At 68.0% G+C, this 56,273-nt stretch carries 53 protein-coding genes, 4 tRNA genes and 1 pseudogene (2 of these 58 cut by a window edge); 9 read left to right on the top strand and 49 right to left on the bottom strand.

The window, feature by feature from the left end:
- From rpsC to O1Q96_RS05170, 27 genes and pseudogenes are all read right to left on the bottom strand, one after another.
- Positions 1-423, bottom strand: the 5' end (the start) of a protein-coding gene (rpsC, locus tag O1Q96_RS05300; RefSeq protein WP_269247078.1) for a 30S ribosomal protein S3. Its footprint begins 429 nt before the window's first position; the window shows 423 of its 852 coding nt (coding positions 1-423); its start codon is at positions 421-423; its stop codon lies beyond the left edge, outside the window.
- Complete coding sequence (gene rplV, locus O1Q96_RS05295) at positions 423-770, bottom strand: 50S ribosomal protein L22 (protein ID WP_030619142.1); 348 nt, start codon at positions 768-770, stop codon at positions 423-425. Before rplV ends, rpsC begins: the two co-directional genes overlap by 1 nt.
- A gap of 41 nt (positions 771-811) precedes the next feature.
- Positions 812-1,093, bottom strand: coding sequence for a 30S ribosomal protein S19 (rpsS, locus tag O1Q96_RS05290; protein ID WP_006376029.1), 282 nt, complete (start codon positions 1,091-1,093; stop codon positions 812-814).
- Between the two features lie 12 nt (positions 1,094-1,105).
- Positions 1,106-1,942, bottom strand: coding sequence for a 50S ribosomal protein L2 (rplB, locus tag O1Q96_RS05285; protein WP_269247077.1), 837 nt, complete (start codon positions 1,940-1,942; stop codon positions 1,106-1,108).
- 39 nt (positions 1,943-1,981) lie between these two features.
- Complete coding sequence (rplW, locus tag O1Q96_RS05280) at positions 1,982-2,398, bottom strand: 50S ribosomal protein L23 (protein WP_107022195.1); 417 nt, start codon at positions 2,396-2,398, stop codon at positions 1,982-1,984.
- Complete coding sequence (gene rplD / locus O1Q96_RS05275) at positions 2,398-3,054, bottom strand: 50S ribosomal protein L4 (RefSeq protein WP_269247076.1); 657 nt, start codon at positions 3,052-3,054, stop codon at positions 2,398-2,400. The genes rplW and rplD overlap by 1 nt, the downstream gene beginning before the upstream one ends.
- 7 nt (positions 3,055-3,061) lie before the next feature.
- The gene (rplC, locus tag O1Q96_RS05270; RefSeq protein ID WP_269247075.1) at positions 3,062-3,706 is read right to left on the bottom strand and encodes a 50S ribosomal protein L3; all 645 of its coding nucleotides are present in this window, start codon (positions 3,704-3,706) and stop codon (positions 3,062-3,064) included.
- Between the two features lie 17 nt (positions 3,707-3,723).
- Positions 3,724-4,032, bottom strand: coding sequence for a 30S ribosomal protein S10 (gene rpsJ / locus O1Q96_RS05265; protein ID WP_003948644.1), 309 nt, complete (start codon positions 4,030-4,032; stop codon positions 3,724-3,726).
- A 585-nt stretch (positions 4,033-4,617) separates the two neighbouring features.
- Positions 4,618-5,337 (bottom strand): hypothetical protein, encoded by a 720-nt coding sequence (locus O1Q96_RS05260; RefSeq protein WP_269247074.1) that lies wholly within the window; start codon positions 5,335-5,337, stop codon positions 4,618-4,620.
- A 557-nt stretch (positions 5,338-5,894) separates the two neighbouring features.
- Positions 5,895-6,926 (bottom strand): annotated as a pseudogene (locus O1Q96_RS05255) (putative T7SS-secreted protein); the annotation flags it as partial.
- Positions 6,927-7,344: 418 nt separating this feature from the next.
- Entirely contained in the window at positions 7,345-8,427 is a 1,083-nt protein-coding gene (locus tag O1Q96_RS05250; RefSeq protein ID WP_269247073.1) for an endo-1,4-beta-xylanase, read from the bottom strand.
- A gap of 35 nt (positions 8,428-8,462) precedes the next feature.
- Complete coding sequence (locus tag O1Q96_RS05245; protein WP_269247072.1) at positions 8,463-11,546, bottom strand: glycosyl hydrolase 115 family protein; 3,084 nt, start codon at positions 11,544-11,546, stop codon at positions 8,463-8,465.
- A gap of 248 nt (positions 11,547-11,794) precedes the next feature.
- Positions 11,795-12,988: an elongation factor Tu gene (gene tuf, locus O1Q96_RS05240; protein ID WP_217455088.1), complete on the bottom strand. Its 1,194-nt coding sequence runs from the start codon at positions 12,986-12,988 to the stop codon at positions 11,795-11,797.
- 164 nt (positions 12,989-13,152) lie between these two features.
- Positions 13,153-15,282: an elongation factor G gene (gene fusA, locus O1Q96_RS05235; protein WP_217455089.1), complete on the bottom strand. Its 2,130-nt coding sequence runs from the start codon at positions 15,280-15,282 to the stop codon at positions 13,153-13,155.
- A gap of 39 nt (positions 15,283-15,321) precedes the next feature.
- On the bottom strand, positions 15,322-15,792 hold the full coding sequence (gene rpsG / locus O1Q96_RS05230) for a 30S ribosomal protein S7 (protein WP_081218873.1): 471 nt from the start codon (positions 15,790-15,792) through the stop codon (positions 15,322-15,324).
- A gap of 2 nt (positions 15,793-15,794) precedes the next feature.
- The gene (rpsL, locus tag O1Q96_RS05225) at positions 15,795-16,166 is read right to left on the bottom strand and encodes a 30S ribosomal protein S12 (protein ID WP_003948652.1); all 372 of its coding nucleotides are present in this window, start codon (positions 16,164-16,166) and stop codon (positions 15,795-15,797) included.
- A 291-nt stretch (positions 16,167-16,457) separates the two neighbouring features.
- The gene (locus tag O1Q96_RS05220) at positions 16,458-16,997 is read right to left on the bottom strand and encodes a DUF1707 and DUF4190 domain-containing protein (RefSeq protein WP_269247071.1); all 540 of its coding nucleotides are present in this window, start codon (positions 16,995-16,997) and stop codon (positions 16,458-16,460) included.
- A 189-nt stretch (positions 16,998-17,186) separates the two neighbouring features.
- A complete protein-coding gene (locus O1Q96_RS05215; RefSeq protein WP_269247070.1) occupies positions 17,187-21,086 on the bottom strand; it encodes a DNA-directed RNA polymerase subunit beta' in 3,900 nt (1,299 codons plus the stop codon).
- Between the two features lie 102 nt (positions 21,087-21,188).
- Positions 21,189-24,674 carry a DNA-directed RNA polymerase subunit beta gene (gene rpoB / locus O1Q96_RS05210; protein ID WP_269247069.1) on the bottom strand — a complete coding sequence of 1,162 codons (3,486 nt, stop codon included), beginning with the start codon at positions 24,672-24,674 and terminating at the stop codon, positions 21,189-21,191.
- Positions 24,675-25,311: 637 nt separating this feature from the next.
- Entirely contained in the window at positions 25,312-25,695 is a 384-nt protein-coding gene (gene rplL, locus O1Q96_RS05205; RefSeq protein ID WP_266831266.1) for a 50S ribosomal protein L7/L12, read from the bottom strand.
- A gap of 109 nt (positions 25,696-25,804) precedes the next feature.
- On the bottom strand, positions 25,805-26,335 hold the full coding sequence (gene rplJ / locus O1Q96_RS05200; protein WP_269247068.1) for a 50S ribosomal protein L10: 531 nt from the start codon (positions 26,333-26,335) through the stop codon (positions 25,805-25,807).
- A 309-nt stretch (positions 26,336-26,644) separates the two neighbouring features.
- A complete protein-coding gene (locus O1Q96_RS05195; protein ID WP_269247067.1) occupies positions 26,645-27,520 on the bottom strand; it encodes an SCO4651 family lipoprotein in 876 nt (291 codons plus the stop codon).
- 123 nt (positions 27,521-27,643) lie between these two features.
- Positions 27,644-28,543: an SCO4651 family lipoprotein gene (locus O1Q96_RS05190; RefSeq protein ID WP_269247066.1), complete on the bottom strand. Its 900-nt coding sequence runs from the start codon at positions 28,541-28,543 to the stop codon at positions 27,644-27,646.
- Between the two features lie 163 nt (positions 28,544-28,706).
- Entirely contained in the window at positions 28,707-29,432 is a 726-nt protein-coding gene (gene rplA, locus O1Q96_RS05185; protein WP_217455097.1) for a 50S ribosomal protein L1, read from the bottom strand.
- A gap of 79 nt (positions 29,433-29,511) precedes the next feature.
- A complete protein-coding gene (gene rplK / locus O1Q96_RS05180; protein WP_030359033.1) occupies positions 29,512-29,946 on the bottom strand; it encodes a 50S ribosomal protein L11 in 435 nt (144 codons plus the stop codon).
- A 310-nt stretch (positions 29,947-30,256) separates the two neighbouring features.
- Positions 30,257-30,550, bottom strand: a complete 294-nt coding sequence (locus tag O1Q96_RS05175; RefSeq protein ID WP_269247065.1) for a hypothetical protein — start codon at positions 30,548-30,550, stop codon at positions 30,257-30,259.
- A gap of 421 nt (positions 30,551-30,971) precedes the next feature.
- A complete protein-coding gene (locus O1Q96_RS05170) occupies positions 30,972-31,709 on the bottom strand; it encodes a GntR family transcriptional regulator (protein ID WP_269247064.1) in 738 nt (245 codons plus the stop codon).
- Between the two features lie 529 nt (positions 31,710-32,238).
- On the opposite strand from O1Q96_RS05170, the gene repSA reads away from it, so the two are divergent.
- Genes repSA through O1Q96_RS05155 form a run of 3 tightly spaced genes read left to right on the top strand, consistent with a single transcriptional unit; the run spans position 32,239 to position 35,077 of the window.
- Positions 32,239-33,636: a replication initiator protein RepSA gene (gene repSA / locus O1Q96_RS05165; protein ID WP_419587036.1), complete on the top strand. Its 1,398-nt coding sequence runs from the start codon at positions 32,239-32,241 to the stop codon at positions 33,634-33,636.
- Positions 33,633-33,830, top strand: coding sequence for a helix-turn-helix transcriptional regulator (locus tag O1Q96_RS05160; RefSeq protein ID WP_269247063.1), 198 nt, complete (start codon positions 33,633-33,635; stop codon positions 33,828-33,830). Before repSA ends, O1Q96_RS05160 begins: the two co-directional genes overlap by 4 nt.
- Positions 33,830-35,077 (top strand): tyrosine-type recombinase/integrase, encoded by a 1,248-nt coding sequence (locus O1Q96_RS05155; RefSeq protein ID WP_269247062.1) that lies wholly within the window; start codon positions 33,830-33,832, stop codon positions 35,075-35,077. Before O1Q96_RS05160 ends, O1Q96_RS05155 begins: the two co-directional genes overlap by 1 nt.
- Before the next feature lie 75 nt (positions 35,078-35,152).
- Here O1Q96_RS05155 and nusG read toward each other — a convergent pair whose 3' ends face one another.
- The 3 genes from nusG to O1Q96_RS05140 all read right to left on the bottom strand — a co-directional run bounded on the left by nusG (position 35,153) and on the right by O1Q96_RS05140 (position 36,602).
- Positions 35,153-36,055: a transcription termination/antitermination protein NusG gene (gene nusG, locus O1Q96_RS05150; RefSeq protein ID WP_269247061.1), complete on the bottom strand. Its 903-nt coding sequence runs from the start codon at positions 36,053-36,055 to the stop codon at positions 35,153-35,155.
- A 77-nt stretch (positions 36,056-36,132) separates the two neighbouring features.
- Positions 36,133-36,420, bottom strand: a complete 288-nt coding sequence (gene secE / locus O1Q96_RS05145) for a preprotein translocase subunit SecE (protein WP_269247060.1) — start codon at positions 36,418-36,420, stop codon at positions 36,133-36,135.
- A gap of 109 nt (positions 36,421-36,529) precedes the next feature.
- Positions 36,530-36,602, bottom strand: a tRNA-Trp gene (locus O1Q96_RS05140).
- Positions 36,603-36,827: 225 nt separating this feature from the next.
- Between O1Q96_RS05140 and O1Q96_RS05135 the strand changes: the two genes are divergently transcribed.
- Together O1Q96_RS05135 and O1Q96_RS05130 are read left to right on the top strand one after the other, a co-directional pair.
- On the top strand, positions 36,828-38,054 hold the full coding sequence (locus O1Q96_RS05135) for a pyridoxal phosphate-dependent aminotransferase (RefSeq protein WP_217455099.1): 1,227 nt from the start codon (positions 36,828-36,830) through the stop codon (positions 38,052-38,054).
- A gap of 134 nt (positions 38,055-38,188) precedes the next feature.
- Positions 38,189-39,217 carry an adenosine deaminase gene (locus tag O1Q96_RS05130; RefSeq protein WP_269247059.1) on the top strand — a complete coding sequence of 343 codons (1,029 nt, stop codon included), beginning with the start codon at positions 38,189-38,191 and terminating at the stop codon, positions 39,215-39,217.
- Here the strand turns inward: O1Q96_RS05130 and O1Q96_RS05125 are convergent.
- The 10 genes from O1Q96_RS05125 to O1Q96_RS05080 all read right to left on the bottom strand — a co-directional run bounded on the left by O1Q96_RS05125 (position 39,162) and on the right by O1Q96_RS05080 (position 45,349).
- Entirely contained in the window at positions 39,162-39,881 is a 720-nt protein-coding gene (locus tag O1Q96_RS05125) for a hypothetical protein (protein ID WP_269247058.1), read from the bottom strand. The two genes, O1Q96_RS05130 and O1Q96_RS05125, sit on opposite strands and share 56 nt — an antisense overlap.
- Before the next feature lie 99 nt (positions 39,882-39,980).
- Positions 39,981-41,036, bottom strand: a complete 1,056-nt coding sequence (locus O1Q96_RS05120; RefSeq protein WP_269247057.1) for a UDP-N-acetylmuramate dehydrogenase — start codon at positions 41,034-41,036, stop codon at positions 39,981-39,983.
- Between the two features lie 98 nt (positions 41,037-41,134).
- Positions 41,135-41,512, bottom strand: coding sequence for a DUF3291 domain-containing protein (locus O1Q96_RS05115; protein WP_269247056.1), 378 nt, complete (start codon positions 41,510-41,512; stop codon positions 41,135-41,137).
- Between the two features lie 154 nt (positions 41,513-41,666).
- On the bottom strand, positions 41,667-43,106 hold the full coding sequence (locus tag O1Q96_RS05110; protein WP_269247055.1) for an MFS transporter: 1,440 nt from the start codon (positions 43,104-43,106) through the stop codon (positions 41,667-41,669).
- Positions 43,107-43,211: 105 nt separating this feature from the next.
- Entirely contained in the window at positions 43,212-43,781 is a 570-nt protein-coding gene (locus O1Q96_RS05105) for a TetR/AcrR family transcriptional regulator (RefSeq protein WP_269247054.1), read from the bottom strand.
- A gap of 145 nt (positions 43,782-43,926) precedes the next feature.
- Positions 43,927-44,355, bottom strand: a complete 429-nt coding sequence (locus tag O1Q96_RS05100; protein ID WP_269247053.1) for a MaoC family dehydratase — start codon at positions 44,353-44,355, stop codon at positions 43,927-43,929.
- A 4-nt stretch (positions 44,356-44,359) separates the two neighbouring features.
- The gene (locus O1Q96_RS05095) at positions 44,360-44,812 is read right to left on the bottom strand and encodes a MaoC family dehydratase N-terminal domain-containing protein (RefSeq protein WP_217455107.1); all 453 of its coding nucleotides are present in this window, start codon (positions 44,810-44,812) and stop codon (positions 44,360-44,362) included.
- 89 nt (positions 44,813-44,901) lie between these two features.
- Positions 44,902-45,066 (bottom strand): 50S ribosomal protein L33, encoded by a 165-nt coding sequence (gene rpmG, locus O1Q96_RS05090; protein WP_003948671.1) that lies wholly within the window; start codon positions 45,064-45,066, stop codon positions 44,902-44,904.
- A 91-nt stretch (positions 45,067-45,157) separates the two neighbouring features.
- Positions 45,158-45,230 (bottom strand) — tRNA-Met (locus O1Q96_RS05085).
- Positions 45,231-45,276: 46 nt separating this feature from the next.
- A tRNA-Thr gene (locus tag O1Q96_RS05080) sits at positions 45,277-45,349 on the bottom strand.
- Positions 45,350-45,588: 239 nt separating this feature from the next.
- Between O1Q96_RS05080 and O1Q96_RS05075 the strand changes: the two genes are divergently transcribed.
- On the top strand, positions 45,589-46,851 hold the full coding sequence (locus O1Q96_RS05075; protein WP_269247052.1) for an amidohydrolase family protein: 1,263 nt from the start codon (positions 45,589-45,591) through the stop codon (positions 46,849-46,851).
- Positions 46,852-47,032: 181 nt separating this feature from the next.
- Here the strand turns inward: O1Q96_RS05075 and O1Q96_RS05070 are convergent, their stop codons facing one another.
- Entirely contained in the window at positions 47,033-48,178 is a 1,146-nt protein-coding gene (locus O1Q96_RS05070) for a hypothetical protein (protein ID WP_269247051.1), read from the bottom strand.
- Between the two features lie 65 nt (positions 48,179-48,243).
- On the opposite strand from O1Q96_RS05070, the gene O1Q96_RS05065 reads away from it, so the two are divergent.
- A complete protein-coding gene (locus O1Q96_RS05065) occupies positions 48,244-48,900 on the top strand; it encodes an NAD(P)H-binding protein (RefSeq protein WP_269247050.1) in 657 nt (218 codons plus the stop codon).
- Positions 48,901-49,015: 115 nt separating this feature from the next.
- Here O1Q96_RS05065 and O1Q96_RS05060 read toward each other — a convergent pair whose 3' ends face one another.
- Both O1Q96_RS05060 and O1Q96_RS05055 read right to left on the bottom strand, forming a co-directional pair.
- Positions 49,016-49,228, bottom strand: a complete 213-nt coding sequence (locus O1Q96_RS05060) for a hypothetical protein (protein ID WP_217455110.1) — start codon at positions 49,226-49,228, stop codon at positions 49,016-49,018.
- A gap of 294 nt (positions 49,229-49,522) precedes the next feature.
- Positions 49,523-49,604 (bottom strand) — tRNA-Tyr (locus tag O1Q96_RS05055).
- A gap of 201 nt (positions 49,605-49,805) precedes the next feature.
- Here O1Q96_RS05055 and O1Q96_RS05050 point away from each other — a divergent pair.
- Complete coding sequence (locus O1Q96_RS05050; protein ID WP_269247049.1) at positions 49,806-50,294, top strand: YajQ family cyclic di-GMP-binding protein; 489 nt, start codon at positions 49,806-49,808, stop codon at positions 50,292-50,294.
- 108 nt (positions 50,295-50,402) lie between these two features.
- On the opposite strand, the gene O1Q96_RS05045 is transcribed toward O1Q96_RS05050, so the two are convergent.
- On the bottom strand, positions 50,403-50,669 hold the full coding sequence (locus O1Q96_RS05045) for a GlsB/YeaQ/YmgE family stress response membrane protein (protein WP_217455112.1): 267 nt from the start codon (positions 50,667-50,669) through the stop codon (positions 50,403-50,405).
- 232 nt (positions 50,670-50,901) lie between these two features.
- On the opposite strand from O1Q96_RS05045, the gene O1Q96_RS05040 reads away from it, so the two are divergent.
- The gene (locus O1Q96_RS05040; protein WP_269247048.1) at positions 50,902-52,206 is read left to right on the top strand and encodes an APC family permease; all 1,305 of its coding nucleotides are present in this window, start codon (positions 50,902-50,904) and stop codon (positions 52,204-52,206) included.
- Positions 52,207-52,290: 84 nt separating this feature from the next.
- Here O1Q96_RS05040 and O1Q96_RS05035 read toward each other — a convergent pair whose 3' ends face one another.
- From O1Q96_RS05035 to O1Q96_RS05015, 5 genes are all read right to left on the bottom strand, one after another.
- A complete protein-coding gene (locus tag O1Q96_RS05035; RefSeq protein WP_269247047.1) occupies positions 52,291-52,857 on the bottom strand; it encodes an SMI1/KNR4 family protein in 567 nt (188 codons plus the stop codon).
- A 52-nt stretch (positions 52,858-52,909) separates the two neighbouring features.
- A complete protein-coding gene (locus tag O1Q96_RS05030; protein WP_269247046.1) occupies positions 52,910-54,049 on the bottom strand; it encodes a barstar family protein in 1,140 nt (379 codons plus the stop codon).
- Positions 54,050-54,062: 13 nt separating this feature from the next.
- Complete coding sequence (locus tag O1Q96_RS05025) at positions 54,063-54,461, bottom strand: YccF domain-containing protein (RefSeq protein WP_269247045.1); 399 nt, start codon at positions 54,459-54,461, stop codon at positions 54,063-54,065.
- The gene (gene htpX / locus O1Q96_RS05020; protein ID WP_269247044.1) at positions 54,458-55,321 is read right to left on the bottom strand and encodes a zinc metalloprotease HtpX; all 864 of its coding nucleotides are present in this window, start codon (positions 55,319-55,321) and stop codon (positions 54,458-54,460) included. Before htpX ends, O1Q96_RS05025 begins: the two co-directional genes overlap by 4 nt.
- A 251-nt stretch (positions 55,322-55,572) precedes the next feature.
- On the bottom strand, positions 55,573-56,273 hold the end of the coding sequence (locus O1Q96_RS05015; RefSeq protein WP_269247043.1) for an NADH-quinone oxidoreductase subunit N. 811 nt of this gene lie beyond the right edge of the window; the window shows 701 of its 1,512 coding nt (coding positions 812-1,512); its start codon lies off the right edge, out of view; it ends in the stop codon at positions 55,573-55,575.

Raw genomic sequence — 56,273 nt, 5'->3', positions numbered from 1 at the left:
CATCGTGCCCTGCATGCTCTTGCGCATGGCACGACGGAAGGAGACGCGGGAGGACAGCTGCTCGGCAACGGCCTGGGCAACCAGCTGAGCGTCGGTCTCGGGGCTCTTGACCTCGAGGATGTTCAGCTGGACCTGCTTGCCCGTGAGCTTCTCGAGGTCACCGCGGATGCGGTCGGCCTCGGCGCCACGGCGGCCGATGACGATGCCGGGACGCGCGGTGTGGATGTCCACCCGCACGCGGTCACGGGTGCGCTCGATCTCAACCTTCGAGATGCCGGCGCGCTCCATGCCGGACGTCATCATCCGACGGATGGCGACGTCTTCCTTGACGTAGTCCTTGTACAGCTTGTCGGCGTACCACCGGGACTTGAAGTCCGTGGTGATGCCGAGCCGGAACCCATGCGGGTTAACCTTCTGGCCCATTACCGGGTTCCTTCCTTGCTGCTGACGACCACGGTGATGTGGCTGGTCCGCTTGCGGATCCGGTAGGCGCGGCCCTGGGCGCGCGGACGGAACCGCTTCAGGGTCGGACCCTCGTCGACGTACGCCTCGGAGATGACGAGGCTGTCGGCGTCGGTGTGGTCGTAGTTGTGTGCGGCGTTGGCAATGGCGCTGTCAAGCACCTTGCCCACCGGCACGCTCGCGGCCTGCGGGGCGAAACGCAGGACCGCCTGAGCCTCCGTGGCATCCATGCCACGGATAAGGTCCACCACTCGGCGGGCCTTCATGGGCGTAACGCGGATGTACCGCGCCTGGGCCCTGGCTTCCATGGTTGTCCTTCCAGTGTCTGTCATGGTCATTCCACCCCGCGTTAGCGGCGCTTCGACTTCCGGTCGTCCTTGACGTGACCCCGGAAGGTGCGCGTCGGCGAGAACTCGCCGAGCTTGTGGCCGACCATCGACTCGGTGACAAACACCGGAATGTGGGTCTTGCCGTTGTGCACCGCGATCGTGTGGCCGAGCATGGCCGGGATGATCATCGAGCGACGGGACCAGGTCTTGATGACGTTCTTGGAACCGGCTTCGTTCTGTACGTCCACCTTCTTGATGAGGTGGTCGTCGACGAAGGGCCCCTTCTTGAGACTGCGCGGCATCTAAACCCGCTCCTAGCGCTTCTTGTTCGTCTTGCGGCGGCGGACGATGTACTTGTTCGAAGCCTTCTTCGGCGAACGAGTACGACCCTCCTTCTGACCCCACGGCGAGACCGGGTGACGTCCACCGGAGGTCTTGCCTTCACCACCACCGTGCGGGTGGTCAACCGGGTTCATCGCCACACCGCGGACGGTCGGGCGGACGCCCAGCCAGCGCTTGCGGCCGGCCTTGCCCCAGTTGATGTTGCTCTGCTCGGCGTTGCCGACCTCACCGACGGTGGCGCGGCAGCGCACGTCGACCAGGCGGATCTCACCGGACGGCATACGGAGGTGGGCCATCTGGCCCTCCTTCGCGAGCAGCTGTACGGAGGCACCGGCGGAGCGGGCGAACTTGGCGCCGCCACCGGGACGGAGCTCGATCGCGTGGATCGTGGTACCGACCGGGATGTTGCGGAGCGCCAGGTTGTTGCCCGGCTTGATGTCGGCCCCGGGACCGTTCTCGACGCGGTCGCCCTGCGACAGGTTGCGGGGGGCGAGGATGTAGCGCTTCTCGCCGTCCACGTAGTGCAGCAGCGCGATGCGCGCGGTGCGGTTGGGGTCGTACTCGATGTGCGCGACCTTCGCCGGCACGCCGTCCTTGTCATGACGACGGAAGTCGATGACACGGTAGGCGCGCTTGTGTCCACCACCCTGGTGGCGAACGGTCACACGACCGGAATTGTTACGGCCGCCCTTGCTGTGCAGCGGGCGAACCAGCGACTTCTCCGGCGTGGACCGCGTGACCTCGACGAAGTCGGCGACGCTGGAGCCACGACGGCCCGGCGTAGTCGGCTTGTACTTGCGGATTCCCATTTCTCAGTCCTCGTCCGATATTCGGACCAGGGCGCTCCGTTAGGAGGCCTGGCCGAAGATGTCGATACGGTCGCCCTCAGCGAGGGTCACGATGGCGCGCTTGGTGTCAGCACGCTTGCCGAAACCGCTCTTGGTCCGCTTGCGCTTTCCCTGGCGGTTGATCGTGTTGACCCCGGTGACCTTGACCGAGAAGACCGCCTGGACGGCCTGCTTGATCTGGGTCTTGTTGGCGCCCGGCGCGACGACGAAGGTGTACTTGCCCTCGTCGAGCAGCGCGTAGCTCTTCTCGGAGACGACCGGCTTGATGAGGACGTCACGGGGGTCCGTGAAGCTCTTGCTCAGCGGCGTCTCGACGGTGTTCTTGCCCTCGGCCTCGTGGCGCTTCGCCTTGGCGATGCGCGCGGCCTTGGCGGCCTTGGCCGCCTTGGGGGCAATGCTCGGGTGACGCGTAGCCATCAGGCTTCGCTCCCTTCGGTGTCAGCGGCCTGGGGGCCAGACACGAAGGACTCGAAAGCGGCCTGGGTGAAGACCACGTCGTCCGAGACGAGAACGTCGTACGTGTTCAGCTGGCCCGGCTCCAGGATGTGGACCTGGGGCAGGTTGCGCGCGGAAAGCAGCGCGGCCTCGTCGGAGCGCTCGATGACCAGGAGCACGTTCTTGCGCTCACTGATCTTGCCGAGCAGGCTCTTGGCGGCCTTGGTGGAGGGGTTGTCGCCCTCGATCACGCCGGAGACGACGTGGATGCGAGCGTTGCGGGCCCGGTCGGTGAGGGCGTGGCGCAGGGCCGCGGCCTTCATCTTCTTCGGGGTCCGCTGCGAGTAGTCACGCGGCACGGGACCGTGCACGACGCCACCACCGGCGAACTGGGGTGCGCGGGTCGAACCCTGACGGGCGCGGCCGGTGCCCTTCTGACGGTAGGGCTTCCTACCGCCACCACGAACCTCGGCGCGCGTCTTGGTCTTGTGCGTGCCCTGGCGGGCAGCGGCCAGCTGGGCGACGACGACCTGGTGAAGCAGCGGAATGCTGATCTTCTCGACGTCGAAGATCTCCGCGGGGAGCTCGACCGTCCCGGTCTTGTCGCCTGCCGGCGAAATGATGTCAACAGTGCTCATCGTTACCTCAGGCCCCCTTGGCCGCGGTGCGGACCAGGACGAGGCCGCCGTTCGGACCAGGAATCGCGCCCTTGATGAGCAGCAGACCCTTCTCCGCGTCAACGGCGTGGACGGTCAGGTTCTGGGTGGTGACCCGCTCGTTGCCCATGCGGCCCGCCATGCGGACGCCCTTGAACACACGGCCGGGGGTGGCACAGCCACCGATCGAGCCGGGGGAGCGGTGCTTGCGCTGGACACCGTGGCCGGCGCCGAGGCCCTTGAAGTTGTGACGCTTCATGACACCGGCGAAGCCCTTGCCCTTGCTGTTGCCGGTCACGTCCACCTTGACGCCGGCCTCGAAGGTCTCGGCGGTGATCTCCTGGCCGAGGGTGTACTCGCTGGCGTCAGCGGTACGGATCTCGACGAGGTGGCGGCGGGGGGTGACGTCGGCCTTGGCGAAGTGACCCTTGAGGGGCTTGTTCACCTTGCGCGGGTCGATCTCGCCGAAAGCGATCTGGACCGACTCGTAGCCGTCCGAGTCATTCGTACGCACCTGGGTGACGACGTTCGGGCCGGCCTTGACGACGGTGACCGGAACAACACGGTTGTTCTCGTCCCACACCTGCGTCATGCCGAGCTTCTCGCCCAGGATGCCCTTGATCTGCTTGCTCATTCTCAGATCACCGGCCCTTAGAGCTTGATCTCGATGTCGACACCGGCCGGGAGGTCGAGTCGCATCAGGGAGTCAACGGTCTTGGGGGTCGGGTCGAGAATGTCGATCAGGCGCTTGTGCGTGCGCATCTCGAAGTGCTCGCGCGAGTCCTTGTACTTGTGCGGCGACTTGATGACGCAGTACACGTTCTTCTCAGTGGGCAGCGGCACCGGGCCCGCGACCGACGCACCAGTGCGCGTCACCGTCTCGACGATCTTCTTCGCCGAGCTGTCGATGACCTCGTGGTCGTAGGCCTTGAGCCGGATGCGGATCTTCTGTCCCGCCATGGCTACTCAGTAGTCCTTTGTCTCGTCTAACGCTCTGCAACCCGGGGGTTCACGTCCCCTGCCTCCGACCCACGCGGTCGGGTGTGTCGCGCCCTCGCCGACAGAGATATCCACGAGTGGATTTCCCTACCAGGGACGCGGCCCATCCAAAGACGACCGCAGGACCGGGGGCGAAACACCCACCGGGCGCCTGGCCGGCACCCCGCTGACACTTCCCGGAAGATTCCCGTACGTCCGCCCCAGCGCTGCCTTACGACAGTTGGAGCGACGAGTACTGTGGGACTCGCTTCCGGTCCTCCCGACGGGAGGCGCGCAGCATCGGCACTCAACCGAGCAACCCCGACAGTCTGCCATACGGGGCACGGGGCTGGCGAATCGAGCCGGAGAGGATACCCCCGGGGGGACGTAGATCAAACTCTCCGGGCAGACCCGCCCCGTCAGCGATGCCGACGCAGGGCCTTCCAGGCTCGCTGACCGCGTAGGCGATCTCCCGCCGCCAGGTCTCGCATCCGCCCTGCACTCGCGACACGATCGCGGTCACTCGCGGTCGGCGGGCCCTGCCGCCAGCCCTCGTCGTCCGGCTTCTCAGCCCCGGGGCTCGTCGCGTTCGAGCGCGTCGAAGTCGATCGGCTGACAGCCCGGGGCGTAGGCACGCAGGAACGCGGCCGCCTCCACCGGCAGGGGCGGGGTCGCGATCACCGCGTACTCCAGTACGCGCTTCGGGGCGAAGTACTTCCAGAACTCGTACTCCGGCTCCCCCGCTGCGAGGCCCGGATACCGGTCCGTGACGCCGAGGCTGTCCAGGAGTTCGGAGAGCGTGGCATCGGCAAGGTTCGCCATCGGCTCACGCGGGAGCACGATCCGCTCCACACCGGGGTCGAGACGAGGCTGCTTCCCCTGCGCGATGTCCTCCAACTGGGGCCGGTCCAGCACGTACCAGGGCCCGGCATACTCCTGCACGAGCCAGCTGTCCCGGGTGTCACTGCGATGGATGGCGCATTCGTCGCCCCGGAAGATCTGCTCGACGTAGCCGAGACCGGGCTGGATCAGGGTCTGGGTCTCGCCGGCCGCCTGATACGTGATCTCCCTTCCGTGCCCCGTCGCGATCTGCGCGAACTCGGCGGCGAACTCCGACCGGGCGGGCGACGCACGCAGGCAGGAGAAGTGGAGCGACCCGACCACGAACGCGTGGTTCTCCTGCCAGGTCGCCCGCATGAGGCGGTACGAAGGAACACTGCTGGCCCACCCGGGGATGTGCAGGACGAATTCCCCGCAGAAGACACACGAAGCGTGTTCATTGCTCATTACGGCTTTCCCTTTCCGCGGCGCGGTTCATGCCATGGTATGCACATCGGTCATCTCATTCGCACGGGAACAACGAACCCCAATGGGTTCACCGGACCACCCTGAGGATACGTTCCCTGCGGCAGGTCACGGATTCCGGCACCGTCGAAGAACCTCAGATTCCCGTCCCTGCTGACGACCACTTCCATATGATCCGACGCCTTGTACTCCAGGTCCCGCGACATACTGTTGGGAATTCCCCGCGCCTCTTCTATTCGGTTGGGCGGGCCAGGAATTCGGTCTTCCGGGTGCGTGTGGGCGATGAAATCGTAATCCTGCCCCCTGAGGTCCCGTGGAATGGAACTCGTCCGCTCCGTCCCTCGGAAGAGACGCAGATCTCCCGCCGGATTCTGGATGATGGCGTGCTCGACCCCGTGGAAGCTCTGGAGTTCGGAGAGATGGGAAACGTTCACCTCTCCGGGCCGGATCGGTATGTGCCCGTTCTCCAGCGCCCGGGTGAGCTGCCTGGCCTTCGGGGACAGCGCCCGGTAAGGGATCTGGCCACCCGGCATGCGGGCTCCGCCCTTGAAGACGCCGCTCATGCCGCGCACGCCCTCGGCCATGCCCTTGAGCCCGCCCTTGCCGAGGACCTTGGCGCCCTTGGCGAGTCCGCCGAGGGTGGTGAGGCCCTTCATGCCGGGTATGCAGTCCAGGGCCGCGAACGCCACCTCCCATAGAGAGGCTTGCCCCTTCATGTATTTGTTGAGGGTGTCCGCGAGGACGATGAGCGCGGCGATCAGCACGATCGCGCCGAGGATCGGCCCTCCGATGATCAGCGCGATGATGCCGAGCACGGCCACGACGACCTTGCAGACGGCGACGATGGTGTCCCAGTTGTCGACGAACCAGTCGCCGACCTCGTCATACCACTTACGGTTCTGAATGCCCGCGTCGGACGCCTCGTCGAGCTTGCGCTTGGCCTCCCCGGCCGCGTCCTCACGCATCTTCCGGGCGTCCGCGGCCATCTTCTTCGCCGCGTCCAGCGCACTCTGCGCGGAGGTCACATCCGACTGGGCCGACGTGTGCGCGTCCTTGGCGCTCTGCGCGTCCCGCGTCGCGGCACGGACCTTGGACTCGTCCGGCTTCTCGACGTCCTTGCCACCGGTCGGATCGTCCTTGTACTTGTCCGCCTCTTTGTTGGCCCGACTGACCCACGAATCGGCCGTCGAGAGACGCGACTTGGCGGAGGAGAGGTCCGCCTGCGCCTCCCGCCCCTTGGCGAGGGCCTTGTCGGCGAGGGCCTGGGCGCGCTCCAACTCCGGCCAGTACGCCGCCAGCGCGTCCCCCGCCAGGTCGTACGACTTCTTCAGCTTCTTGAGATTCTTCGGAACCCCGGAGAACTCGTCCTGGAACACCTCAGCGGTCTTGCCCACCCACTTCAGGACGGCATCCTCCTCCGCCATCCCCTTCACCAGACGCAGAGCATCCTGCACGTCATCGGCAAAGTCGTGCAGGCTCTTGGCCAACGACTTCACCCGGACCGGGTCCCCCGGTGTCGGATCCCTCTCCAGGTCCAGCACATGCCAGTCCGTCGGCCGATAACCCGCCACCACGCAACCCCCGTCACGCCAGTACCAAAGACATCCGTGTGCACACGTGAACTTACCGGGAACACCGGTGCGATCAAGCGGTCACCCCCGAGACTTCGAACTGATCAGGGCTTCGAGCCGATCAGAACAGAGCAGGCGCTCCGGCCGGGCGGATCTCGGATGGCCGGCGCGAGCGCCCGCTCCAACTCGTGGTCGTACGCGCGAAACTCGGCCCACCCGCTCTCCGGCGCCTCCGAAGTCGGGCGGAGGACGCCCGGCAGGTGGGCGACCCGCCACCTGCGGAGGGAGCGCCATTTCAGGAGAGTCGCGGCCCACGGAGCCCGCCAGGTCGGAGGCGATGCGGAGGAACTGACTACCAGGCAATGCGTGAAGGACAGGCCCAAATCCGGTCCCCAGGGCAACGGCTGACAGCCCCAGGTCAGCGCCCCTCCATCAGCCCCTCCCGCACAGCCGCGTACGCCGGCTTCCGCCCGTAGTCCTCCCCCGTGAGCGTCGCCGCCCCCTGGCCCGCGAACACCCCCGGCACCCACGAGTACTTGTCCGTGAAGCCCCACACGGTGAAGGACCTGCAGCTCCGCGATCCCAGGCAGGCATCCAGCAGCCCTCGGAAGTACGCCGCCTGCGTGGCGAGCTTCTCCGCGTCCGCCGGCAGGATCATCCGCACGTCCACCTCCGTGAAGGCGGTCTGCATGCCCAGGCGTGCGAATCGCGCGAGGTTCTCCGGCACGTCCCCCGGGAAGCCGTACTGGATCGCCAGGTGCCCCTGGATGCCGAAGCCCTGCACCGGCACGCCCTCCGCCCGCAGCCGCTTCGCCAGGTCGTAGTAGGCCGTCGACTTCGCGTTGACGCCCTCCACGTTGTAGTCGTTCAGGAAAAGCTTCGCCTTCGGGTCCGCCGCGTGCGCCCAGCGGAAGGCGTCGGCGATGTAGGACGGGCCGAGTTCCCGCAGCCAGATGGAGTCGCGCAGCGAGCCGTCCTCCTCGAAGACCTCGTTCACCACGTCCCACTGCTGGATCCTGCCCTTGTACCGCTTGACCTCGGTGGTGACGTGCTTGCGGAGGATGCTCCGGAGCTCCGCCGCGCCGATCGAACCGTCCGCGACCCCCGTCGTCAGCCAGCCCGGCAGCTGGCTGTGCCACACCAGCGTGTGGCCGCGCACCACCTGGCCCCGCTCGCGCGCGAAGCGGACGAGCTCATCGGCGCCCGACCAGTCGTACGTACCCCGCGCCGGCTCGACGACCTCCCACTTCATGACGTTCTCGGCGGTGACGGAGTCGAACTCACGGCCGACCATCCGTCGGTACGCCGTGTCGTCGGCCAGCGCCGCCATGTCCACGGCCGTGCCGATGCGCAGGCCGGCGCGGTCGGCGAGCGCCCGCAGCGGAGCCGTTCCCGAGCGGGCGGAACCCTGCGGAGCGTCGTCGGCCGTGGCCGTCCCGACACCCGCCACCAGCAGTGTCGCGCTCAGCAGCCCGACCAGGGGCATGCGGAAGTACTTCATGTGCGGTCCCTCCAAGGAGTACGAACGAGTACGGCTCAGCGGATGCGGTAGCTCTCCGGCGGTCCCAGATACGTCGGCTCCAGCCCGCCCGTGTCGATCACCAGGCGTTGCAGCACCACGGTCGGGTCGACCATCCAGAACTTCAGCCGGTGCACCCCGGCCGCCCCGATCGTGTGCCGCGTCGCGGTGCGGTTGACGTTGTCCGAGGTGTTGCGGGCCCACTCGATGTCCATCAGGCCGTCGTCGGCTCCGGTGGCCGCGTGGATGTCGACGGTCTGCGGCGCGTCCCCGTCGAAGGAGATCCCGTACTTCAGTCCGCCCGTCGGCAGGGCAGGGTTGCGCGGTGACAGGTAGGCCCACACCGTGACCGGCCCCGCGGACAGCAGGCTCACCTCGTACTCCAGCCGCGGGGACGAGCCGCCCGGCGTGCGCCGCGGAGCGGTCACCGGCCACGGCGTCACGCCCGCGCCCGTGCGGCCGATCCCGTCGATACGGCGCCACGTGCCCACCGAGCGCGTGAAGTGCTCGGCGTCGAGGGCGACGTATCCGCCCGCCTCCACGAACCCCCGCAGCCCGCTCGCCGGGGGCCGCTCGGCGATCACCGCGACCGTGACCGTGGCACCGGCCCCCTCCACGGTCACCGACGCCTCGGCCCGCCCTCGCGGAGCCTTCGCCCAGTCGACGGTCAGCACAGCCCGCACCTGCTTGTCGACCCGGCCCCGCGGGCGGTCGACCACGAGCCACGGCACGTGGGAGGTGATCCGGTAGTCGAAGGCCTCCAGGCCACGGTTGAAGACCTCGATGTACTGGTCGGGCCGGGTCTGGTACTGGCTGAAGACGGGCAGTACGGGCGCGCCCGGCGACCCGCCCGGCCACCACTCCCCCGACTCCGCCCCGTCCACCGCCACACCCATCGAGGCCCTCGCCGGCACGTCGATCCGCTTCACCGCCGGGAAGATCTCGTCGGGCAGTGCCACGTGGTTCCGCTCGGGCTGCTGCCAGGGCGCATTCGGTCCGTACCGTTCCACGTCCCCGTACCCGATGTGCGGCTGCGTCTGGAAACCCCGCCACTTGCCGCCCGTCACCCGGGAGTTGAAGTGCTCGGCGAGCGCGAAATCACGGGCCAGCCCGGCCTCCGCCTCGGCCGCCAGGTCGTTGGTCGCGGCCCGCCCCTGCCCGGCGTACAGCAGGTTGGTGAACTCAGCCTCCCGCAGCCCGTAGAGGTTGGCCGTCGCCTCCACCTCGTACCCGACCAGCTCGAACCAGGCGTCCTGGTCCCCGGCGGGAAGTCTTCGGCCGATCCGCTCCGCGTCCTTCCCCAGCCGCCGCCACTCCTGCGTGACCCGCTCCAGTTCACGATGGCCGAAGTAGAAGGGCGTCTCCCGGTCGTCGTACACGACCTTCCCGTCCACCAGGGTGATCCTGCGGTTCAGCAGTTCGGGCTTGCGGCGCGACTGGAGCTGCGCGTATCTCGCCAGCACCTCGGCGATCGCCTCCGCCTGCGCCGCACCGAAGTTCTGCCGCGCGTATCGCCACTCCCACTCCCCGATGCTCTCCAGCGGCCAGCGTCCCGGGTTCCAGGCGTGGTCGAGGAAGAACTCCGTCGGCAGTTCGTTGCCCTTGAGGTCGCCGACGTTCGTGACCCACAGTTCGCGGTTCCCGTACTCGACCGCCTGGTGGAGCTGGTCCCACAGGTTCGGCAGCGACGTGGTGTCCACCCACTTGTAGTTGCGGCCGACTCCGACGTAGTCGAAGTGGTAGTAGAGCCCGTAGCCTCCGGCCCGCGTGGCCTCCGCCGGATCCGGATGCTTGCGGATGTTCCCCCAGTTGTCGTCGGTGAGCACGACCGTCACGTCGTCCGGCGCGCGCAGGCCGCGGTCCCAGTAGCGCTGGACCTCCTTGTAGAGCGTCCACACCTGCGGGGTCTCGGAGGCCGGGCGGCCGGTGACGTCCTCGATGATCGATCTCTGCGTCGCGATGATCTCCTGCATCAGTTCGATGGCGTCGCCGTCCGGCAGGCTCGTGTCACCGTTCCCGCGCATCCCGAGCGTGACGACGCCTTCGAAGTCCTGGTCGGTCATGCGCTCGATGCCGTCGCGCCAGTACGCCTTGACGGCCTCCGCGTTCCGCCGGAACGACCACTCCCCCGTGCCGCCGTACGGGTCCCGCCCCGGCGTCACGATGTTCCCCTCGCTGTCCCGCACCGCGGGCACCGCGTGCCGGTTCCACTCCTCGATGCCCCGCATCATCGGCGCCTCATGAGACGTGCCCATGACAATCCCGTACGCCTTCGCCCGTGCGTGGTTCTCGGGATCGTCCTCCGCGAACGCTCTCCCCCACACCGCCGGCCACAGGTAGTTCGCCTTCAGCCGCAGCAGTACCTCGAAGACCTTCGCGTAGAAGTCCGCGGTGAAGCCGCCGGCATGCCCGGGCGCCTTGCCCGGCCCGAAGAAGGCGGGCGCCCACGTCCCCAGCGCCGGATTCTCGTCGTTGATGAAGATTCCCCGGTACTTCACCGCGGGCGTGCCCTGGCTGAAGCGCCCCGGCAGCACGTACACCGCACTGCGGCGCACCGGACGCACGTCGTCCCACCAGTACCAGGGCGAGACCCCGATCCCGTACGAGACGTCGTACGCCCCGAAGATCGTGCCGCGCGGATCGCTGCCGGCCACCACGAACGCCCGTTCCACCCCCGGCATCGGCCGCTCGACCACGGTCTGCAGCGAGGTCTCCCACTTGCCGCGGATCCCGCGGACGTCCAGCTTCCCGGCCGCGACCAGCCCGTCGATCAGCGGACTGCGCCCGACCGTCCCCACCAGGACGACCTCCCGCGCCACCGACGAACCGGGCCGTACGCCCGTGACCCGCTCGATGTCGTCGCGAAGGTCGCCCGCGACCCGTACGACTCCGGGATGGTCGTCGCCACTGACCACGACCGGCGCACCCACCAGCGGGAACGCGCCCGGCTTCGGCGAGAAGGAGATGTACGCCCCCGGGTCCGTCGGAGCCCCCGGCGCGTCCTGCGCCCGTGCGACCCCGGACAGACCGGGCACCGCGGGCAACGCCACCAGCCCGGTCCCCGCCCCGAGAACGGCCCTACGGCTGACGCCTCCAGACATGCCACACCCCTCGAACGTGTCGTCGTCTCGAATTTGCTCAGCGGCATGACAAATGGTGGAGGGAGTGACCCCTGAGGGGAATGGGTCGTAGACGTCGAATAGTTTCGTAACGAATCATTTCGACGCGCACTCCCGGCGTCGCCCGGGCACGGCAAAGGGGCCCGCACGACCGAAGTCGTACGGGCCCCTTCAAGGAGCTCAGCTGATGCTGGAGCTACCAGGCGTCAAGCCCAACAGGTAGGTGAGACCTACTTGTTGATCTTGGTGACCTGGCCGGCGCCCACGGTCCGGCCACCCTCACGGATGGCGAACTTCAGGCCCTCCTCCATGGCGACGGGCTGGATGAGCTCAACGGTCATCTCAGTGTTGTCGCCCGGCATCACCATCTCGGTGCCGTCGGGAAGGGTCACAACACCGGTCACGTCAGTCGTACGGAAGTAGAACTGGGGACGGTAGTTGTTGAAGAACGGCGTGTGACGGCCACCCTCGTCCTTGGACAGGATGTACGCCTGGGCCTCGAACGAGGTGTGCGGCGTGACCGAGCCGGGCTTGATGATGACCTGGCCGCGCTCGACGTCCTCGCGCTTGATGCCACGGAGGAGCAGACCGACGTTCTCACCGGCCTGGCCCTCGTCGAGCAGCTTGCGGAACATCTCGATGCCCGTGACCGTGGTGGTGGTCTTCTCGGTCTTGATGCCGACGATGTCGACGGTCTCGTTGACCTTGAGGACACCACGCTCGATACGACCGGTGACGACCGTGCCACGACCGGTGATCGTGAAGACGTCCTCGATCGGCATGAGGAACGGCTTGTCGACGTCACGCTCGGGCTGCGGGATGGACTCGTCGACGGCCTTCATCAGGTCGAGGACGGACTTGCCCCACTCCGCGTCACCCTCGAGGGCCTTGAGCGCCGAGACCTTGACGACCGGCAGGTCGTCGCCCGGGAACTCGTACTCGGAGAGGAGCTCACGGACCTCGAGCTCGACGAGCTCCAGGATCTCCTCGTCGTCCACCATGTCGGCCTTGTTCAGGGCGACGACGATGTACGGAACGCCGACCTGGCGGGCCAGGAGCACGTGCTCCTTGGTCTGCGGCATCGGGCCGTCCGTGGCGGCGACGACGAGAATGGCGCCGTCCATCTGCGCCGCACCCGTGATCATGTTCTTGATGTAGTCCGCGTGACCGGGGCAGTCGACGTGGGCGTAGTGCCGCGTCTCCGTCTGGTACTCGACGTGCGCGATCGAGATCGTGATACCGCGCTGGCGCTCTTCGGGAGCCTTGTCGATCTGGTCGAAGGCCGAGGCCTCGTTCAGGTCCGGGTACGCGTCGTGCAGCACCTTGGTAATGGCGGCCGTGAGGGTCGTCTTACCGTGGTCGATGTGACCGATGGTGCCGATGTTGACGTGCGGCTTAGTCCGCTCGAACTTTGCCTTCGCCACTGAATCCTCCTGCGGAGTGGTTCTGGTACGCCTTACTCATCGGCGCCAGGTGATCTTTGCTGGGATGCCGCCCGCCGGACCCTCCCCGGGCGGGACGATCCCTCGTCCCCCCGGTTCGGGGCCCTGCGGTCGGTGTCAAGCCTAAAGCGTGCAAACGGTGTGTGTTACTCGCCCTTGGCCTTCGCGATGATCTCCTCGGCGACGTTCCGGGGAACCTCGGCGTAGGAGTCGAACTGCATCGAGTAGCTTGCGCGACCCGAGGTCTTGCTGCGGAGGTCGCCGACGTAGCCGAACATCTCCGAGAGGGGCACGAGGCCCTTCACGACGCGTGCACCGGCACGCTCCTCCATGGCCTGGATCTGGCCACGGCGGGAGTTGATGTCGCCGATGACCTCACCCATGTAGTCCTCGGGCGTGGTGACCTCGACGGCCATCATCGGCTCGAGCAGCACGGGGCTGGCCTTGCGCGCGGCCTCCTTGAACGCCTGCGAACCGGCGATCTTGAAGGCGAGCTCGGAGGAGTCGACCTCGTGGTAGGCACCGTCGAGAAGCGTGATGCGGACACCCGTCATCTCGTACCCGGCGAGGATGCCGAACTGCATGGCCTCCTGCGCACCGGCGTCCACCGACGGGATGTACTCCCGCGGGATACGGCCACCGGTCACCTTGTTCACGAACTCGTACGCCGGACCGTCGGTCTCGGTGATGGGCTCGATCGCGATCTGCACCTTGGCGAACTGACCGGTACCACCGGTCTGCTTCTTGTGGGTGTAGTCCACGCGCTCGACGGCCTTGCGGATCGTCTCACGGTAGGCGACCTGCGGCTTACCGACGTTGGCCTCGACCTTGAACTCACGGCGCATACGGTCGACCAGCACCTCGAGGTGCAGCTCGCCCATACCGCCGATGATGGTCTGGCCGGTCTCCTCGTCCGAGTGAACCTGGAAGGAGGGGTCCTCCTCCGCGAGACGCTGGATGGCTACACCCAGCTTCTCCTGGTCACCCTTGGACTTGGGCTCGATGGCGACCTGGATGACCGGCGCCGGGAAGTCCATGGACTCCAGGATGACCGGGTTCTTGTCGTCCGAGAGCGTCTCACCGGTGGTGGTCTGCTTCAGGCCCATCACGGCGACGATGTCGCCGGCGCCCACCGACTCGATCTCCTCACGCTTGTTCGCGTGCATACGGTAGATCTTGCCGATGCGCTCCTTCTTGCCCTTGACGGAGTTCAGCACGGCGGTGCCGGACTCCAGGCGGCCCGAGTAGACCCGGACGAAGGTGAGCTTGCCCAGGTGCGGGTCGCTCATGATCTTGAACGCGAGGGCGGACAGCGGCTCGTCCACGGACGGCTTGCGCTTGATGACGACCTCGGGGTCCTTGACGTCGTGGCCTTCGATGGCCTCCACGTCGAGGGGGGTCGGCAGGTAGCGCACGACCGCGTCGAGCAGGGGCTGGACGCCCTTGTTCTTGAACGCGGTGCCACAGAACACCGGGGTGACCGTGGTGTCGTTGGACTTGCCGGACGCGATGGTGATGCGACGGATCGCGGCGTACAGCTGCTCCTCGGTGGGCTCCTGGCCCTCCAGGTACAGCTCCATGATCTCTTCGTCGTTCTCCGCCACGGCCTCGATCAGCAGACCGCGGTACTCCTCGGCCGCCTCGGTGTGCGTGGCCGGGATGTCGACGACGTCGTACATCTCGCCCTTCGCCGCCTCGGCGGACCACACGAGCGCCTTCATGCGGACCAGGTCCACAACGCCCTTGAAGTCCATCTCGGCACCGATCGGAAGCTGCATGACCAGGGGCTGCGCACCAAGGCGGTCCTTGATCATGTCGACGCAGCGGTGGAACTCCGCGCCGGTCCGGTCGAGCTTGTTCACGAAGCAGATGCGCGGCACGCCGTAGCGGTCGGCCTGACGCCACACGGTCTCGGACTGCGGCTCGACACCGGCGACGCCGTCGAACACCGTGACGGCACCGTCGAGGACGCGGAGCGAACGCTCCACCTCGACCGTGAAGTCGACGTGCCCGGGGGTGTCGATGATGTTGATCGTGTAGTCGTTGTCCTCGAGCGGCCAGTGACAGGTGGTCGCAGCAGAGGTGATCGTGATGCCACGCTCCTGCTCCTGCTCCATCCAGTCCATGGTGGCAGCGCCGTCGTGGACCTCACCGATCTTGTAGCTGACGCCGGTGTAGAAGAGGATCCGCTCGGTGGTGGTCGTCTTGCCCGCGTCGATGTGGGCCATGATCCCGATGTTGCGGACCTTGGCCAGGTCAAGTGAAGTGGTAGCCATAAGGCTTCGGTCTTCTCTCGGTCTCGATGTGGGTTGCGACTACCAGCGGTAGTGCGCGAAGGCCTTGTTGGACTCGGCCATCTTGTGGGTGTCCTCGCGCTTCTTCACAGCGGCACCAAGGCCGTTGGAGGCGTCGAGAAGTTCGTTGAGCAGACGCTCGGTCATGGTCTTCTCGCGACGGGCGCGGGAGTAACCGACCAGCCAGCGCAGCGCGAGCGTGCTGGCACGACCGGGCTTGACCTCGATCGGGACCTGGTACGTCGCACCGCCGACTCGGCGGGACTTGACCTCAAGGGTCGGCTTGATGTTCTCCAGAGCGCGCTTGAGCGTGATGACCGGGTCGTTGCCGGTCTTCTCGCGCAGGCCCTCCATGGCGCCGTACACGATGCGCTCGGCGGTGGAGCGCTTGCCGTTGAGCAGCACCTTGTTGATGAGGGAGGTCACCAGAGGGGAACCGTAGACCGGGTCGATGATGACCGGGCGCTTCGGGGCGGGGCCCTTACGAGGCATTTCTACTTCTCCTTCTTGGCGCCGTAGCGGCTGCGGGCCTGCTTGCGGTTCTTGACACCCTGGGTGTCCAGGGAACCTCGGATGATCTTGTATCGAACACCCGGCAGGTCCTTCACACGGCCGCCACGCACGAGCACGATCGAGTGCTCCTGCAGGTTGTGTCCCTCACCCGGGATGTAAGCGGTGACTTCGATCCCACTGGTCAAACGCACACGCGCGACCTTACGCAGGGCCGAGTTCGGCTTCTTCGGGGTGGTCGTGAACACACGCGTGCAGACGCCACGACGCTGGGGCGAACCCTCGAGCGCGGGCGTCTTGTTCTTCTCGACCTTGTCCTGCCGGCCCTTCCGGACCAGCTGCTGGATCGTAGGCACTACTTCTCCGGTTTCTGTGTGCCGAATGGTGAAGCTAACCTGGAACACCGCCGACCCACGCGGTCGGGTGTGTCGAACACTGCAGATTCCCGCCGCAAGGCGGGAGGGGCGCAGATTGCGGTGGCCGGTGACGACTCCCTTAGTGCGGTTGAAGGCACGCACGGGAGCCAGGGCACACCCCAGGCACAAGGTCTGAGCGTACCTACCTCATACGCTGCGGTCAAAACAAATGGGCAGCGCTCACTACCTTGAGCAGACCATGCCAAGCCCCCGCCCCTTCTGTGATCTTCCTCAGAGCGCCAGGAGCGCGGCGAGCAGCAGGGTCAGCACCAGCGCCCAGCCCACGGTGGACACCCATCCGAAGACCAGCCCGGTGAGCGCGAGACCGTCGCCGCCCTCGCCCGTCCGCCGGATCTCGGAGCGGGCGGTGTGGCCCAGGATCACCGCGGGAATCCCGGTGAGCCCGACCGTCACCAGGCAGAGGACACCGCAGATCGCCGACCCCACGGCCTTCTCGTTGGTCCTCGGCCCCGCAGCGGGCAGGAACGTCCGTGGTACGGGCCCGGAGACCGCCGGCATCGGTACGGGCCCCTGAGGCAGATCGGCCACCAGAAGGGCCAGCTCGCCCACCGTACGGGCCTCGTACGCCCGCGCCACCCGCTTCTCGAACTCGGGCTTCTGCATCCGCCCCTCGCCGAAGCCCGCTCTGAGCACGTCCACGGCACGCTCCCGGTCGGCGTTCGAGGCAAGCATCGAGTGCCCGGCCTGCTCCTGCCGGGGACGCGGACTGTTCCACCCCTGCCCCGGCTGCCACGGCGACGGATACGACACGGGAGCACCTCCCCCGGACTGGCTGGGTCTCCATCATGCGCCACCACGGCATTTCCGGCACAGGGCCTGCGCCGCATCGATACGACGATTTCCCCCGGACCGCCCGAGGACACCCCCGACGCCGGCCGGCACGCCGAAGGGCGGCCACCCCACCGGGGTGACCGCCCTTCGACTCAAGCAGACGCTCGCTTACTGGTTGTACGGACCGTAGTCGTAGTCCTCCAGCGGAACGGCCTGGCCGGAGCCCGTGCCGAACGGCGAGTAGTCGATGTCGTCGTAGCCGACGGCCGAGTACATCGCGGCCTTGGCCTCCTCGGTCGGCTCGACCCGGATGTTGCGGTAGCGGGACAGACCCGTACCGGCCGGGATGAGCTTACCGATGATGACGTTCTCCTTGAGGCCGATCAGGGAGTCGGACTTGGCGTTGATCGCCGCGTCCGTCAGAACCCTGGTCGTCTCCTGGAAGGACGCCGCCGACAGCCACGACTCGGTGGCCAGCGACGCCTTGGTGATACCCATCAGCTGCGGACGGCCGGAGGCCGGGTGGCCGCCTTCCTGGACCACACGACGGTTCTCGGTCTCGAACTTCGACCGCTCGACGAGCTCGCCGGGCAGCAGCTCCGCGTCGCCCGACTCGATGATCGTCACGCGGCGGAGCATCTGCCGGATGATGATCTCGATGTGCTTGTCGTGGATCGACACGCCCTGCGAGTTGTAGACCCGCTGGACTTCGCCGACCAGGTGGACCTGGACGGCACGCTGACCCAGGATGCGCAGCACGTCGTGCGGGTTGGTGGCGCCCACGGTGAGCTTCTGGCCCACCTCGACGTGGTCGCCCTCGCCCACCAGCAGACGGGCACGCTTCGAGATCGGGAACGCCGTCTCGTCGCTGCCGTCGTCGGGGGTGACGACGAGCTTCTTGGTCTTCTCGGTCTCCTCGATCCGCACGCGGCCGGAGGCCTCGGAGATCGGGGCGACACCCTTCGGCGTACGAGCCTCGAAGAGCTCGACGACACGGGGCAGACCCTGGGTGATGTCGTCACCGGCCACACCACCGGTGTGGAAGGTACGCATCGTCAGCTGCGTGCCGGGCTCACCGATGGACTGGGCGGCGATGATGCCGACCGCCTCACCGATGTCGACCAGCTTGCCGGTGGCCAGCGAACGGCCGTAGCACATGGCGCAGGTACCGACGGCGGACTCGCAGGTCAGGACCGAGCGGGTCTTGACCTCCTTGATGCCGTGCTTGACGAGCTCGTCGATGAGGACGTCGCCGAGGTCGGTGTTGGCCGGAGCCAGCACCCGCCCGTCGACGGTGATGTCCTCGGCCAGCGCACGTGCGTACACGCTGGTCTCGACGTTCTCCGCCTTGCGCAGGACGCCGTCGGCGCCGAGCTCGGCGATCTCCAGACGCAGGCCGCGGTCGGTGCCGCAGTCCTCCTCGCGAATGATGACGTCCTGCGAGACGTCCACCAGACGACGGGTGAGGTAACCCGAGTCGGCGGTACGCAGGGCGGTGTCCGCCAGACCCTTACGGGCACCGTGCGTGGAGATGAAGTACTCAAGGACGGACAGGCCCTCACGGAACGACGCCTTGATGGGACGCGGGATCGTCTCGTTCTTGGCGTTCGACACCAGACCACGCATACCGGCGATCTGACGCATCTGCATCATGTTTCCGCGAGCGCCCGAGTTCACCATCATGGAGACCGGGTTCGTCTTCGGGAAGTTCGCGTTCATCGCCTCGGCGACCTCGTTGGTCGCCTTGGTCCAGATCGCGATGAGCTCCTGCGTGCGCTCGTCCTTGGTGATCAGACCACGCTCGTACTGCTTCTGGACCTTCTCGTCCTGGTCCTCGTAGCCCTTGACGATCGCGCGCTTCGCGTCGGGAACGACGATGTCGGAGATGGCCACGGTGACGCCGGAACGGGTCGCCCAGTAGAAGCCGGAAGCCTTCAGGTTGTCGAGCGTCGCCGCCACGATGACCTTGGGGTAGCGCTCGGCGAGGTCGTTGACGATCTCGGAGAGCTGCTTCTTGCCGACCTCGTAGTCGACGAACGGGTAGTCCTCGGGCAGCAGCTCGTTGAAGAGCGCGCGGCCCAGGGTGGTGTTCAGGCGGAAGGTGTCACCCTGCTGCCACTCCGGCTCGCCCTCCTCACGCGCCGGCGGGGTCCAGCCGCGCGGCGGGATGGTGCCCACCGGGAAGCGGATGTCCACGCGCGACTGCAGCGAGAGCTCGCCGGCGTCGAACGCCATGATCGCCTCGGCCGAGGAGCCGAAGGACCGGCCCTCGCCCTTGACGTCCCGCAGCTCGCCGTCGGTGGTGAGGAAGAACAGACCGAGGACCATGTCCTGGGTCGGCATCGTCACCGGACGGCCGTCGGCGGGCTTGAGGATGTTGTTCGAGGACAGCATCAGGATGCGGGCCTCGGCCTGCGCCTCCGCGGAGAGCGGCAGGTGCACGGCCATCTGGTCACCGTCGAAGTCCGCGTTGAACGCGGTGCAGACGAGCGGGTGGATCTGGATGGCCTTGCCCTCGACCAGCTGCGGCTCGAAGGCCTGGATGCCGAGGCGGTGCAGGGTGGGAGCACGGTTCAGCAGAACCGGGTGCTCGGCGATGACCTCTTCGAGGACGTCGTACACGACCGTGCGGCCGCGCTCCACCATGCGCTTGGCGCTCTTGATGTTCTGCGCGTGGTTCAGGTCGACCAGGCGCTTCATCACGAACGGCTTGAAGAGCTCCAGCGCCATCGCCTTCGGCAGACCGCACTGGTGCAGCTTCAGCTGCGGACCGACGACGATCACGGAACGCGCGGAGTAGTCCACACGCTTGCCGAGCAGGTTCTGACGGAAACGACCCTGCTTGCCCTTGAGCATGTCGCTCAGGGACTTCAGCGGGCGGTTGCCGGGACCGGTGACGGGGCGACCACGACGACCGTTGTCGAAGAGGGCGTCCACGGCCTCCTGGAGCATGCGCTTCTCGTTGTTCACGATGATCTCGGGCGCGCCGAGGTCGAGAAGCCGCTTCAGACGGTTGTTCCGGTTGATCACACGGCGGTACAGGTCGTTCAGGTCGGAGGTCGCGAAGCGGCCACCGTCCAGCTGCACCATCGGGCGAAGGTCCGGCGGGATGACCGGCACGCAGTCGAGCACCATGCCCTTGGGGCTGTTGCTGGTCTGCAGGAACGCGGAGACGACCTTGAGGCGCTTGAGCGCACGGGTCTTCTTCTGGCCCTTGCCGGTACGGATGATCTCGCGGAGGCGCTCGGCCTCCTCGTCGAGGTCGAAGGACTCCAGGCGCTTCTGCAGCGCCGCGGCACCCATCGAACCGTCGAAGTACGTGCCGAAACGGTCACGCAGCTCGCGGTAGAGGAGCTCGTCACCTTCGAGGTCCTGGACCTTGAGGTTCTTGAAGCGGGTCCACACCTCGTCGAGACGGTCGATCTCGCGCTGCGCACGGTCGCGCAGCTGCTTCATCTCGCGCTCGGCACCTTCGCGCACCTTGCGGCGTACGTCGGCCTTGGCGCCCTCGGCCTCGAGCTCGGCCAGGTCGGTCTCGAGCTTCTTGGCGCGGGCCTCCAGGTCGGAGTCACGGCGGTTCTCGACCTGCTGACGCTCGACGGAGACGTGCGCCTCCAGCGAGGGCAGGTCACGCGTACGACGCTCGTCGTCGACGTACGTGATCATGTACGCGGCGAAGTAGATGACCTTCTCGAGGTCCTTCGGGGCGAGGTCGAGCAGGTAGCCCAGCCGCGACGGAACGCCCTTGAAGTACCAGATGTGGGTCACGGGAGCGGCAAGCTCGATGTGGCCCATCCGCTCACGACGCACCTTGGCGCGAGTGACCTCGACGCCGCAGCGCTCGCAGATGATGCCCTTGAAGCGGACGCGCTTGTACTTGCCGCAGTAGCACTCCCAGTCCCGGGTCGGACCGAAGATCTTCTCGCAGAAGAGTCCGTCCTTCTCGGGCTTGAGGGTGCGGTAGTTGATGGTCTCCGGCTTCTTGACCTCACCGTGGGACCACTGACGAATGTCGTCAGCGGTAGCAAGGCCGATCCGCAGCTCGTCGAAGAAGTTGACGTCGAGCACTTGTCGTCAATCCCTCTTTCGGGGGTCGATTCTTCACTGGTCTGACTGGGGTCCGGGGTTGGTTAGCCGGGGCTCTTGTTCAGGGAGCCCCGGCCAGACCCGTCAGACCTCTTCGACGCTGCTCGGCTCACGCCGGGACAGGTCGATACCGAGCTCTTCCGCGGCGCGGAAGACGTCCTCGTCCGTGTCGCGCATCTCGATGGACATGCCGTCCGAGGACAGCACCTCCACGTTGAGGCAGAGCGACTGCATTTCCTTGATGAGCACCTTGAAGGACTCGGGAATGCCGGGCTCAGGAATGTTCTCGCCCTTGACGATGGCCTCGTAGACCTTCACGCGGCCGGTCACGTCGTCGGACTTGATGGTCAGCAGTTCCTGGAGGGCGTAAGCGGCGCCATAAGCCTCAAGCGCCCACACCTCCATCTCACCGAAGCGCTGGCCACCGAACTGGGCCTTACCACCCAGCGGCTGCTGGGTGATCATCGAGTACGGACCGGTCGACCGGGCGTGCAGCTTGTCGTCGACCAGGTGGTGGAGCTTGAGGATGTACATGTAGCCGACCGAGACGGGCTCCGGGAACGGCTCGCCGGAGCGGCCGTCGAACAGCGGCGCCTTACCGGTGGGCAGCACCATGCGCGAGCCGTCGCGGTTCGGGATCGTGTGCTGCAGCAGACCGGCCAGCTCGTCCTCACGCGCACCGTCGAAGACGGGGGTGGCGACGTTCGTGCCGGGCTCGACCTTGTCGGCCTCGATGGCCTGGAGGCGCTGCGCCCAGTCGTCCGCGAGGCCGGAGACGTCCCAGCCGCGGCTGGCGAGCCAGCCGAGGTGGATCTCCAGGACCTGCCCCGGGTTCATTCGGGACGGGACACCCAGCGGGTTGAGGATGATGTCGACCGGAGTTCCGTCCTCGAGGAACGGCATGTCCTCGATGGGCAGGATCTTCGAGATGACGCCCTTGTTGCCGTGGCGGCCGGCGAGCTTGTCACCGTCCGTGATCTTGCGCTTCTGCGCCACGTAGACCCGAACCAGCTGGTTCACGCCCGGCGGCAGTTCGTCGCCCTCTTCACGGTCGAAGACGCGGACGCCGATGACCTTGCCGATCTCACCGTGCGGCACCTTCAGCGAGGTGTCGCGCACCTCGCGCGCCTTCTCACCGAAGATCGCGCGGAGCAGGCGCTCCTCCGGGGTCAGCTCGGTCTCACCCTTGGGCGTGACCTTGCCGACCAGGATGTCGCCGGCGACGACCTCGGCACCGATACGGATGATGCCGCGCTCGTCGAGGTCGGCGAGGACCTCCTCGGAGACGTTCGGGATGTCCCGGGTGATCTCCTCGGGGCCGAGCTTGGTGTCACGGGCGTCGACCTCGTGCTCCTCGATGTGGATCGAGGAGAGGACGTCGTCCTGCACGAGGCGCTGCGACAGGATGATCGCGTCCTCGTAGTTGTGACCCTCCCACGGCATGAAGGCGACGAGCAGGTTCTTGCCCAGCGCCATCTCGCCTTCCTGGGTGGCCGGACCGTCGGCGAGAACCTGGTTCTCGACGACCCGGTCGCCCTCGTTGACGACAACCTTCTGGTTGACCGAGGTGCCCTGGTTGGAGCGCGAGAACTTCGCGACGCGGTACGTGGTGTACGTGCCGTCGTCGTTGGCGACGGTGACGTAGTCCGCGGAGACCTCCTGGACCACACCCGCCTTCTCGGCCTTGATGACGTCACCGGCGTCGACGGCGCAGCGGTACTCCATGCCGGTACCGACGAGGGGAGCCTCGGCGGTGATCAGCGGCACGGCCTGGCGCATCATGTTCGCGCCCATGAGGGCACGGTTGGCGTCGTCGTGCTCGAGGAACGGGATCATGGCGGTCGCGACCGACACCATCTGGCGCGGCGAGACGTCCATGTAGTCGACGTCGTCACCGGGGACGTAGTCGACCTCTCCGCCACGACGGCGGACCAGGACGCGGGCCTCCTCGAACCGGAAGTCGTCGCCGAGCGGCGCGTTGGCCTGGGCGATGACGAAGCGGTCCTCCTCGTCGGCGGTCAGGTAGTCGACCTCGTCGGTGACGACACCGTCGGTGACCCGGCGGTACGGCGTCTCGACGAAGCCGAACGCGTTGACCCGGCCGTAGGAGGCGAGCGAGCCGATCAGGCCGATGTTCGGGCCTTCGGGGGTCTCGATCGGGCACATGCGGCCGTAGTGCGAGGGGTGCACGTCACGGACCTCGAAGCCGGCCCGCTCACGGGAGAGACCACCCGGGCCAAGAGCCGACAGACGGCGCTTGTGGGTGAGACCCGACAGCGGGTTGTTCTGGTCCATGAACTGCGACAGCTGGCTGGTGCCGAAGAACTCCTTGATGGAGGCGACGACCGGCCGGATGTTGATCAGGGTCTGCGGCGTGATCGCCTCGACGTCCTGGGTCGTCATGCGCTCACGCACGACGCGCTCCATACGAGCCAGACCCGTACGGACCTGGTTCTGGATGAGCTCGCCGACGTTGCGCAGACGACGGTTGCCGAAGTGGTCGATGTCGTCGGTCTCGACGACGATCGAGGTGCCGTTGTCACCAACGGTCTCGGTCTCACCGGCGTGCAGCTTCACCAGGTACTTGATCGTCGAGATGATGTCCTCGACGGTCAGGATCCCGGCGTCCAGCGGCGCCTCGCTGCCCAGCTTCTTGTTGACCTTGTAACGGCCGACCTTCGCGAGGTCGTAGCGCTTGGGGTTGAAGTAGAGGTTCTCGAGCAGCGTCTGCGCGGCCTCACGGGTCGGCGGCTCGCCCGGACGCAGCTTGCGGTAGATGTCGAGCAGCGCGTCGTCCTGGCCCTGGGTGTGGTCCTTCTCCAGGGTGGCGCGCATGGACTCGTACTCGCCGAACTCCTCGAGGATCTGCTCGGTCGTCCAACCGAGAGCCTTGAGCAGGACGGTGACGGACTGCTTGCGCTTGCGGTCGATGCGGACACCGACCATGTCACGCTTGTCGATCTCCATCTCCAGCCAGGCACCCCGGGACGGGATGACCTTGGAGGAGAAGATGTCCTTGTCGGACGTCTTGTCGATGGAGGAGTCGAAGTAGACACCCGGCGAGCGCACCAGCTGGGACACCACGACACGCTCGGTGCCGTTGATGACGAAGGTGCCCTTGTTGGTCATGAGCGGGAAGTCGCCCATGAAGACCGTCTGGGACTTGATCTCGCCGGTCTCGTTGTTGGTGAACTCGGCAGTGACGAAGAGGGGCGCGGAGTACGTGAAGTCGCGCTCCTTGCACTCGTCGATGGAGTTCTTGGGAGGCTCGAAGCGGTGGTCGCGGAACGTCAGGGACATCGACCCTGAGAAGTCCTCGATCGGGGAGATCTCCTCGAAGATCTCCTCAAGACCGGACTTGGTGGGGACGTCCTGTCCGCTGTCCAGAGCCGCCTCGACACGAGCCTTCCACGCGGCGTTGCCGAGCAGCCAGTCGAAGCTTTCGGTCTGCAGCGCAAGAAGGTTCGGAACCTCGAGGGGCTCCTTGATTTTTGCAAAGGAAATGCGCAGCGGGGCGGTGCTGGCGCCGTTGTTCGTATTCGCGGTCGAGGCAGTGCGCGAGGCGGCCAAGAGGGGGTCCTTCCGAGGGCTCGGACTCACTACGCGCGTACCGGTCCCAAGCCGTGCACCGTGACAGACGTTCCTTTGACCAGTCGAAAAGGACCAGGTCAGGGTCGGTTCGATCCACAGTGCTCAAGCGAGGGCATGCCCCTGGTGACGGGCAGGAGGCAGCTAACAGGCAGCGCAAAGGGTCAGTGTAGCCACTCGGCTCACTGATGTCCAGTGCGGGTTTTTGAAGACCCTCGTTGTTCTCAACCCCTGCTGCAAGCCACGCCCTCGATGCACATCGATACTGCCCTCTTCGCCGCCGATCCATGCCTCGGATCCGGATCGTTGTGACGACGCGTCCTGAGAATTGCGCGCTGCGTGCGGTTCGTCAAGGCCCCCCATGCCCGAACCGGGTGCTGCCATCGTCACTTGCAACCCGTCCTGCAACCCGTCTAGCTGCCCGTCACAGGGCGGCCGGAGGCACGAACGAAGATCACCATACTCGTCGCCACCGACAGTGCAAGGCAGTCACCGCACGGCCCCCTCGAACGCCGAAGAGCGACCACCCAGTTGGGTGATCGCTCTTCGGTGCGTCAGCGTTACAGCGCTACGAAAGCGGCTGCATACGGTCCGCAGGAGTCCTGGCGGACTCGTCGGGTCACTTGACCTCGACGGAGGCGCCGGCGCCCTTGAGGGACTCGGCAGCCTTCTCGGCGGCCTCCTTGGCGACCTTCTCGAGGACCGGCTTCGGAGCGCCGTCGACGAGGTCCTTGGCCTCCTTCAGACCCAGCGAGGTCAGCTCACGCACGACCTTGATGACCTGGATCTTCTTCTCGCCGGCACCGGTGAGGATGACGTCGAACTCGTCCTGCTCCTCCGGGGCCTCGGCAACGGCGCCCGGGCCGGCGGGGCCGGCAACGGCGACCGCGGCGGCGGCGGTGACGTCGAACTTCTCCTCGAAGGCCTTCACGAACTCGGAGAGCTCGATGAGGGTGAGGGACTCGAACTGCGCGAGCAGCTCTTCCTGGGACAGCTTCGCCATGATGGCGTCCTTCCACTAATTCGGCAGGTGCCGGATGTACTGGTGAGGCGGGCGTACGTTCGGCCCGCTACGACCGTCGCCTCAGGCGGCGGTCAATGCGCGAGCCGAGTTACTCGGCACCGCCCTGCTCGTCGAGCTTGACGCGAAGCGCCTCCGCAGTGCGGACGAACTTCGACGGGAGCGCCTGGAACAGCGAAGCGGTCTGGGACTGCTTGCTCTTCATGGCACCCGCCAGCTTGGCGAGCAGAACCTCGCGGGACTCGAGGTCCGCAAGCTTCTTGATCTCGTCGGCGGACAGCGCCTTACCGTCAAGGACACCGCCCTTGATGACGAGGTTCGGGTTGTCCTTGGCGAAGTCACGAAGACCCTTCGCCGACGTCACCGGGTCACCGGTGATGAAGGCAACTGCCGTCGGACCGTTGAACAGGTCGTCGAGCGTAGAGATCCCGGCCTCGTTGGCCGCGATCTTGGTCAGCGTGTTCTTCACCACGGCGTACTGGGCGTCTTCACCGAGCGAACGACGCAGCGTCTTGAGCTGCGCCACGGTGAGACCCCGGTACTCGGTCAGCACAGCGGCGTTCGAGCTACGGAACTGGTCCGCGAGCTCGGCTACCGCGGCAGCCTTGTCGGGCCTTGCCATAAGCGTGGCCTCCTTCCGGGTGATGAGGACCGCTCAGAAGGAGACTGGGAAAACGAAACGCCCCGGCGCAGGCGCACGGGGCGTGACTCGACCGAACTGATCCGTACGAAGTACGGGAGTGTCCGGGAGCTCATCCACAGTCACCTGCGCGGGTCGTCCGCAATTCAGCGGATCCTTCGGTCACCGATTCCTCTTGCGAGAGCACGGCAACGACCAGCGGTCTTTGGCTTCTGTGGAAGGTTACGTGAACGGGGCACTGTCAAGCAAATCCGTGCGTCGGCCCTCTTCCTGCCCGGGCCGGCGCGGATGTCAGCTCTCGATGTCGCCCATCATCTCGGCCAGGTCCATCGTGTCCTTGGCGGGCGGCGCGGTGACCTTCACGGGCTTGTTGTAGTCGATGAAGGTGATCACCATGTCGAGCTTGCCCTTGTCGGCGTCGCCCTTCATGCGGAACTGCTTCGTGCGGTCCTCTCCGTCGACCCACATGTCCATCGTGAGCTCGTCGACGCCCATCTTCTCGTACTGCTCGAGGCTCTTCTCGCGCTGCTCGCGCGTGGTCTTGCTCTCGTCCTTCAGCGACTTGCGGAACTGGTCGAGGGTGACCGTGCCCTGGTAGTGAGTGGTCTCGACGCCGTCGACCTTCTCGGTGCCGACCTTCCGCACGTCCTTGGAACCGGTGAGGAAGGTGGACTCCTGTGCCGGGTTCTTGTCGGCCGCTCCCGCGCCCGGGGCCGAGCCGCCCGTCGCGTCGTCACCCAGCGCGGACAGGTCGAACTTGATCCAGCTCTTGCCGTCCATCTCCTTGGCCGCCGCGGCGCCCCCGCCTATGTACATGGCCTTGTCGACCAGGCGGATCTCCGCGGTGCCGTCCTTGCCCTGGTCGAGGGCGGTCATCTTCATGCTCATGGCGACGTCGGGCTTCATCCGCATCTGGGCCTCGGCCTGGACGCGCCCCTCCTCCGGAGTCGTGCCCCTCATCCGGTAGCTGAGAGAGGTGATGTCCTCCGTGTTCTTCGCCGCCTTGGCCACGGCCGCGGCGGGCGTCATCTTCGGCGATTCGCCGGCGCCGTTGTCCTTGGCGCCGGAGTCCTCCGAACAGCCGGCCACACCCCCGCCGAGGACGAGCACGGCGAGCGCCGCGCCCGTCGCCCTGTGACGTACGGATCCGCGTACAGAAAGCTTCATGGTTCCCCCCTAGGAACAGATGAACGACTCACAGACAGGGCGCGAGCGTATCCCAGGGGAGCCCAGGCGGTCCTCCGAGTTGTCGTGAGGCCTGTGTGACGCCTGTGACGACTCGGAGGGTTCTCAGGCCGCCGGCTGGGTCTGCATCAGGTCCTTGAAGTCTGCGGTGTCGGCCGCCGGGGGCTCCTCGGTGGAGACCTTCACGCCGTAGTCGCTGTAGAACGCCGTCGAGGACATCGAGCCGGTCGCCAGCTCGCCCTTCTCGACCTTCTTGACCAGCAGGTCCTCGTCGTTCACCCAGATGTCGATCTTCTCGGTGGTCACACCGGCCTGCTCCAGCTGGCGCTTCATGTCGGCCAGTTGCTTCTCGCTGAGGTTCGAGCTCTTGCCCGCGAGGTCCGCGACGTCGACCGTGCCCGAGTAGTGCGTGGTGTTCTCGCCGCGCACCTTCTCCTCGCCGACCTTCCGGACGTCCCCGGAGGCCAGCAGGAGCTTCACCGACTGGTTCGGCGTGGTGTTCTGCATCTGGTCCTTCATGTACGCGCCCGATCCGCCGGCGAGGTCCGCCAGGTCGTCGTACGCGTACTTGATCCAGTGCTTGCCGCCGGACTGCTCGGCGAACTGGTCGCCCATCTTCGCGTAGTAGGCGTCCGGCAGGTAGCGGGCCTCCATGGAGGTCGTGCCCATCTGCCGCATCTGGTCGGCCATCGTGCCGCCGGTGTACGTGATCGTCAGGTTGCCGGTGAGGCCGTCGGCCCAGCCGAGGGCGCCGTCCGCCTCCATCGACATCAGCGTGCCCATGGTCGTGGTGGACTCGACCTTGGCGGAGTCCGCCTTGTCGGTGCTCTTCTCCACGGAACGCAGCGCCGCGATCGGGTTGACCTGGGCCTTGGCCTTGTTGGCCGCCTTGCCGTCCTCCCCCGAGCCCCCGCCGGAGTCCGAGCCGCTACAGGCCGCGGCTCCGGTCAGAGCGGCGGCCACCGCTATCGAGACGGTCACGCGTCGCACGGTCGTGGTCTTCATTCGTCCCCCTATGCGATTCCTGTGCCCCGCACGCTAGCGCAGGCCACCGACACCCGGCCCGGAAACGGAGCCCTGACAGAAAGAGACGGGCCCCGCACCTCGAAAGGTTGCGGGGCCCGTCCTGGAATCGCGTCGCGACGCGGCTGCCGGGTGAGCGTCAGGCTCAGACGGCGGCCGGGTCCTCCTCGACGAGGAGGTTGCGGGTGCGGTTCGAGTCGACCGGAATGCCGGGGCCGATCGTGGTGCTGATGGAGGCCTTCTTGATGTAGCGGCCCTTGGCGGCCGACGGCTTCAGACGAAGGATCTCGTCGAGCGCGGCGCCGTAGTTCTCCACCAGCTGGGTGTCGTCGAAGGACACCTTGCCGATGATGAAGTGCAGGTTCGAGTGCTTGTCGACGCGGAACTCGATCTTGCCGCCCTTGATCTCGGTCACGGCCTTGGCCACGTCCGGGGTCACGGTGCCGGTCTTCGGGTTCGGCATGAGACCACGCGGGCCGAGGACACGGCCCAGGCGGCCGACCTTGCCCATGAGGTCGGGGGTGGCGACGACGGCGTCGAAGTCCAGACGACCCTTCGCCACCTCGTCGATGAGCTCGTCGGAGCCGACGATGTCGGCGCCCGCGGCGGTCGCGGCCTCGGCACGGTCACCGGTCGCGAAGACCAGGACCCGGGCGGTCTTACCGGTGCCGTGCGGGAGGTTCACGGTGCCACGGACCATCTGGTCGGCCTTGCGCGGGTCGACACCCAGACGGAAGGCGACCTCGACGGTGCCGTCGAACTTGGACGTGGAGGTCTCCTTGGCGAGACGGACGGCCTCGAGCGGGGCGTACTGCTTCTCCCGGTCGATCTTGGCGTCCGAAGCGCGGAGAGACTTGCTGCGCTTGCTCACTACTGCTCCTGTGTGTTCTGAGGAGGCGTGGTGCGGGCCGAGCAGGCCCTGCCACGGTGTTCTACAGGGGTGGTGGGGGTCAGCCCTCGACCGTGATGCCCATGGAACGGGCGGTGCCGGCGATGATCTTCGACGCGGCGTCCAGGTCGTTCGCGTTGAGGTCGGGCATCTTGGTGGTGGCGATCTCGCGGACCTGCGCCTGGGTGATCTTGGCGACCTTGGTCTTGTGCGGCTCGCCGGAGCCCTTCTCGACACCAGCGGCCTTGAGGATCATCTTCGCGGCCGGCGGGGTCTTGGTGATGAAGGTGAAGGAGCGGTCTTCGTAGACCGTGATCTCCACCGGGATGACCCAGCCACGCTGCGACTCGGTCGCGGCGTTGTAGGCCTTGCAGAACTCCATGATGTTGACGCCGTGCTGGCCCAGTGCGGGGCCGACCGGCGGAGCCGGGTTGGCCGCACCGGCCTGGATCTGGAGCTTGATGAGCCCCGTGACCTTCTTCTTCTTGGGAGGCATTGCTCTCTCCGGGTCCTAGTGAGAGTTTCCAGCCGCCATTCCGGATCATCCGGACGGAGGCATACCGCACAACGATAACGGGTATCTGTGCGCGGCCAAAAACCGAGCAGGTCAGACGGGCTGCGAGAGCCTGTCTGACCTGGTCGGAGGCATACGGTCCGAAAGAACGTCAGTTCTTCTGGAAGTAGTGCCCCAAGTCTCTCACGTGGGCGGTCCTCGGACTCCGACTTTCTGACCAGCGCAGACGCCGGGACTAGCTGTCATCGTCTGTCAACGTCGGTTCACCTCGCACGGCCCCAAGGCGGCCCCGCTAGACGATGACTGCGCCCGGGTCGACCACGGTCACCGTCCCGCCGAGGTCATGCACACCCTTGCGAACCGTGCCATACACCTCGACATCGCCTCCTAGGTTGTAGACACCATCGGTCACCGTTCCATGGATACGAGCCGTGGCCCCTTCTTCGATGGTCACGCGTCCGGCTGTGCCGTGTAGGTCCAGGTGTCCACCACGGACAACCTTGATCCCCTTCGGAGCCATGCCGCGCAGTTCGTGGTGATCAGCCACCATCAAGAGCGAGTTGTGCACACCGTTCGTTTCGACCATAGGCACAGGTTACGGGCGGCATACGACAAACCGAGGTCGGCTCCGAGACTTTGGGCTGGAGCTGCCATGGGGCGAGTGATCATGGCCCCGTAAGCTCATCGCGAGTCGGGCAGTCTGTGGACCTGCCCGTAAAGCACGACGTTGGGGCCATGATCTTCGAGGCTCGCCCCATGGTGGCTGCCTAAAGTCTCGGAGCCGACCGGCCCCGCCGGCGGACGCTCCCACGGGGCTCGACTCGTGGCTTCCGGCCCTATCCACATGTGGGCGCGCGTCGGCGCAGCGCCCGCAGCGCGGGCCGAAGGCAGGAGCGCAGCGGGCAGCGGAGCCGGAAAGCGCGCCCGGCGGAGCGGAGCGCAGCCGGGTGCCTTGATGAGGTAGAGAAACCTGTAACCGGCTCACTTCCTACGCGGGCACGGTTCGGTCACTCAAGATCGTAGTCAGCAGCAAGTTCGCGGTCCGGGCCCATGAAGTCACGAGCAAACTCAGTGACTTGCCCGTACTGGTCCCAATAGGTGTTCGCCATGGTCAGGGCCAGGCTTCCCGCTTCGAGATCAAGGAGCGGCGCCAGATCTTCAGGCACGGCACGAATGGCCACGACGTCGCGCCGCTTGACCGCTCGGCGCCCCGTCCGATCTTCGATCAGACCAAAGGTCATCTTTGGCAACGGCCCTGTAGATGTGAGTTCCGGGGCGGCCTCCCCCAACTCCCCCGGCAGCCATGACGTCGAGAGTGCGATCACTCCATCTTCGTCTAGGTACCGTCGGCGTCGCTGGACTACGGGGACACCTTCGTCGACTCCAAGAGCGTCGGCTACCTCGGCGTCCGCTGGCACTACGTCAGCACTCACGATCTCGACCCGTTCGCCCGGCCGGAAGCCGGTCCCGGTGGTCCGCTGAAGCTGAAGTCGATCCGGTCCGGTCGTGATCTTGCTGGGCATACGCGCCACCGTCCCAATCCCCTGGATGGTCTCTGCGTACCCTTCTGCCCGCAAAACTCCCGCTACGCGCGTTGCCGTGGCAACAGATACACCCTCATCGCGGACGATGTCGCGGACAGATGGGATGCGGTCACCCGGACCCAGCTCGCCACGCTCGATCTGCCCTTTGATCTGCGCGGCAATACGCCGGTAGGGCGGCAGGGCGGACGCCGGTCCAGACATGATCTCAGCTCCTGTTCTAAAGCACTTCAGTACACCTCTTGACGGTGAAGGTGCTCTAGAACACTATAGAGCTGAGCCCGCTGCTCTAACAGGGTGGGAATCAGCACATGTCTTTCGCCGGGGGCGGCGCACCTACCGCCAAGCAGTTTCGCCGCCCCCTATGTCCCACGAAGGGAAGCTCCATCATGCCTGCTTCTGTTCAGGGTGCGCGCTGCGTCGTTCCGTCCTGCTACGACCTGTTGGACTGCATGGGTCGGTCGTCGGACTGCCCCGGCTGCGGGGTGTTCGCAGTCGGCTGGACCCGCGTGGACGTCGATGGGCTGTCGATCCTGACCCATGACGGTGACCTGATCTGCCCGAACGATGCAACGTTCGGCTACTCGCCTTGCGCCAACTGCTCCGAGATCCCGTGCTCTTGCGCCATCTCCAAGGAAGTCCCTCAGACGGACCGCGCCCAGACGTTCACTCCCGTAACCCCCGTCCTGGCGGAGGTAGCCGCGTGACGGTCTTCCCCGTCCCCCCGGAGGCCGTGGCCGGTGCTGCGGCCTCCATGGGAACCGACCCCCTGACGCTGGCTGATCTGCTGCGAGTCGCCAACACGCCGGGCTTCGACCGCTGGCAGGAACAGGTACGCCGTACCGGCGGCTGCGCTCACCCGATCCGCCTCCAGGGCCAGACCGTCACCCGCGACCGTTCGACCGGTGACGTCCTGTACTCCTACAGCACCGAGCACGAGCCCGGCGGCATGCTCCGGGTGGCATGCGGAAACCGCCGCGCCTCGCGCTGTCCCTCGTGCGCCTGGACCTACGCGGGGGACGTCTACCACCTGATCCGCGCCGGGATCACCGGTGACTCACGGATGGGCATCCCCGGCGAGATCCGCAAGCACCCCGGCGTGTTCGCCACGCTCACCGCCCCCTCCTTCGGGCCCGTGCACAACCGGCCCGACTCCGGCCGCTGCCGCTGCGGGAACTCCCACACCAACGATGACCCGGCACTCGGCACGGCGCTCGCCCCGGACCGGTACGACTACGCCGGGGCGGTGCTGTTCAACAACTTCGCCGGGGACCTGTGGCGCCGCTTCACGATCTACCTGCGCCGGGAGATCGCTGCCCGTGCGGGCCTGACCCAATCCGCCCTGAAGGAGGTGTGCCGGGTCTCCTTCGGCAAGGTCGCGGAGTTCCAGAAGCGGGGCGCCGTGCACTTCCATGCGGTGGTGCGCCTGGATGGTCCGGACGGGCCCGACTCCCCGCCCCCGGCCTGGGCCACGATCGCTCTCCTGGGCGACGCGATACGTGCCGCCGCTGCCCGGGTCGCCGTGCCGGTGCCGCCCGCCAAAGACCTCCCGGCCCGCGTGCTGCGCTGGGGCTCCCAGGTCGATGTCCAGCCGATCGGCAGCATGGGCGGTGTGGAGCTGACGGATCAGGCGGTCGCCTCCTACGTCGCCAAGTACGCCACCAAAGCAGCCGAGACCACCGAGACCGTAGACCGGCGAATCGGGGAGCTGTCCGAACTCGACAAGCTGCCGTTGCCCGCGCATACCCGGCGCCTGATCGAAGCGTGCTGGACGCTCGATGACGCCTACTCGAACCGCAAGCTCGCACAGTGGGCCCACATGCTCGGCTTTCGCGGGCACTTCATGACCAAGTCCCGCGCCTACTCCTCGACTCTGTCCGAACGGCGCCAAGTCCGTGCCGACTTCCGCGCCCGGCAGGAACGCCGCGAACGGGGCCTGTCCGAGGATCTCGCTGACTCGGAGGGCTCCATGGTGGTGCTCGCCCACTGGACCTACGCCGGGCAAGGCCACACCCCCGGCGAATCCTGGCTCGCTGCCTCGATCGCTCGGGACATCCGGCTGAACCGCGAGATCGCACGCGATGCGCTGGCCGACATGCCCGACGCAGAGGACTGGGAGGTCTGCGCATGAAGCGGCCTCTGCCCACTCAGTTCCTGACCCCCGAGGACCTAGTGATCCTGCTGCGCCTGCCGAGCGTGGACACCGTGTATCAGTGGCGCCGGAAAGGCACCGGCCCGCGGGGCTTCCGCGTCGGCCGGCACCTCCGCTTCGACCCCGAGGACGTACGGGCCTGGGTCGAGTCCCTCATGGAAGGGGCTGCCTGATGGCCGGACACATCCAAGACCGCTGGTTCAAGATGGAGGCCGGACCGAACGGCAAGCCGGTCAAGCTCAAGACCGACCGCTTCGGCGTCGGCCTGCGGTACCGCGCCCGGTACGTCTCGCCGGACGGCTCCGAGAAGTCCAAGAGCTTCCCCGATCGACAGAAGCGGCTCGCTGATCAGTGGCTCGCGCACATCGAGGCCGACATGTCGCGCGGCCAGTACATCGATCCCAAGGCGGGAAAAATCACGTTCAGGCAGTACGCCACCGATTGGCTCGCCTCGCAGACGACCGACCCGGCGACCCGTATAGCGGTGGAAAGTCGCCTCCGACTGCACGCCTTCCCCCACCTCGGGAATCGGCCGCTCTCCGCATTCCAGCCTTCGCACATCCGGGCATGGACGCGAGTTCTGGAAGACACCGGGGCGGCAAGTTCATACCGCCGCGTGATCTTCGGGAACGTCTCGGCCGTGCTCTCGGCTGCGGTCGATGACGGCTACCTCGCCCGGAACCCATGCCGGGCTGGCTCGGTTCGTCCGCCCAAGCCGTCGCCCGGACGGGTCACACCCTGGACACCCGATCGAGTCTTCGCGGTGCAGGCCGGAATGCCTGCTCGGCTTCGGGCCATGGTCGACATCGGCGCGGGCTGCGGTCTCCGGCAAGGCGAGATCTTCGGGCTTCCGGTGGATGAGGTAGATCCCCTGGCGGGTGTACTGAGCGTCACGCAACAGGTCAAGTTGGTGAACGGGCACCTGATCTTCGCCCCACCGAAGAACAACAAGATGCGAGATGTGCCGCTCCCTGACTCGGTCGCTACCGCGCTCGCTGCGCACCTGACGGCCTTCCAGCCAGTTGAGATCACGTTGCCGTGGCTTCGGATCGACGGGCCACCAGTGACCAAGCTCCTGTACTTCACCGGGGAGGAGCTGGGAGCTCTCCGGCGGAACGACTTCAACGCGCACGTGTGGAAGCCTGCCCTCGCTGCTGCCGGTGTGATCCCGGTCCCCGGTCCAGGTGAGCGGTACAAGGAAGCTCGCGAGGACGGCATGCATGCACTTCGGCACTTCTACGCCTCAGTCCTCCTGGACGCTGGCGAGAGCATCAAGGCCCTGAGTACCTACCTCGGGCACGCGGATGCCGGGTTCACCCTTCGGACGTACACGCACCTGATGCCAGCCAGCGAGACCCGTACCCGCAAGGCCGTGGATACGGTCTACCGCAAGGCCCGAGGGCGGCTCCCGGCCCCATGACGGCCCCCGGCATGCGAGAGAGCCCCTGACCAACGGGAAACCGCTGGTCAGGGGCTCTTTCGTAGCTCGAAACGATCAGTTCTTCTGGATCTGGTCGAAGCTCAGCTCGACCGGGGTCTCGCGGCCGAAGATCTCGACGAGGCCCTTGACCTTCTTCGAGTCGGCGTTGATCTCGTTGATGGTCGCCTGCAGCGTGGCGAACGGGCCGTCGGTGACGGTGACCGAGTCGCCCACCTCGAAGTCCAGCACCTGGACCTCGAGCTTGCGGGACGGAGCCGGCTTGCCCTCGGCCTCGGCGGCCTCGCGGGCGGCCTTCTCCTCGGCCTCGGGAGCGAGCATCTTGACGATCTCGTCCAGCGTCAGCGGGTACGGGTCGTAGGCGTTGCCCACGAAGCCGGTGACACCGGGAGTGTTGCGGACGACGCCCCAGGACTCGTTCGTCAGGTCCATGCGCACCAGCACGTAGCCGGGGAGCTTGTTCTGCTTGACGGTCTTGCGCTCGCCGTTCTTGATCTGCGCGACCTCTTCCTGCGGCACCTCGGCCGCGAAGATGAAGTCCTCGACGTTCAGGGAGACGGCGCGCTGCTCGAGGTTGGTCTTCACGCGGTTCTCGTAACCGGCGTACGTGTGGATGACGTACCACTCGCCGGGCAGCGTGCGGAGTTCCTCGCGGAGGGCGGTCACGGGGTCGACCGGCTCGGTCTCCTCCTCGGCTTCCGCTTCCTCGGCTTCCGCGTCCTCGCCGTCGGTCTCGTCGGAGACCGGCTCGTCGGCGGCGTCCTCGTCGGCTTCGAGCTCCTCGCCGGACTCGTCCTCGACGTGCAGGGCAGCCTCTTCGGCGGCCTCGTCCGCGGCGGCGTCGGCAGCCTCGACCTCGTCCTCGACGTCCGCGCCCTCGACGATGTCGAGTTCGTCGTCAACGGACTCGGCGTCCTGCCCGCGCGGCTCGACGGCGTCGTTCAGGTTCGGGTCAGACACGGTGGCTGCTTCTTCCTGGATCATGGGGGTGGAACACGCGAAAGCGGGCGCCGGGTGCGGCGCCCTTCGCGCTTGGCTCAGCCGAAGACGTACTTGGCGGCCTTGTCGAGTCCGAAGTCAATCACAGTCACCAGACCGATCATGATGACAACGAACACAATCACCACTGTGGTGTACGTCGTCAGCTGATTGCGGGTCGGCCAGACGACCTTGCGGAGTTCCGCGACGATCTGGCGGTAGAAGAGGGCGAGGCGCTTCAGCGGGCCCTTCTTGGCACGCTTACCACCCTTGCGGCCCTTCTTCTGGGACTCCGGCGCCTCATCCTCGGCATCAGGCATGTCGATGGAGCCCACGGCGTCCGTCACTCGTCCTCACCTGATTCCGGGTCGTGGCCGTGCCGCGCCCGGTATGAGCCGCACGGCGGTGCAATGCAGTACGTACATGCGCACACATCCTGGCGAAAGGAGTGTGTAGCAGGGCCGGAGGGACTTGAACCCCCAACCGCTGGTTTTGGAGACCAGTGCTCTACCAATTGAGCTACGACCCTTTGCTTCCCTCACAACGTACCGCATCCGCCCGGGTGCTCGGTGTGTACCGGGAGAGCGCGGCCGGTGAAGGCCAACGAGGTGAGAGTGTACGTGGTCGGCGGCCGGTCGTCGAACAGAAAGTGTCCGTACGGACTTTGTGCGTGCTCGCCCCGGGGCCCGTCCGGTGCTGCTCAGTCTGTGAAACCGGTGTGCCGGGGAGGTTTCCGGTCTGGAACGATGGGCCCATGAGCGCTGCAACCCCTCCCACCGAGCGCCGGGTCTCCGCCCGGATCGGTGCGATCTCCGAGTCCGCCACCCTCGCCGTGGACGCCAAGGCCAAGGCCCTCAAGGCCGCGGGACGTCCGGTGATCGGCTTCGGCGCCGGTGAGCCCGACTTCCCGACGCCGGACTACATCGTCGAGGCCGCCATCGAGGCCTGCAAGAACCCGAAGTACCACCGCTACACGCCGGCCGGCGGCCTTCCCGAGCTGAAGGCGGCGATCGTCGCCAAGACGCTGCGCGACTCCGGCTACGAGGTGGACGCCTCCCAGGTCCTGGTGACCAACGGCGGCAAGCAGGCCATCTATGAGGCGTTCGCCGCGATCCTCGACCCGGGCGACGAGGTCATCGTCCCGGCCCCGTACTGGACGACGTACCCCGAGTCGATCCGTCTGGCCGGCGGTGTCCCGGTCGACGTCGTCGCGGACGAGACCACCGGCTACCGCGTCTCGGTCGAGCAGCTGGAGGCCGCCCGTACGGAGAAGACGAAGGTCGTCCTCTTCGTGTCGCCGTCCAACCCGACGGGCGCGGTCTACAGCGCCGAGGACACCGAGGCGATCGGCCGCTGGGCCGTCGAGCACGGTCTGTGGGTGATGACGGACGAGATCTACGAGCACCTCGTCTACGGGGACGCGAAGTTCACCTCGCTGCCGGCAGTCCTGCCGGAGCTGCGTGACAAGTGCATCGTGGTCAACGGCGTCGCGAAGACGTACGCGATGACCGGCTGGCGGGTCGGGTGGATCATCGGCCCCAAGGACGTCGTCAAGGCGGCCGCGAACCTGCAGTCGCACGCCACCTCGAACGTCGCCAACGTCTCACAGATCGCCGCGCTGGCCGCCGTCTCCGGCGACCTGGAGGCCGTGGCGACGATGCGCGAGTCCTTCGACCGCCGCCGTAGGACGATCGTGCGGATGCTGAACGAGATCGACGGCGTGCTCTGCCCCGAGCCCGAGGGCGCCTTCTACGCGTACCCCTCGGTGAAGGCCCTTCTCGGCAAGGAGATCCGCGGCAGGCGCCCGCAGGACTCCGTCGAGCTGGCCGCCCTGATCCTGGAGGAGGCCGAGGTCGCTGTCGTCCCGGGCGAGGCCTTCGGCACGCCGGGCTACCTGCGGCTCTCGTACGCGCTGGGTGACGAGGACCTCGTCGAGGGCGTCTCGCGGATCCAGAAGCTGCTGGCCGAGGCCACGGACTGACCTGTTCCGCCTGAATGATCGGCGGGCCGCCTCCCTCTGGGGAGGCGGCCCGCTTCTTCGTCTCTTCGTGCGAGCAAGACCACGTTCAGGGAAAGCGCTACCGATACGGGAGCGGCGTACGGCAGGATCCTGGAATGGAGCACGTACGTGATGTCTCTGAGCTGCCCAAAGCCCATCTGCATCTGCACTTCACCGGATCGATGCGGCACACCACCCTGCTGGAACTGGCCGACAAGCACGGGATCCATCTGCCCGACGCGTTGACCGGCGCGGAGCCTCCCAAACTGCGGGCGACGGACGAGCGCGGCTGGTTCCGCTTCCAGCGTCTGTACGACGCGGCGCGGTCGTGTCTCAGAGACGCCGAGGACATTCAGCGGCTCGTCCGTGAGGCCGCCGAGGAGGACATCAAGGACGGCTCGGGCTGGCTGGAGATCCAGGTCGACCCGACGTCGTACGCGCCGCGCCTGGGCGGTCTGATCCCCGCCCTCGAGGTCATCCTGGACGCGGTGGAAACGACCGCGCGCGAGACCGGGCTCGGCATGCGGGTCCTGGTGGCCGCGAACCGGATGAAGCACCCGCTGGACGCCCGCACGCTGGCCCGCCTGGCCGTGCGGTACGCGGACCGCGGCATCGTCGGGTTCGGGCTCTCCAACGACGAGCGCCGGGGCATGGCCCGGGACTTCGACCGGGCCTTCGCGATCGCGCGCGAGGGCGGACTGCTGGCGGCGCCGCACGGCGGCGAACTGGCGGGCCCGACGTCCGTACGGGACTGCCTGGACGACCTGCACGCCTCGCGGATCGGGCACGGGGTGCGGGCCGCCGAGGACCCGCGGCTGATGAAGCGGCTCGCGGACCGGGGCATCACCTGTGAGGTCTGCCCGGCGTCGAACGTCGCCCTCGGGGTGTACGAGAAGCCGGAGGACGTCCCCCTGCGCACGCTTTTCGAGGCGGGGGTGCCCCTGGCGCTCGGTGCGGACGACCCGCTGCTGTTCGGCTCGCGGCTGGCCGCCCAGTACGACATCGCGCGCCGTCATCACGGTTTCACGGACGCCGAACTGGCCGAGCTGGCACGGCAGTCGGTACGGGGCTCGGCGGCCCCGCACGACGTCAGGGAGAAGCTGCTGTCCGGGATCGACGACTGGCTGACCGCCCCGGTCGCCTGAAGTGGGCGTAGGGCGGATACGCCTGGAAGCCGATGTCCAGCTCCGCCCCTCGCCCCCAGGTCAGAGGCAGATGCGTGGAGAGCGAGGTGACCAGCACGTCCCGTCCCTCGGCGGCCCCCTTGCCGAGCGGGCCGAAGCCGGCCGCCAGCTCCAGGTGCACGGACGCCGAGGCGAAGGTGTCCCGGGCGCCGAAAAGGAACAGCGTCCGGGCGTGGACGGCGGGCTGGATCCGGTCGACCCGGTCGAGGTGGTCCCAGCGCTGGTCCCAGCGGGCCTGCCAGTCGGCGGCGTGGCGCGCGGTACGCCGTTCGTCGGTGCGGACGGTGGCCGGGGTGCCCCGGGCGGTCCCGCGGCGCAGCACCGGCCAGGAGGAGGGCCGCAGGCCGAGCGACTGGTGGGCGAGGACCAGATCGACCGGCACTCCGGGCGCGAACGTCCGGGGGTCCCCGTCCCGCAGCGGGACATGGACGACGGTGTGCGGGGAGTACGCGGCGAACGAGAACAGTGCGGCGAGGCGGGACAGTCCGTCGTGGTCCCCGACCAGATAGCCCCAGTCCCGCATGGGGTCGCTGAGGGTGGTCCGCCGCAGCGCCGGGCGCGGCTGGACGACCCGGAACGCGTACCGGCCGGCTCTCGGCCTGGACTCGCTGACCCTCAGCCGCACGGAAGATGCCTCATGGGCTCAGGGTGATCGCCCGGCCGGGGCCCGGCAAGCGAATATCCCGCCGCCGTGCAGGGGGCGACGGGTCTCGGGGCGGCGGTCTCAGAGGCTGACGCCCACGGTCACCGGTTCGTTGACGAGGGTGATCCCGAAGGCGGCGTGGACTCCGGCGACGACTTCGCGGGCGAGGTCGAGGAGGTCCTCCGTGGTGGCCTCGCCGCGGTTGGTGAGGGCCAGGGTGTGCTTGCCGGAGATGCGGGCGGGGCCGGTGCCGTACCCCTTGGTGAAGCCGGATTTGTCGATCAGCCAGGCCGCGGAGGTCTTGGTGTGCTTGTCGCCCGCGGGATAGGCGGGCGGGGTCACGCCGTCGCCCAGACGCTCCGCCACGCGCGCGTGGAACGCGGCGAACTCCTCGTGCGTGAGGATCGGGTTGGTGAAGAACGAGCCGGCCGACCAGGTGTCGTGGTCCTCGGGGTCGAGCACCATGCCCTTGCCCGCGCGCAGTTTCAGGACGGTCTCGCGGGCCGCGTCCAGGGGCACGCGGTCGCCGGTTCCGACACCGAGCGCACGGGCCGTCTCGGCGTACTTGACGGGTGCGGACAGCCCGGCGGCGTCCTCCAGCTCGAAGCGGACGCGCAGCACGACGAAGCGCTCGGGGTTGCTCTTGAAGCGGCTGTGACGGTACGAGAACGCGCACTCGGCGCTCGGAATCGTGACCGTCTCGCGGCTCTTCCGGTCGTACGCGACCACTTCGGTGATCGTCGACGACACTTCCTGGCCGTACGCGCCCACGTTCTGGATCGGGGTGGCGCCCGCGGAGCCGGGGATTCCGGCGAGGCACTCGATGCCCGCGAGGCCCGCCTCGACGGTTCGGGCGACCGCGTCGGTCCACACCTCGCCGGCGGCCAGTTCCAGGCTCGTGCCGTCGAGCGCGACACCGCGGGTGGCGATGCGCAGGGCGGTGCCCGGGAAGCCCTTGTCGCCGATGACCAGGTTGGATCCGCCGCCGATCAGCAGCAGCGGCGTACCGGAGTCGTCGGCCTCGCGGACAGCGGCGATCACCTCGGCGTCGGTCGTCGCGGTGATCAGCCGGGCGGCGGGGCCACCGAGCCGGAAGGTGGTCAGCGGGGCGAGGGGAGCGTCGTGGAGTTCCTGCACGTGCCCAGGGTACGAGAACGGCCCCACCGGTCGGGGCGGGGCCGTTCCAGACGGGTTCGGCGGGCCTTGCGGGCGGCCGCCGGGTGCCGGTGTCCGGATCACAGGCGGCGGAGCGCCTCCGGCCAGTCCAGCGGGAGTTCGTCCGCCTTCACCGTCCAGCTCACGAACTTCGCGTCCCGCATCTGGGGGCCGAGGCCCCGGGCGGTCGGCTCGTGGGTGCCGGAACGGGCGAAGGCCTTGAGCGCGGCGGGCGACTCCCAGGCGGACAGGGTCCAGAAGGTCCGCCGCAGGGGTGCTGCCTTCAGGGTGGCTCCGTACGCGCCGGGCGCCCTGCTCACCTGCCGCCAGACGCCCGGTGTCCTGGCGAAGAACCTCAGCGCGCCCCAGAGGGTGCGGGTCTCGAAGCGGGAGGCGAAGACATGCACGTCTGCGCCCTGCGGCGGTGTGTTCGGCACGGTCCAGGGGAGGGTGGGCACGGCCGGTCTCCTTTCGGTCGGAATTCCGGGCTCACGGGGAGTGGATCGCCGTGTCCGGGCCCGGACACGGATACGCGTTCGTATCCGAGTCCGGGCCCGGGTCCGCCCGACTGCGGAGCCGGTTCGGACCGGATCCGCAGTCGGGTCCGCGGATTCAGCTCGACGCCGTCTCCAGCACCCGCTCCGGCGCCTCCACGTCCTCCTCCGGCGCGGTCCTGCCCCGGCGACCCGGCATGCAGAGCGCCGCCGCACCCGCCACGGCCACCGCGGCGGAGCCGACCCACAGGGCCGGCCGGAGGCCGTCCACGAAGGTCTGCGGGGTCTCGTAGCCGCCCTGGGCGGCGAAGATCGAGGCCATCACCGCGATACCGAGCGCCCCGCCGACCTCGCGCAGCGCGTTGTTGGCGCCGGACGCGATCCCCTGCTCCTGCTGCCGGACGCTGGACATGACCAGGCTGGAGGCCGGAGCGAAGAAGAGGGACATGCCGATTCCGCTGATGATCAGGGCGGGAAGCTGTGCGGTGTACGACGTGTCGGACTCGACCACGAGGGCGAACCAGCCGAGTCCGACGGCCTGCAGGAACAGGCCCACGGCGACGACGGGCCGGCCGCCGATCCGGTCGGAGAGATAGCCCGCGATGGGCGCGACGATCATCGGCATACCGGTCCACGGCAGCATCCGCAGTCCCGCCTCGGTGGGCGAGTAGCCGAGCACGCCCTGCATGTACTGGCTGAGCAGGAAGATCGAGCCGAACATCCCGAGGAACATCAGCAGGCTCGCCGCGTTGATCCCGGCGAAGGCGCGGTTCCGGAAGAGCCTCATCGGCAGCATCGGGTTCTTGGCGTGCACGCCGTGGAGTACGAAGCCGACAAGGAGGGCCGTCCCTCCGATCAGGGCCAGCAGGATCACACCGTCGGTCCAGCCGACGACGGGTGCGCGGACCAGTCCGTACACGATCCCGAAGAGGCCGCCGCTGGCGAGCAGGGTGCCGCGGATGTCGAGCGGGGCGCCGGAACCGAACGACTCCGAGAGGCGCATCCGGGCGAGCGGCAGCAGCGCGAGACCCAGCGGAACGTTCAGCCAGAAGATCCACTGCCAGGACAGGTGTTCGGTGAGACTGCCTCCGATGAGCGGCCCCGAGGCGACCGCGAGACCGTTGACGGCACCCCAGATCCCGTACGCCATCCCGCGCTTGGCGGCCGGTACCGCGGCCGTGAGCAGGGTCAGCGTCAGCGGCATCATGATGGCCGCGCCGACGCCCTGGACCGCACGGGCGGCGATCAGTGAGTCGATGCCGGGCGCCATGGCCGCGGCGGCGGACGCTCCGGTGAACACGGTGATGCCGACGGTGAAGAGCCGGCGGCGGCCGAACCGGTCGCCGAGGGCCGCGCCGAACATCAGCAGCACGGCGAAGGTGAGCGTGTAGGCGCTCACGGTCCATTCCAGGTCGTCGAGTCCGCCTCCGAAGTCCTCGCGGATCGAGGGCAGGGCGGTGGTGACGACGAGGTTGTCCAGGGCCGCCATGAATCCGGCGACACTGGTGATGACGAGGGCCCAGACGGCTCCCCCGCGACGTTCCTTCTGCTGTGACATCGCTCCCCCAGCGGGTGATCGCTACCGTTGATTAGTTATTGATGACTAACTTTTGCGGTCATGAAAGTGCGGTTCTCTCCGCCGCACTCGCTCCGGCGTTCCTTTTCAGTGCTCGAGCCGACCCTTGCTCCGGGCCGAGGGGTAGAGCCCCTCCCACACCCGGTGCTGGGGATCGAAGCCCATGGCTACCAGGCAGTTGATGAGCATCCCGTAGGCCATGAAGGTCGTGGTGTCGTTCGCGTCGGCACCGAGCGGCAGGTGGACGGTGTCCCACAGCCGCATCCAGCCGGCCCGTACCGTCTCGCCGAGCTCGCGGTCGCCCGCCTGCTCGGCGGCCGCCACCGCGACGTACATCTGCATCTGCATCAGCAGCCGCTCGGGCTCCTCGGCGATGACCTTGGTGTAGGCGTCCGCCATGGAGTGCAGGGCCTCTTCGCCCTCCAGCCCCTTGGCGGCCTCCTCGAACGTGAGCCTGGAGTTCTCCAGGGACCGCTCGGCCGCCGCAAGGAAGATCGCCTTCTTGTCGGGGAAGAGCCGGAAGAGATACGGCTGCGAGACACCCACCCGCTTGGCGATCGCCTCGGTGGACGTGCCGTTGTAGCCGCCCCGGGCGAACTCGCTCATCGCCGCGCGAATGACGCTCTCGCGCCTCTCCTCAGCACTCATCCTGACCATGCGACCAAGTTAGTACTCAATCACTAACTAAGTCAAGCGGGTGGGGACAGGGAATGCGGAAGCGGCCGGGACCGGCACAAGTAAGGGGCGTCCACAATGGCGGACGCCCCTTACCCACGCTTCCGTCGATGCGGCTCTCGCGCGGTCAGGCCAGTCGTACGACGGCCCGGGACATGCCGAGCACCTTCTGGCCCGCGCTCATCGCGACGAGGTCGACGCGGACGGCGTTGTCGTCGAGCTTGGCCGCGACCTTGCCGCTGACCTCGATCGTGGCCCCCTCGTCGTCGTTCGGGACGACGACGGGCTTCGTGAAGCGGACGCCGTACTCGACCACCGCGCCGGGGTCGCCGATCCAGTCGGTGACGACCCGGATCGCTTCGGCCATGGTGAACATGCCGTGCGCGATGACGTCGGGCAGGCCGACATCCTTGGCGAACTTCTCGTTCCAGTGGATCGGGTTGAAGTCCCCCGAGGCGCCCGCGTACTGGACGAGCGTGGCGCGGGTCACGCCGAAGCTCTGGGCCGGCAGCTCGGTGCCGACCTCGACGTCGTCGTACGAGATCTTCGCGGTCATCTGTTCACGCCCCCTCGGCCGCGCGGGACACGAGCTTGGTCCAGGCGGTCACCACGTGCTCGCCCGCCTCGTCGTGGACCTCGCCGCGAATGTCCAGGATGTCGTTGCCGGCCAGCGACTTGATCGCCTCGATGGTGGACGTGACCGTCAGCCGGTCTCCCGCGCGCACCGGGCGCCGGTGGACGAACTTCTGGTCGCCGTGCACGACCCGGCTGTAGTCGAGACCCAGCTGCGGGTCCCGGACGACCTGCCCCGCGGCCTTGAAGGTGATCGAGAACACGAAGGTCGGCGGGGCGATCACGTCGGGGTGGCCGTGGGCCTTGGCGGCCTCCGGGTCCGTGTAGACGGGGTTGAGGTCCCCCACCGCCTCCGCGAACTCACGGATCTTCTCCCTGCCGACCTCGTACGGGTCGGTGGGCGGGTAGGACCGCCCCACGAAGGACTGGTCGAGCGCCATCGGCTCGGCACCTCCTGGTTCGCAGCTGGTGTTAACGACGCGAGGCCGCCCCCCAGTCACAGGGGACGGCCTCGTGTACGAGCCTGAAATTATCGCGTTTCGCGGTGCGCGGTGTGCGCGTTGCAACGCGGGCAGTGCTTTTTCATCTCCAGTCGGTCCGGGTTGTTACGCCGGTTCTTCTTGGTGATGTAGTTCCGCTCCTTGCACTCCACGCAGGCCAGCGTGATCTTCGGGCGGACGTCGGTGGCAGCCACTGGAGTGCTCCTTGACGAACGGATGGGACATGGACTAACGCATGAAAGAGTAGCCGATCGAAGGACCGACCCCACAATCGGCTACCGTCAGTAGCGGTGACCGGACTTGAACCGGTGACACAGCGATTATGAGCCGCTTGCTCTACCGACTGAGCTACACCGCTGTGATGTGATCAGTTCCCGTCTTGCGACGGGAACCTCCCACACCGGAGCCCCAATACGGAATCGAACCGTAGACCTTCTCCTTACCATGGAGACGCTCTACCGACTGAGCTATTGGGGCGAGCGATGAAGACATTACACGCTCGGCCGCCGATCGCCCAAATCCGTTTCGTGGCACCTGCCCCGGCCCGTTCCAGGGCGCTCTCGGGCCGTTCCGCACGCCCCTCAGGCACGACGGACCACACCGGTACGACTATTTCGCTCCTCCTCGATGCGCGCCGGTCGTCACCCTAGGCTCGACTCACGCTGCGTGATCTTGTGTCCCCTCCTGCGCAGCCGCCGCCGAGCCTCAGGAGCGCGATGCCCGACAGCCAGCCGCAGCCGCCGCACTCCTCGTCCTCGTCGGGCTCCGCGAGTTCGTCCGGCCGGAGCAGCAGCTCCGAGCTGCTGCTCTGCGGTGCGCGGCTCACCGACGGCCGGACCGTGGACGTGCGGCTGGCCGACGGGCGTATCGAGGCGGTCGGCACGGCCGGCAGCCTCACCGCGCACACCGCGCGCGTGGACCTCTCCGGCTACCTGCTCCTGCCGGCCCCGGCCGAGCCCCACGCCCACGGCGACACGGCCCTGTCGGCCGACGGCGAGGGCCCGGCCTCGTACGAGGGTCACGAGGTCCAGCGCCGTACGACCGAGGCCGCTCTCCTCCAGCTCGGGCACGGGGCGACCGCGCTTCGGTCGCACGTGCGCGTGGGCGATGTGCAGGGGCTGGGCCCGATGGCGGCGGTCCTCCAGGCGCGGCGCGCGCTGCGGGGGCTGGCGGAGCTGACGGTCGTGGCGATGCCCCGGGTGCTGACCGGCCTCGCGGGGGCCGACGGGCTGGCGATGCTGCGGGACGCGGTGAAGATGGGCGCCTCCGTAGTGGGTGGTTGTCCAGATCTGGACCCCGACCCGACGGGGTATGTGGAGGCGGTCCTGGAGGTCGCCTCGGAGCAGGGCTGTCCCGTCGATCTGCACACGGACGGTGACGATCCCGCGCGGCTGGCACGGCTCGCGGCGATGGCGGGCGGGCTGCGGTCCCGGGTGACGCTCGGTCCCTGTGGAGGGCTCGGGCGGCTGCCCTCGGAGGTGGCCTCACGGTCGGCGGACCAGCTCGCCGCGGCCGGGGTGACCGTCGTCTGCCTGCCCCAGGGCGGCTGTTCGGGTGTGGACCGCCGCGGGACGGCTCCGGTACGGCTGCTGCGGGCGGCCGGAGTACGGGTCGCGGCCGGGAGCGGCGCTCTCAGGGACGTGTCGAACCCCGTCGGGCGGGGGGATCCGTTGGAGGCGGCGTATCTGCTGGCCTCGCGGTACGGGTTGCGGGCCGCTGACGCCTACGACGCGGTGAGTTCGTCGGCGCGTGCGGTGCTCGGGCTGCCCGAGGTGCGTGTGGAGGCCGGATTCCCGGCGGAGTTGCTCGCGGTGCGCGGGGACCGCCTCGACGGTGCCCTGTCGCTGGCGTACAGCCGGATCGTCGTGCACCGGGGGCGCGTGGTGGCGCGGACGAGCGCGGTGCGGGAGTACTGCAACTCGGCGGTGGCCGTTGCGCTGGACCTGCCTCGCCAGGGGCGGACGGGCGAGTCGCCGTGAGGGCGGGCCAGAAGAGTCGGCGGGCGGAGAACCGGTAGGTGAGGCGCAGGCGGACGACACACGTGGAGGGACCCGGTGGACGACGCACGCGCGCGTGGAGGGGTGTTGGCCCCATCACGCGCGCGTGTTGTCGTGACCGTGAGTCCGTGTGCCGAGGTGACCGGCGGCAGGGCCCGGTCTGTCAGAAACCGCTCAGCAGGCCGCTGGTGAAGGGGTTGCCCGGGCCGCCGAACTCGTCCGCGGGCATCTTCGTCGCGCCGGACGGGGCACTGATGTCGTCCGCCTCGCCAAACTTGATCACCAGGGGAAGCCTGGCGCCCTTCGCGTCTTCCGCGAGGGCTGCGAGGTCGACGGAGATGCGGGTCAGGTCGCCGTTCTTCAGAGAGAAGTCGACGGCGACCTTCTTGTCCGGAGCGTCCTTCAAGTCCTTGTCGGTGGGCAGTTCGGTGCCCGTCGGCAGGTCGTCGGCGAACGGCCGGAGCTTGTCCATGACACCGGTGAGCAGGTCACGGAAGGAGGCCTTGGCGACGATCCGTTCGACACCGTCGCTGCCTCCCTTGTTGCTGAAGGTGACCTCGCGGGCAACGACCGACCGTACGGCCTTGAGGATCTTCTGCTGGGTCTTGGTGTCGATCTCGTCGGACCCGCCGGCTGCCGCGGACCCGCCGTCGGCCTTGTCCGAGCCGGAGGCGTCCTTGGCGGCGCGGTCGAGCTCACGGTTGTCGACCTTGACCCACTTGCCCTCAAGCACCTGCTTGAACTGCTCCTCACCCTTGGGCAGTTCGTCGGCGGACGGCACGGGGAAGCCCATGGCGTCACCGACCGCCTTCATGTCGGCGCGGTAGTACGTGTAGTTGCCGACGAGCCGGTATTCGGCGAGGACACCGTCGGGTCCCGAGATCGCCACTCCCGTACCGACGAGATCCTTCTCACCCGAGTCGGCGAGCGGCTTGCGCGACTCGACGGACACCTTGACCTTCGCCTGGGTGAAGAGTTCCGCGAGCTCCGGCGGCATCTCGTCGCCGGGCTCCGCCGCTCCGGCCAGCTTCGTGAGTGCGGAGGGTTTGGCGTCGAGCCCGAACTCGAAGGCCAGTGACTTCTTTTCGCCGAGCCCCTCGAAGGCCTGGTCCACCTTCTGACCGGCGGTGAGGTTCTCGACCGTGCCGCAGGCGGCCGTACCGGCTGCCAGGACGGTGGTGCAGCCGACCGCTGCGAGAGTCCTTCGTATGACAGGGCGCTTGCGGGCGGCGGGGCTCTTGCTCGTGGCGGTGATGACGGTCTCCTTATGACGCCTGACGGCGTCCCCTCGTACAGCGTGAACGTTCATGAGACTCACGAGTTATCCACAGGGTTGTGCGGCGCGTGGGTCCATCCGGGCGTACGGTCGGAATCATGCGCATTGTCATCGCTGGAGGTCATGGTCAGATCGCGTTGCGGCTGGAGCGGCTGCTCTCCGCGCGCGGTGACGAGGTGGCGGGGATCATCCGCCGAGCCGAGCAGGGCGACGATCTGCGGACGGCCGGCGCCGAGCCGGTGCTGTGCGATCTGGAGTCGGCTTCGGAGGAGGAGGTCGCCGAGCACCTGCGGGGCGCGGACGCCGCCGTCTTCGCGGCGGGCGCGGGCCCAGGCAGCGGCGTGGACCGCAAGGAGACCGTGGACCGGGGCGCCGCCGTGCTCTTCGCGGACGCGGCGGCCCGGGCCGGGGTACGACGGCACGTGGTCGTGTCGTCGATGGGCGCGGACCCGGAGCATCCCGGGGACGACGTCTTCGACGCTTACCTGCGCGCCAAGGGCGAGGCCGACTCGTACGTACGGGCTCACCGGGGCCTGGACTGGACGATCCTGCGCCCCGGAATGCTGACGACGGACGCCGGCACGGGGCTCATCCGCCTGGAGGCCGCGACCGGGCGCGGGCCCGTTCCGCGCGACGACGTCGCCGCGGTCCTCGCGGAGCTGGTGGACACCCCGGCGACGGCCGGGCTGACCCTGGAACTGATCAGCGGTTCGACACCGGTGTCCGTGGCCGTGAAGTCGGTGGCGGGAAACTGACGCGGGAGCAGGGGCTGGAGGAGGGCGGATGCGGGGCGGTCCGCCCTGCACGGCTCCGCCCATGAGGCCCGCCCATGAAGCCTGGCGGCGTACGGCGGGTGCCGCGGGCCGCGTATCAGAAGAGCGGAAGCTGGCCGGGGAACTCCGCCACGGCGTACCCGTCGAGCGCGGGCTGCGCCGCGCCCAGCTCCGCCTGCCTGCGCGAGCCCGGACAGGACACGAGTTCCCCGCTCCCCCGCGCACCCGGCGGGTCGTGCCGAGCGAACCGTCCGGCGACGACGGCGATCTCGCGACGGCACTCGGGGCAGTTTCGGCGGCGTGAGGACATGGGTCCAGCGTACGAAGAAAACGGCGGGCGCCGGGGTCGGCGCACTCCGCGCCGAAGGACCACCCGGAGCGCCGTAGGCCGCCTGGAGCGGCGGACCCAGCAGCGCCGCGCCTGCCCCGGCGATTCGTCCACCCGCTCGCGAGGGACACCGTCCACAAGGCGTTCACGCTCATGCCCCGATACCCCGTGCCGCCGTGCCGCCGTGCCGCCGTCGGCGCATGCGGTCGCCCGAACACGAAGAAACCCTCTCCGAACTGCATAATCGCAGTTCGGAGAGGGTTTCTTCTCTCAGCGTGGCGGCGCCAGGATTCGAACCTGGGAAGGCTGAGCCGGCAGATTTACAGTCTGCTCCCTTTGGCCGCTCGGGCACACCGCCGGGGTAGCTGCCATTCGAACCGCTTTTCGGCGGCGCTCCGTGGCAACGACGTAAACGATACCCGATGCCCGGGGGTGCTTCGCCACCTGATTGATCGGTGCTCGGAGGGGAGGGGATGACTAGGCTTATGCGGATGCGGCCCGGGACCGAAGCCGGTTCGGCGGCCGCCACTACGCACCCCGATACAAGGAGCCACAGGACATGGCCGACTCCAGTTTCGACATCGTCTCGAAGGTCGAGCGGCAGGAGGTCGACAACGCCCTCAACCAGGCCGCCAAGGAGATCTCGCAGCGCTACGACTTCAAGAACGTGGGCGCCTCGATCTCCTGGTCCGGCGAGAAGATCCTGATGGAGGCGAATTCCGAGGAGCGGGTCAAGGCCATCCTCGACGTCTTCCAGTCCAAGCTGGTCAAGCGGGGCATCTCGCTGAAGGCGCTGGACGCCGGCGAGCCGCAGCTCTCCGGCAAGGAGTACAAGATCTTCTCGTCGATCGAGGAGGGCATCTCCCAGGACAACGCGAAGAAGGTCGCGAAGATCATTCGCGATGAGGGTCCGAAGGGCGTGAAGGCGCAGGTGCAGGGTGACGAGCTGCGCGTCAGCTCGAAGAGCCGTGACGACCTGCAGGCCGTGCAGGCCCTGCTCAAGGGCAAGGACTTCGACTTCGCGCTGCAGTTCGTCAACTACCGGTGACGTTCCGGCTGTTCCACGGACGGCCGTCGCGCGTACGGGAAAGGGCGGGCACCCCTGATGCCCGCCCTTTCCCGTCTCCGGGCCGCAGCCGCGGCCTGGCGGGCGAGCTCACCTGCGCGAGTGGCCGAACATGATGCGGTACGCGACCAGCAGGACGAGCGAGCCGCCGATCGCGGCGGCCCAGGTGGTGCCGTCGTAGAAGTCCTTGGCGATGGGGTGGTCCAGCCAGCGTGCGGATATCCAGCCGCCGATGAACGCGCCCGCGACACCGATCAGTGTCGTGCCGATGAAGCCACCGGGATCACGTCCCGGCAGCAGGAACTTGGCGATGGCGCCGGCCAGCAGCCCCAGAATGATCCAGCTGATGATGCCCATGCCGTGAACCTGCCCTTTCGTGCTGTACCTGGGCTGTGATCCTGCTCGCACCAGGCTGTGGTCGTACCGCTGTGGTACCTCTGTCGTGCCTCTGGTCGTTCTTCTGGCTTCTGTTCGTGCGTTGTTCTGCCAGTACGTTGTTCTGTTCGTTCGTCGTTCTGTTCGTTCGTTGTTACTGGGGAGGACGTCGGCGCGTCGGTCGGCGGTTGCGACGATCCGTAGGGTGCGGCCCATGCCACAGTCCGATTCCGCCCGACCAGATTCGTCGCCGTCCGGGTCGTCGCAGCCCGGCGCACCGTCGAGCGGTGCGGAGCTGCGGCGGACACTCGGCGTCGGGGACGCCGTGGTCATCGGTCTCGGCTCGATGATCGGCGCGGGGATCTTCGCCGCGCTGGGTCCCGCGGCCCGGGCCGCGGGGTCCGGTCTGCTCCTCGGGCTGGGCGTCGCGGCCGTCGTCGCCTACTGCAACGCGGCTTCCTCGGCACGCCTCGCCGCCCGTTTTCCCGCGTCGGGCGGCACGTACGTGTACGGGCGGGAGCGGCTCGGCGCGTTCTGGGGATACCTGGCGGGCTGGTCGTTCGTCGTGGGTAAGACCTCCTCGTGTGCGGCGATGGCGCTCACCGTCGGCACGTACGTCTGGCCGGGTCAGGCGCACGCGGTGGCCGTCGGGGCCGTGGTGGCGCTGACCGCGGTGAACTACGGCGGTGTCCAGAAGTCCGCGTGGCTGACCCGGGCGATCGTGGCTGTCGTCCTCGCGGTCCTCGCTTCCGTGGCCGTCGTGTGTCTCACCTCCGGGGCAGCCGACGCCGGACGGCTCGGCGTGGGCGTCTCCGGGGGTGTGGGAGGGGTTCTGCAGGCGGCCGGCCTGCTGTTCTTCGCGTTCGCCGGGTACGCGCGGATCGCGACCCTCGGCGAAGAGGTACGGGATCCGGCGCGCACCATTCCGCGGGCGATCCCGCTCGCGCTGGGTATCGCACTGGTCGTGTACGCGGCGGTGGCGGTGGCGGTCGTCTCCGTCCTGGGGCCGGGGGGACTCGGGCAGGCGACAGCACCGCTCACCGACGCGGTACGCGCCGCGGGGGCACCGGCACTCGTACCGGTCGTACGGGTGGGTGCCGCCGTGGCGGCGCTCGGGTCCCTTCTCGCACTGATCCTGGGGGTGTCACGGACGACGCTGGCCATGGCCCGCGACGGGCATCTCCCGAGCGGGCTGGCCGCCGTGCATCCGCGTTTCCAGGTACCGCATCGGGCGGAGCTCGCTGTCGGAGCGGTGGTCGCCGGGCTGGCCGCGACGGTGGATGTGCGGGGTGCGATCGGCTTCTCCTCCTTCGGGGTGCTGGTGTACTACGCGATCGCCAATGCCTCGGCCTGGACACTGAGTTCGGCGGTCGTGCAGCGGGTCGTGCCCGCGCTGGGACTGGCGGGGTGTGTGACGCTGGCTTTCGCCCTGCCCTGGGTGTCCGTGGTCGTGGGCGTCGGCGTACTGGGGCTGGGGGCGGTCGCGTACGGGGTACGGAGGCGGCTGGTCCCGCGCTGATCGCTCCCCGGGGAACATCGATGAGCGGGGCAGGCAGGGGCTCGCGGCGACAGTGGGGCCCCCACCGGCGCCGGGGTCAGCGCGCTACGAGGCTCGCGCCGCCCCCGCACGTATGCGGAAGTCGCTCCAGGGCTCCAGGTCGGTCCCGTCGTTGAGCTCGTCGTACCAGCCGGTGCCGTCGAGCCAGGCGTGGAGCCAGGCCGTGAGGGTGGGGGCGTCCACGTACCACGCGTGGTCGGCGTCGTCGGCGTTCGGCTCGAACAGGAGGACTGTGCCGTCCGGGGTGCGGCAGTCCACGCACGCGTACATTCCGCAGCCCCAGTGGGATATCGGCAGGACGCCGTCCGGCCAGGGCCAGTCGGGGTCCTCGCGGCCGCTCTCACGGTGGGCGAGATACTGCGCGACGACGGCAGGCTCGCCCGAGGGCGGGCTGTCGAGCAGGGGCAGCAGGCCGTACTCCGGACCGAACCCTCCGTCTCCTATCCGCAGGTAGAGAGCGGCGAGCAGCGGTGGCACGGCGAAGCCCAGGGTGGACTCGGCGCGGGCGAGCGCGGCCGCGTCCACCGGCCCGGGGAGCGAGGGCCAGCCCCACGGCCGGGAGTTGCGCGCCTGCGTGGAGACACGTACCAGCAACTGCTCGATCTCGGTCATGCGTTCATGATGCAGCGCGCCACCGACAACCGGGCCGGCCTGTGGACAACCCTCAGACGAGACGGACGTCGACGCCCTCTTCCACGAGGAAGGCGAGGAGTTCCTCGAACGTCCACGGGCGGTGGTCGGTGCGCGGGACGAGGCCGAGGCAGGTGCGGGCGATCTCGGCGTCGTGCCAGACCAGGGTGAAGGGCCTTCGGGCGCCCCAGCGGCCACGGAGGCAGTCCGCGAGTGCGTCGAGGTTCGAGCCGAAGTAGCCGCCCGGTCCGTTGACCCCCTCGCCGAGCGCGCAGAAGAAGCCCGGTTCGTCGATGATGCGGCGGCCTTCGAGGTGATACGTGGCGCCGGGCTCCGCGTCGGGTCGGTCGGGCCGGTGGTGCTCCCGTGCGGTGTGCAGCCAGTGGCGACGGCTCTCCGCGCCGCACCGGGCCCAGCGGCCGGGCTCGGTGGGCCGGCCGGTGTCCCACAGCTCCCAGACCTCTTCGGCCGCGGTCGGCGGCCGCTCCGACCAGGGCTCCAGCGTGAGGTCCACCAGGCCGCGGCCGCGCGCCGAGGGGATCCATGCGACGAGTTCACCCTCGACGGCGGACTGGACGGGGCGTCCCGCCGCGTCCAGGCGTATCAGCTTGGCGTGGCCGAGGTCCTCCTCGCCCGCGTCCAGGGCCGTACGGAGGGCGCCGCGCGGGGAGCAGCCGAACAACCGGACGGGCGGTTCCACCGGGTCCGGTTGCCCTTCCGGGACGTGCGCCAGGTCCCGGCAGCTGCCCCACGGCACGTCCTCGCGGCCGAGGAGCCGGTAGCCCGGGGAGAGCGGCGGGCACTGCGGATAGTCGAACGGGTTGTGCGGGGCCTCGCGTGCCTCGATCGTGATGTCACGTAACGACAGGTCGCGAGCGCACGGGTGGTCCCCGAGGACGCGTACGTCCTCCAGGGACCACTCCTCGACCCGTTCGCCCTGCTTGTCCAGGATTTCCAGGGCGAGGGTGCCGAGCGGGGCCGAGCCGTCGGCACGCGCGCGCGGGAGCACTTCGCTCAGCTTGCCTCCGGGGGCGCAGCCGATCAGCTCGTACGTTCCGCGTGCGGGAGCGGGCGGATCGCCGAAGAGGTTCTCGGCGTCCGCGCACAGGGCCCAGGTCTCGTCGTCCTCCTCGTCGGCGTCGTACGCCTTCAAGACGTACTTCGGACGCCGCACTCCGGGCGCCGCTCTATCGGACCGACGACGTGAACGGCTGGTCCGTGCTCACGATTTCCCGTCCCAGCGGGAACAGCGACACCGGGATCAGCTTGAAGTTGGCGATGCCCAGGGGGATGCCGATGATCGTGACGCACTGGAGGAGGCCCGTGACGATGTGGGCGAGGGCCAGCCACCAGCCGGCGAGGACCAGCCACAGGACGTTGACGATGAAGGACGGCGCGCCCGCGTCACGGCGCTCCACCGTCGTCCGGCCGAACGGCCACAGCGCGTAGGCGCCGATACGGAACGACGCGATGCCGAACGGGATCCCGATGATCGTGATGCACAGCAGCACGCCCGCGACCAGGTAGCCGAGGAACAGCCAGAAGCCGCTCAGGACCAGCCAAATGACGTTGAGAATTGTCTTCACTGTTGGCGACCTGCCATCTGCTCGAGCCGGGCGATGCGCTCCGCCATCGGCGGGTGCGTAGAGAACATCTTGGAGAGTCCCTGGCCCGGACGGAAGGGGTTGGCGATCATCATGTGGCTCGCGGTCTCGATGCGCGGCTCCGGGGGCAGCGGAAGCTGTTTGGTGCCCGCCTCCAGCTTGCGCAGGGCGCTCGCGAGGGACAGCGGGTCGCCGGTGAGCTGGGCGCCGGACGCGTCCGCCTCGTACTCCCGGGAGCGGCTGATGGCGAGCTGGATGAGGGACGCGGCGATCGGACCGAGAATGATGATCAGCAGCATGCCGAGGAGGCCGGGTCCGTCGTCGTCGCTCGACCGGCCGATCGGGATCAGCCAGGCGAAGTTGACCAGGAACATGATGACGGAGGCCAGGGCGCCGGCGACGGACGAGATGAGGATGTCGCGGTTGTAGACGTGGCTCAGCTCGTGGCCGATGACGCCACGCAGTTCCCGTTCGTTCAGGATGCGCAGGACGCCCTCGGTGCAGCACACCGCGGCGTTGCGCGGATTGCGGCCCGTCGCGAAGGCGTTCGGCGCTTCCGTCGGGGAGATGTACAGGCGGGGCATGGGCTGACGGGCCTGTGTGGAGAGCTCACGGACCATCTTGTAGAGGGCCGGGGCCTCGAACTCGCTCACCGGGCGCGCGCGCATCGCGCGTAGAGCCAGTTTGTCGCTGTTCCAGTACGCGTACGCGTTCGTACCGATCGCGATGAAGAGTGCGACTACCAGGCCCATACGGCCGAAGAAGCTGCCGATGACGATGATGAGTGCGGACAGTCCCCCGAGGAGTACGGCGGTCCTGAGCCCGTTGTGCCGGCGGTGCACGGTACGCCCTCCAAATGGTGCGGCAGGGGAACCCTTGCTTGTCGATCTCTGACGCCACTGGTTCCGTGACTCCACGGTCCAGTGGACCCTCCCTCACTGGTCAACGCCAGGCGGGAGGCACTAGTTCCCTTGTGCGCGCGGCGCGGGGCATGGGCCGGGCGTGGGCCGTCCGGGTGACGTGACCACACCTCGGCACGCGCGCGTGCGTGGCGGCCGGCCCACGCGCGCGTGCGGATGCGTCAGGAACGGTGTCAGAAGAGGCCGGTGTCCGAGAAGCGCAGGATGAGCTGAGGCGCTCCGGAGAGCGCGACACCCAGGACGGCGGTGAGGGCGATCGCCGCGGTGAGGGGGACCGGTACGCGGTGCGCCTCGGGCTCTCCCTCGGGGGCGCGGAACAGCAGTGCCGTCCACTGGAGGTAGTAGAACAGCGCGATCACGACGTTGACGGCCATGACCACGGCGAGCCAACCGAGGCCCGCTTCCACGGCGGCCGAGAAGACCGTGACCTTCGCGAAGAGGCCGATGATGCCCGGCGGCAGACCGGCCAGACAGAGCAGGAAGAAGCCGAGGACGAGCGCGGCGAGAGGGCGCGAGGCGTAGAGGCCGCGGTAGTCGCTGACGCGGTTCAGCGGCTTCGTACGGGCCACCAGGGCAGCCACCGCGAAGGCCCCGAGGTTCACGGCGGCGTACATGAGGGCGTACGCGACGGTGGAGCCGATGGCCTTCTCGGCGTCATCGGAGTACGCGGCGGCTGCGATCGGCACCAGGAGGTAGCCGGCCTGGCCCACGGATGACCAGGCGAGGAGGCGAACCGCGCTGTGCGCGCGCGTGGCCCGCTGCCGCAGCGCGCCCACGTTGCCGATCGTCATGGTGAGGGCGGCGAGGGCGGCCAGGGCCGGCCCCCAGACGTCCGCGTACGACGGGAGGGCGATCACGGTGACGAGGATCAGGC

It is taken from the genome of Streptomyces aurantiacus (genome assembly GCF_027107535.1).
GTDB lineage: Bacteria > Actinomycetota > Actinomycetes > Streptomycetales > Streptomycetaceae > Streptomyces.
This window is presented reverse-complemented; position numbering and strand designations above follow the sequence as displayed.

What these genes read in the sequence shown, in the direction of transcription:
- O1Q96_RS05045 (WP_217455112.1), bottom strand. Translation starts at nt 50,669, where the DNA reads ATGGGCATCATCAGCTGGATCATTCTGGGGCTGCTGGCCGGCGCCATC.
- rpsG (WP_081218873.1), bottom strand. Translation starts at nt 15,792, where the DNA reads ATGCCTCGTAAGGGCCCCGCCCCGAAGCGCCCGGTCATCATCGACCCG.
- O1Q96_RS05190 (WP_269247066.1), bottom strand. Translation starts at nt 28,543, where the DNA reads ATGAAGACCACGACCGTGCGACGCGTGACCGTCTCGATAGCGGTGGCC.
- O1Q96_RS05160 (WP_269247063.1), top strand. Translation starts at nt 33,633, where the DNA reads ATGAAGCGGCCTCTGCCCACTCAGTTCCTGACCCCCGAGGACCTAGTG.
- O1Q96_RS05100 (WP_269247053.1), bottom strand. Translation starts at nt 44,355, where the DNA reads ATGACCGCGAAGATCTCGTACGACGACGTCGAGGTCGGCACCGAGCTG.
- O1Q96_RS05155 (WP_269247062.1), top strand. Translation starts at nt 33,830, where the DNA reads ATGGCCGGACACATCCAAGACCGCTGGTTCAAGATGGAGGCCGGACCG.
- O1Q96_RS05060 (WP_217455110.1), bottom strand. Translation starts at nt 49,228, where the DNA reads ATGTCCTCACGCCGCCGAAACTGCCCCGAGTGCCGTCGCGAGATCGCC.
- O1Q96_RS05050 (WP_269247049.1), top strand. Translation starts at nt 49,806, where the DNA reads ATGGCCGACTCCAGTTTCGACATCGTCTCGAAGGTCGAGCGGCAGGAG.
- O1Q96_RS05040 (WP_269247048.1), top strand. Translation starts at nt 50,902, where the DNA reads ATGCCACAGTCCGATTCCGCCCGACCAGATTCGTCGCCGTCCGGGTCG.
- O1Q96_RS05175 (WP_269247065.1), bottom strand. Translation starts at nt 30,550, where the DNA reads ATGGTCGAAACGAACGGTGTGCACAACTCGCTCTTGATGGTGGCTGAT.
- rplC (WP_269247075.1), bottom strand. Translation starts at nt 3,706, where the DNA reads ATGAGCAAGCAGATCAAGGGCATCCTGGGCGAGAAGCTCGGCATGACG.
- O1Q96_RS05250 (WP_269247073.1), bottom strand. Translation starts at nt 8,427, where the DNA reads ATGAAGTACTTCCGCATGCCCCTGGTCGGGCTGCTGAGCGCGACACTG.
- O1Q96_RS05110 (WP_269247055.1), bottom strand. Translation starts at nt 43,106, where the DNA reads ATGTCACAGCAGAAGGAACGTCGCGGGGGAGCCGTCTGGGCCCTCGTC.
- O1Q96_RS05105 (WP_269247054.1), bottom strand. Translation starts at nt 43,781, where the DNA reads ATGGTCAGGATGAGTGCTGAGGAGAGGCGCGAGAGCGTCATTCGCGCG.
- O1Q96_RS05035 (WP_269247047.1), bottom strand. Translation starts at nt 52,857, where the DNA reads ATGACCGAGATCGAGCAGTTGCTGGTACGTGTCTCCACGCAGGCGCGC.
- O1Q96_RS05135 (WP_217455099.1), top strand. Translation starts at nt 36,828, where the DNA reads ATGAGCGCTGCAACCCCTCCCACCGAGCGCCGGGTCTCCGCCCGGATC.
- O1Q96_RS05130 (WP_269247059.1), top strand. Translation starts at nt 38,189, where the DNA reads ATGGAGCACGTACGTGATGTCTCTGAGCTGCCCAAAGCCCATCTGCAT.
- rpsJ (WP_003948644.1), bottom strand. Translation starts at nt 4,032, where the DNA reads ATGGCGGGACAGAAGATCCGCATCCGGCTCAAGGCCTACGACCACGAG.
- O1Q96_RS05095 (WP_217455107.1), bottom strand. Translation starts at nt 44,812, where the DNA reads ATGGCGCTCGACCAGTCCTTCGTGGGGCGGTCCTACCCGCCCACCGAC.
- O1Q96_RS05260 (WP_269247074.1), bottom strand. Translation starts at nt 5,337, where the DNA reads ATGAGCAATGAACACGCTTCGTGTGTCTTCTGCGGGGAATTCGTCCTG.
- O1Q96_RS05070 (WP_269247051.1), bottom strand. Translation starts at nt 48,178, where the DNA reads ATGAACGTTCACGCTGTACGAGGGGACGCCGTCAGGCGTCATAAGGAG.
- fusA (WP_217455089.1), bottom strand. Translation starts at nt 15,282, where the DNA reads ATGGCTACCACTTCACTTGACCTGGCCAAGGTCCGCAACATCGGGATC.
- O1Q96_RS05245 (WP_269247072.1), bottom strand. Translation starts at nt 11,546, where the DNA reads ATGTCTGGAGGCGTCAGCCGTAGGGCCGTTCTCGGGGCGGGGACCGGG.
- rplL (WP_266831266.1), bottom strand. Translation starts at nt 25,695, where the DNA reads ATGGCGAAGCTGTCCCAGGAAGAGCTGCTCGCGCAGTTCGAGTCCCTC.
- rpsS (WP_006376029.1), bottom strand. Translation starts at nt 1,093, where the DNA reads ATGCCGCGCAGTCTCAAGAAGGGGCCCTTCGTCGACGACCACCTCATC.
- O1Q96_RS05075 (WP_269247052.1), top strand. Translation starts at nt 45,589, where the DNA reads ATGCCCGACAGCCAGCCGCAGCCGCCGCACTCCTCGTCCTCGTCGGGC.
- rplV (WP_030619142.1), bottom strand. Translation starts at nt 770, where the DNA reads ATGGAAGCCAGGGCCCAGGCGCGGTACATCCGCGTTACGCCCATGAAG.
- rplB (WP_269247077.1), bottom strand. Translation starts at nt 1,942, where the DNA reads ATGGGAATCCGCAAGTACAAGCCGACTACGCCGGGCCGTCGTGGCTCC.
- rplJ (WP_269247068.1), bottom strand. Translation starts at nt 26,335, where the DNA reads ATGGCAAGGCCCGACAAGGCTGCCGCGGTAGCCGAGCTCGCGGACCAG.
- O1Q96_RS05195 (WP_269247067.1), bottom strand. Translation starts at nt 27,520, where the DNA reads ATGAAGCTTTCTGTACGCGGATCCGTACGTCACAGGGCGACGGGCGCG.
- rplW (WP_107022195.1), bottom strand. Translation starts at nt 2,398, where the DNA reads ATGGCTACGCGTCACCCGAGCATTGCCCCCAAGGCGGCCAAGGCCGCC.
- rplD (WP_269247076.1), bottom strand. Translation starts at nt 3,054, where the DNA reads ATGAGCACTGTTGACATCATTTCGCCGGCAGGCGACAAGACCGGGACG.
- O1Q96_RS05065 (WP_269247050.1), top strand. Translation starts at nt 48,244, where the DNA reads ATGCGCATTGTCATCGCTGGAGGTCATGGTCAGATCGCGTTGCGGCTG.
- O1Q96_RS05170 (WP_269247064.1), bottom strand. Translation starts at nt 31,709, where the DNA reads ATGTCTGGACCGGCGTCCGCCCTGCCGCCCTACCGGCGTATTGCCGCG.
- rplK (WP_030359033.1), bottom strand. Translation starts at nt 29,946, where the DNA reads ATGCCTCCCAAGAAGAAGAAGGTCACGGGGCTCATCAAGCTCCAGATC.